The organism is Pseudomonas sp. BN414 (assembly GCF_029871275.1).
Lineage (GTDB): Bacteria > Pseudomonadota > Gammaproteobacteria > Pseudomonadales > Pseudomonadaceae > Metapseudomonas > Metapseudomonas resinovorans_C.
This window is the reverse complement of the sequence record NZ_SSOL01000074.1, coordinates 168,494-223,226: the sequence shown is the minus strand read 5'-3', so window position 1 is coordinate 223,226 and position 54,733 is coordinate 168,494. Positions and strand designations below refer to the sequence as shown.

The window sequence follows — 54,733 nt, the reverse complement described above, 5'->3', positions numbered from 1 at the left end:
CCGTGGGGTGCAGTTCCTGCCGGTACTGGTCAAGGGCGACCTGCGCGAGTACGAGGCACGTATGCCTTCGTTGCACCTGCATCGCATCGACACGAGCCGCCTGGGGCGCAACTCCCGGCTGGAAGTGTCGAACATCAAGGGCGCCATCGCCGACCACCTGATCGGCCTGTTCCGCCAGGGCTGACCTCGGCGTTACCCCGTTGTTGCGATGGGTAACAGCTATCCGTCGCCGACTTCCTGACAGCTACCTTCAACTCGACTATGGGTCGGGACGCTTCCCGGTCGGCCTCCCTATAGTGGCTAGAAAGGGGACGAGTCTTCGTCGCTTGCCCATACAAGAACAATCAGGGATGTCGCCATGCGTTCGAATCCGCTGCCCGCCTGGTCGCTGAAGGCCGTTCTTCTTGCCGGGCTGTTCGCCACGTCCATCGCCCAGGCGCGTATGGAAGAGTTGGCCGACAACGAACTGTCGAACATCACCGGCCAGGCCTTCATCAATCTGACCACCGACGCCAACGCCGGGATCAACTACACCCGCGTCAACTTCGGGGTGAACGTCGATACCCAGCTGAACATGAAGAAGCTCCAGCTCGGCCAGTACGACGACGCCGCAACGAGGGCGGGGGAAGTCGCCGGTTCGTCCGACATCCTCATCAACAACTTCGCCCTCGGCACCGTGAATGCCGACGGTTCGGTGAACCCCTTCCGCATCGCCGATCCCTTCGTCGAGCTGGCCTATTCCGGCAACAAGGTGGTGGGCGTGCGCATCGGCTTCGGCGAGGCCAAGGGTGTGTTGTCCGGGGATATCCAGAGCCTGACCGGGAACATTCCGGTACACATCACCGGCACCGCCCAACCCATCATTGACAAGGCTTCGGGTTGGGACCGTTTCCTGCTGGGACTGGCGGGCATCACCGGCAGCACCAAGCTACAGGGGGACGCGACGCTGGTGAACTCCGGCGGTGATGTCGACCCGGTGCGCGGCGGCCTGGCCGGCATGCCAAACGGCGCGGCGTTGAGCTGCGTCAGCGGCTGCAATCTCGGCGGCCTCTCCGATGCCCTGCTGGGCCTGTTCAAGTCCAGCGGCTGCGGCATCCTCTCCCTGTCCACCTGCTTCCCGCTGAGCGACTTCAAGTCACTGCCAGTGGGCAACATCTCCAACATGAACACCATGGATGGCGCCGCGAAGGGCTTCTTCATCTCCTTCCAGACCCAGGACCTGGCGTGGAAGGACATGGACCAGAACGCCTTCATGACCGCCCTCAAGGGCGCCTTCATGAACATGCCCAAGTACCGGGATGCCAACGGCAATCTGGTGTCGCCGATCAACATCGACTTCGAGCAGGCGTTCAATGGCATCCCGCGCCAGGACACCTGCCTGGGCACAGCCACTGCGGGGTGCTGAGCATGAGCAGAGCCGTTGTGATCCTGCTGTCGCTGGCCGCCGCCACAGCACAGGCTGAACTCAAGGCGATGGATGACGCGGAGCTTTCCAATGTGGACGGTGCCGGGATCGGCTTCGTGCTGGACCAGGTCCTGCTGGACGCCAACAACGCGACCATCACCATCAACGACATCACCAATGCCGCCAAGCAGAACGTCCCGATCGCGGTGAAGGAGTTCTACCTCGGCGCTGCCGGCAGCAACAAAGGCGCGAACCTCAACCCCGTGACCATCGGCCGGCTCAACCATCCCTTCGCCCTCAACCTGGCCAAGGGCGAAGACATGCGCACCCTGCGGGACGACGGGCAGTGGGTACAGACCACCCCGAGCAATGTCACGGTCCTCGAATTCATGTTCCCCGAGCGTCTGACCGGTGCCGCTGGCCAGCCCTGTATTGCGGGTCTGGCCGCAGCCGGCAACAACTGCTCCAGCCGCGCCAGCGAAAAGGTGGACCTGGGGATTCGCTTCGACTTCCAGGTCGCCGCCGGGCGCACCGATATCCTCAACCTGGACTTCGCCGAGTTGGCGATGGACGGCTCCTACCTGCGCCTGTGGGGCGACAGCAGCCGCAGCCAGATGGTGGGTGAGGCGCGCATCAATATCTTCACCAAGAGCCTGCAGATCATGAGCTGCGCGGCCGGCACCACCGGCTGCACGACCGCTACCGAGCAGCGTGATCGCACCATCTTCCTCAACAACGCCTACGCGAACATCTCCCTCGGTTACGGCAAGACCCAGCCGCTGTTGTTCGACGTGAGCAGCAACGGCCAGTTCGTGCTCGAATTGCCCAACCCCACAGCGTCCGGCGCCACCCAGGCGCAAAAGGATGCGCTGGCCGCCGACTTCTACGCCAACGCGCCGCGCACCAACATCGTCATCAACAGCCTCCAGGCCGGCAGTGGCAGTGCCGCCAGCGGCGGCTACAACTTCGGCTACAACGCCATCCAGGGCCTCAGCATCAACTACCTGAAGGTGACCAGCCATGATCTCTAAGGCGCTCTACCTGGCGGCGCTGCTGGTGCTGCCGATGCTGGCGCAAGCCGAACTGCAGGCGCTGGAGGATGCCGACCTGAGCCAGATGAGCGGGCAGGGCGGGGTGTATCTTTCTGGCGAGTTCAGCATCAACAAGAACGGCGGCGTGCTCTGGAACACCCCGGTTTCCAACAACCCCACCACCTGGAAAGCCAACGAGCGCAGCTGCGCCATCGCCGGTGCCGCCACCCCTGAAAGCTGCGGCTTGCGCATTGCCATTCGTTCCGAGGCCAATGGCGGCTGGTACGTGCTGGACAACCTCAAGGGCATCTTCAGCTTCGAGGGGCTGACACTGAATACACGGCTGATCAACAGCGGTTTTGGTGGCGACGGTGCGGCCTTCAACCAGGATGTCCTGGCCATCGGCCTGCCCAACGAGATGCGCTTCAAGAACGGCAGCTTCGCCTTCGGCGTGGCCAACCAGGGCGGCTGGCAGAACAAGTCCGGCACCGTCGCCAACGGCGGCAACCCCAGCTACCAGCAGACCAACATTTTCTCGGCGAAGATCGACGGCACTATCCGCATGCAGGGCAGCGTGCTGATCTTCCCGAAGAACTGAGGAACCGACCATGCGCCCAGCCCCCTTGCTGCTCAGCATGCTCCTCGCCTCCCAGGCCCAGGCCATGGAAGCGCTGGATGACTCCACCATGGCCTCGGTGAGCGGCCAGGGCGGCATCAGCCTGGAAACCTCCAGCCAGGGCTGGTCGGCCAGCAACGTCAGCTACACCCAGGATGGCCGCAGCCTGAACCTGCGGGATGTGAGCAATCGCGCCGCCAGCGGCACCACCAGCACCTCCCAGTCCACCATCGACGTGCAAGGCGGCCAGTTGCAGGTCCAGCACAGTTCCAGCCCCCAGGTGCTGGCGGTGAATAACATCGAGATGGATGGCAGCAGCAAGAGCTTTGGCTCGTTCCGCGCCTTCTACACCCTGGGCGCCACCTTGAAGCTCAAGGGCGGCGGTGCCAGCGGAGTCAGTGGCATCGCGGTGGACGACAGCCGGCTGTCCCTCACCGATGTGACCTTCTATTACCGCGACAACGGCTTCGACCTCATCGTCAAAGGCCTGTCCTTCGACACCTACCTGAACAACGCCTATCTGGACGTCGTCAGCGGCGGCAGTGGTCAGGAGGTCAAACTCAACCTTGGCGACGCGCGCTTCATCGGCACCATTGGCGGCATCAGTCTCGATCTCGCCCACAGCGATCCCACCGGCTCACCCGTGACGCCCGGCGCGCCCGACCTGCGTGACCCCAACGCCGGCCGCAGCTTCGGCAAGCTGAACATGGACCTGCGCCTGGGTGGCAGCCTCAGCGTCGCCAGTGGCGGTGCCAGCGGCGAAGGCATCCGCATCCGCCCGGACCTGAATATTGGCAACAGCCTGTTCCAGTACCAGGACGAAGGCATCCTGCGCGCCGAGAACTTCTCCGGCACCCTGCGCAGCCTTGGCGGCCTGACCCTCGACCTGGCCCAGGACGTGGCCGGCAGTTATGCACAGGTGGCGTTCCAGGACCTCAAGCTCAACGCCACACTGGGTGGCCTGATCATCGGCAACCCGACCAACCAGAAACTCGGCAGCCTGGCCATCGACCTCAACTTCGCCGACGACGGCGCCAAGCAGAACTGGCTCAAGCTGCGGCCGGGCGGTGACCCCAATTCCGGTGCCAAGGGCCTGACTGCCGATGTCAGCTGGAACATGGCCAACAGTTCGGTTTCCCTCACCGATAACGGCAACAGCATGTGGTTCAGCGGGCTGCGCACCAACGGCACCGGCCAGATCACCCTGGACCTGACCAGGAGCTGCGCCGGCGGGGCCAGCACCGGGTGCTACGCCGGCACCCAGAGCGACATGGGCAAGGGCAGCTACAACGGCCATTTCGACGGCTTGCGCCTTGGGCTTTCCAACATCAACGGTGGCTACAGCTTCGACGGCCTGCGCGTGGGCTCGCCCAACGCGCCGCTGCAGGGCGGTACCGAACTGCTGGTGCTGATGGAAATCTTCCCGGCCTACGACTTCACCCTGAACGGTCAGATCACCCTGTTGCCGGGCGGCAGCAGCGGCGACGGTGTGCGCTACAACGCCGACTTCGTCTTCAGCGATGCCCGCGCGGCGATCTCGGTCGACGAGACCGGCAAGGGCCTGTGGCTGGCGGGCACGACCTACGACATACACTTCCGTGATGGCTCGGTGGACGTAAGCAACAACGGTGTGGAGCTGCGCAAGGGCACCTACTGGTCGAAGCTGGAAGTCAGCGACCTGCGCTGGGGTGATCGCGCCACCGGCACCAGCCTTGGCCGACTGGTGCTGAAACGCTTCGAGCAGGGCTCCACCTTGGCGCTCAGTTCCGGCGGTGCTGGGGCACTCTGTGTGGGTGGCAGCGGCACCTCGGCTAGTGCCTGCTCGGCCAGCGGCGGACGCTGGGAAGATCGCGGCAATGAAGGGGTGTCGGTGAAGTTGAAGAATGTCTTCGTCCGCGATACCGCCATCGAAAGCACCACCAACGGTGTGGCCACCGACGAGAAGCGCAACCAGATCGTCTGGGAAACCAACCGCGTCAACGGCGCCGCCGGCACCGGCAGCCAGCTGGTTGTGGATAACTTCTCCACTTCCGACGGCAACCCCAGTGATCCCAATGCCAACACTTACGGTTTCAACGCCGACCTCAACCTGGACGTGGCGCCCACCAAGGTCTGCACCAAGAACGGCGGCACCTGCAGCCCGGTCAGCCCGGACCCGCTGGGCTTCGCGGTGAACGGCCGCATCCACTTCAAGGAAATCAACGTCGATCGCCTGCAGCACGTCCACCCAACCGGCGGCGCCGTCACCTCCATGTATGGCATCAAGGTGCAGAACGCCGATATCAGCGCCAACCTGACGGCTACGCCGATCAATTGAGGAGCAGGGCGCCGCTTTTCTGTGGGGGCGAATTCATTCGCTGACCGGACTGCAGGTTCGGCCTGTGACTGTTCTGGGGCCGCTGCGCGTCCCTCAGCGACTAAAGTCGCCCCCACAAGGAATATCCGGGAGCTGATCTTTTCTTGTGGGAGCGAATTCATTCGCGATTGCAGGACTCAGTCCTGCCCTTGTCCGATGCATTCGCGAATGAATTCGCTCCTACAGGAGAATCCCCGAGCAGAAATCCACCCGCCCACCGACCTTTCCGCCTCCCACTTTTCACGCCACAATTCCCTGATCGGGTGCCGTCGCCACGAGCAGTCCGGCACCATCAGCCTGAGCCCCGGCCGCACGCACGGTGGGGCCGTGAGGAGCGAGCCCATGAGCAGTCAAGATCGCGTCATCATCTTCGACACCACCCTGCGGGACGGCGAGCAGAGCCCCGGCGCTTCCATGACCAAGGAAGAAAAGCTGCGCATCGCCAAGGCACTCGAACGGATGCGGGTGGACGTGATCGAGGCCGGCTTCGCCATCGCCAGCCCTGGTGACTTCGAGGCGGTCAGGGCCATTGCCGACAGCATCAAGGACAGCACCGTATGCAGCCTGTCCCGCGCCGTGGATGCCGACATCGACCGCGCCGCCGAAGCGCTGGCCGGTGCCAACTCCGCGCGCATCCACACCTTCATCGCCACCAGCCCCATCCACATGCAATACAAGCTGCGGATGCAGCCGGACCAGGTGGTGGAGCAGGCCATCCGCGCCGTGAAGCGCGCGCGCAACCTTTGCGCTGACGTGGAGTTCTCCTGCGAGGACGCCGGCCGCTCGGAGATCGATTTCCTCTGCCGCATCATCGAAGCCGCCATTGATGCCGGTGCCCGCACCATCAACATTCCCGACACCGTGGGCTACGCCATTCCGCACCAGTACGCCGACACTATGCGTCAGCTCCTGCAGCGCATCCCCAATGCCGACAAGGCGGTGTTCTCGGTGCACTGTCATAACGACCTCGGGCTGGCCGTGGCCAACTCCCTGGCGGCCGTTGCAGTCGGGGCTCGCCAGGTGGAATGCACGATCAACGGCCTGGGCGAGCGTGCCGGCAACGCTGCGCTGGAAGAAATCGTCATGGCCATCAAGACCCGCCAGGACGTGCTCGGCGTCTACACCAACATCGATACCCCGCACATCCTCAGCACCTCGCGCATGGTTTCCGGCATTACCGGCTTCCCGGTGCAGCCGAACAAGGCCATCGTCGGTGCCAACGCCTTCGCGCACGAGTCCGGCATTCACCAGGACGGCGTGCTCAAGCACCGCGAGACCTACGAGATCATGTCTGCCCAGTCCGTCGGCTGGCACACCAACAAGATGGTGCTGGGCAAGCACTCCGGGCGGAACGCCTTCCGCACCCGCCTGGACGAACTGGGCATCGCGCTGGCCAGCGAAGCCGACCTGAATGCCGCCTTCGCCCGCTTCAAGGAGCTGGCGGACAAGAAACACGAGATCTTCGACGAAGACCTGCAGGCGCTGGTCTCCGACACCCTGGGCGAGGAAGCCCCGGAACACTTCAAACTGGTCTACCTGGAGGTCGCTTCGAAGACCGGCGAAGTGCCGCAGGCCAAGCTGGTGCTGTCCATCGACGGTGTGGAACAAGGCGCTAGCGCCGACGGTTCCGGCCCGGTGGATGCCACCTTCAAGGCCATCGAAAGCCTGGCGACGTCCGAGTCGAGCCTGCAGCTCTATTCGGTCAATGCCATCACCCAGGGGACCGATTCCCAGGGTGAAGTCACCGTCCGCCTGGAAAAAGCCGGACGAATCGTCAACGGAAACGGTGCGGATACCGATATAGTTGTCGCCTCCGCAAAGGCCTACCTCAACGCGCTGAACCTGATGCAGGCCGGCGTGCGCAAGGCTCACCCACAGGTTGCTGACGTTTGATCACAGAACACCGTCGTCGCGCGTATCTCGATGCCATGCAGGTAGCCACCTGGCTACCTCGCACGGCATTGCCCTTCGCCGCGCCCTCCAATCCCGAATTGCTGGCCCTGGCTCCGGAAGTTCCCCTCGAGGACGCACCGGCTCCGGTCGCTGCCGTAACGCCCGTAACCCCCGCAGCGGAAGCCCGACCGGCAGCGACCTCGGCGCGCGCCAAGATTGAGGTTCCGCGTCCCGGCAGCACGCCGCGTCCGACGGTGCAGCCCGAACCCGAAGGTGCCGCCGAAGCCGAAACCGCACCGGCCAAGGCGGAGGTGCTGCCGCCGCCACGTTTCTCACTGCAACTGCTGCGTGCCGGCAACTGCCTGCTGCTGGTGGAATTGCCCACCGGCGAGCCCTTCCAGAGTCGCGACCCGGCGTACCTGCTGCTGAAGGACCTGCTGCGCGCCGCCGGCCTGCCGGATAGCCCGCAGATCCTCGGCGAGCCGGTGCGCTGGCCGTTGCTCAGTCGCGGCAACATGGACCAGGGCCCCGATGCCGCGCGCGACTTCATCCAGGGGTTCGTTGGCGTGCGCATGGAAGAGCAGGGCGAATGCGCCTGCCTCTGGCTCGTAGGCCTGCCGGCGATACGATTTGCCGGTGAAGCCGACGCCACTGCGTTCAACCGCGAACTGCAGGTCGAAGGCCTCGGCGCGGCCTGGGCACTGCCTGGCCTGGAACTGTTGATGGACGAGCCCGAACGCAAGGGCGAACTCTGGCAAGCCATGCGCCGCGTGATGCGCCGCTGGAAGCACACTGAATGACCGATGCCGTTTCCTTCCGCCCGATGACCGAGGCGGACCTCGATACTGTCCTGAAAATCGAATACGCCGCCTTCAGCCATCCCTGGACCCGCGGCATCTTCAACGACAGCCTCAAATCCTACGATTGCTGGCTGATGTTCGACGGCGATCAGCAGGTCGGCCACGGCGTGATCAACGTCATCCTCGACGAGGCTCACCTGCTGAATATCACCGTCAAGCCGGAAAGCCAGGGCCGCGGCCTGGGCCTGCGTCTGCTGGAGCGCCTGATGGAGCGCGCCCGCGAGCTGCAGGCCGGCGAATGCTTCCTCGAAGTGCGCGCCAGCAACCAGTCCGCCTACCGCTTGTACGAGCGTTACGGCTTCAACGAAATCGGCCGTCGCCGCGATTACTACCCAGCCGTGGGTGGTCGCGAAGACGCCCTGGTCATGGCCTGCACGCTGATCGATTGAGCCCCGCGCAGGCCATTGCCAAAGCTCCCGGTGCTCCGTAAGGTGCCGCCAGCCAGAAGAGGAGAAGACGCATGAGCGACCTGCAACAGCTGATCGACAACAACGCGCGCTGGGCCGAGAAGATCAAACAGCAAGACCCGGACTTCTTTGCCAAGCTGGCCAAGCAGCAGGTGCCGGAATACCTCTGGATCGGCTGCTCGGATGCCCGCGTACCGGCCAACGAAATCGTCGGCATGCTGCCCGGCGACCTCTTCGTTCACCGCAACGTGGCCAACGTCGTGCTGCACACCGACCTCAACTGCCTGTCGGTCATCCAGTACGCCGTGGACGTGCTCAAAGTGCGGCACATCCTGGTCACTGGCCACTACGGCTGCGGTGGCGTCCGCGCCGCCATGCGTGACACCCAGTACGGCCTGATCGATGGCTGGCTGCGTACCATCCGCGACCTCTACTACGACCAACGCGAGCACCTCGCCACCTTCGCCACCGAAGAGGAGCGCGTCGACCGCCTCTGCGAGCTGAACGTCATCCAACAGGTGGCCAACGTCAGCCACACCACCATCGTCCAGAACGCCTGGCATCGTGGCCAGGAGCTCTCCGTCCACGGCTGCATCTATGGCATCAAGGACGGCATCTGGAAGAACCTCAACGTCACCGTCAGCGGCATGGAACAACTGCCGCCGCAGTACCGCCTGCGCCCACTCGGACAGAACTGAACCATGACGCAATACAACAGCCGGGCCGTTGGCCTGGCCTGGCTCGGCCTGCTCGTGGCCAGCGTATTCTGGGCGGGCAACGCGCTGGTAGCCCGCGCCTTCCACGATGCCATTCCACCCTTCACCCTGGCCTTCTGGCGTTGGACGCTGGCGCTGGCCATCCTGCTGCCCTTCGTTGCACGGCCCATGTGGGAGCATCGCAGCGCGCTGCGTCATGCCGGCTGGCGCCTGCTGGTAGTCGCCGTCCTGGGGATCAGCACCTACAGCGTGCTGCTCTACTTGGCGGCGCGCACTACCGTGGCCATCAACCTCACCCTGCTCAATACCTGCCTGCCGCTGGCCACCTTCATCGGGGCTGGTGTGTTGCTCAATGAATGGCCGCCCCGGCGCGCCTGGCTGGGAATGGCGGTAGCGACCAGCGGGCTGCTGGTGCTGATCGCCCAGGGTCGCCTGGCGCAATTGGCCGCGCTGTCGTTCAACCCGGGCGACCTCATCATGCTGCTTGCCGTAGTGGACTGGGCCCTCTACACCTTGCTGCTGCGCCGCTGGAACCACTATTTCAAGCTTCCACCGCTGGTGTTGCTGGGAGCGCTGGTGGGATGCGGGGTGCCTGTGCTGCTGCCGTTCTACCTGCTGGAGCTGGCCAGCGGGCAGCGCTTCGAACTGTCTGTCGAAAACTTCGCCGCCATTGGCTACACAGGTGTCTGCGCCTCTCTCCTGGCCTATCTTTTGTGGAATCAGGGTATTCGCGTACTGGGTGTGGCCAAGGCCGTGCTCACCAACTACCTGATGCCGGTGTTCACCGCGCTGCTCGGCTACCTGCTGTTGGGCGAGGGCCTGCAGGCCTACCATTGGCTAGGTGGGGCGATGATCTTCTCCGGCCTGTTGTTGGCGACGCGCCCCTCGCTGAGGTGAGCCCATGCACAAACTAGTCGTCATCCCCGGGGATGGCATCGGACACGAAGTGGTGCCGGTGGCGGTCGAACTGCTGGAGAAACTCCTTCCGGACCTCCAAGCCGTCGAAGCGGAGGCCGGCTGGAGCTGCTTCCAGCGCCACGGCAATGCGGTTCCCGAGGCCACCTTCCAGGCGATGCGTGACTGCGGCGCCGGTATTTTCGGTGCGGTCTCCTCTCCCACGGGCCAGCGTGTGCCCGGTTACCGCAGCGCCATCCTGCAACTGCGCCAAGGTCTGAAACTCAACACCAACCTACGCCCAGTGCGCAGTTGGCCCTGCGTCTCGCCCCGGCCGGGCGTCGACCTGGTGATCCTCCGGGAGAACAGCGAAGGCCTCTACAGCGGCCGCGAGCATTGGGAATCCGAAGGCGTCGCCATCGCCGAACGGGTTATCAGCCGCGATGCCACCGAAGCCCTGGCCCGCCGCGCACTGGAAGTAGCCAAGGCCCGCAAGGCAAGGCGCATCACCCTGGTCCACAAAACCAACGTCCTACCCGTGACCTGCGGCCTGTTCCGTGACACCTGCCGCGAAGTGCTGGAAGGGGAGGGTTGGGCCGCCGAACTCGACGAACGCCTGGTCGACCTCGCCGCGCTGCAACTGGTGGAACAGCCCGAAGCCTTCGACCTGATCGTCACCAGCAACCTTTTCGGCGACATCCTCTCCGACCTTGCCTGCCACTGGAGCGGTGGCCTCGGCCTGGCGCCTTCCCTCAACTGGGGCAACGGCATCGCCCTGGCTGAACCCGTCCACGGCAGCGCTCCCGACATCGTCGGCAGCGGCCGCGCCAACCCCATTGCCGCCATCCTCAGCGCGGCTCTGCTACTGCGCTACCACTGGCAGAAGCCCGCCCTGGCCAATCGCCTGGAAACCGCTGTGGAAAACTTCCTGCGCGAAGAAGGCAAGGCAGACTTCGGTTTCGACACCACCCGGGTAGTAGGGCAGGGCATTCTGGCTGCACTCTAGGGTTTTTGTTCCCACAAAAAAGAAAACCCCGCCAAAGCAGGGTTCCACATTCACCCGGAATCAATTTCCGGTGGCCCAGGCAGAGCCTTCTCTACCAGAACCAACATCCGTTTAGGCGCCCGAACCTCGAGCCGCGCCGAGCCATTCACGACCGGCCCAACCACAATCTCGATCCCCTCCGCCTTCAACATCTCCATCAACGCTGATTCGCTGACTCCTTCCAGCACCCTCAGCGTAAGCACGTCACCTTCCCTGCGTTCGCCAACATGAATCTGCATGTGGATTGCCTCGCATGGACGACCGCGCAAGGTCATCACGAAGCGTGAGAGCAGTCTATGCAGACTAGAGCGAATCGGATTGCTCCTACGGAGGTGTTCGTGGGGGCTGACGTTGATTGGCCTCTCGGCAGCAGATCCTCGGTCACTCTTCGAGTGCGATGATGACGTGCGCACCTATCGCCAGATCACTTGGCGTTGGCACTGAGGCTTTCACCTTTCGCGCAGAGTCGGCATTCGGTGGTGGCACAACGCGGATGCGTGGGTTAGCATTGTTTAACGCTTAACGTTAAGGATTAAAGCGTGATTTTGAGCTTTCGATGTCAGGAAACTCGAACTCTGTTTGAAACGGGTGATTCGCGGCGCTGGAGAAACTTCCTGAACGTCGCAACTCGAAAGCTGGTGATGCTCAATGCAGCCACTGAGCTTCGAGACTTGCGGTCCCCACCAGGCAATCGGCTGGAGCAGTTGTCTGGGAACAGGGCTGGGCAGTACAGCATCAGGATCAACGATCAGTGGCGTATTTGCTTCGAGTGGACCGAGGCAGGCCCTGCAAACGTTGAGATAGTCGATTACCACTGAGGAGGAGGCACCATGGCGATCAATGGCATGCGGCCCATTCATCCTGGAGAGATTCTGCGGGAAGAGTTCCTGGAGCCGCTGGACATCACACCGGCTGCACTCGCTCGTGCGCTGCACGTGTCCGCGCCAACCGTGAACGACATCGTACGTGAGCGTCGCGGGATCACTGCTGACATGGCCCTCCGGCTGGGTCGCTACTTCGACACCACCGCCCAGTTCTGGATGAACCTACAGACTGAGTACGCTTTGGCGACTACTTACGCTTCGACTGGCGAAGAGATCGAGCACGAGATAGAACCGCTGCGAGCGGTTGGATAGGCTAGTTCACACACCACACGGAAGTTCAAAGCCCTCATATGAAGAAACTCATCCTCATAGTCGCTGTCGGTTTCGCTGCGTGGCAGTTCTACTTCAAGCACCAGGATCGTCAGACAATCACTGATTACGATAGTGATTCCGCACATTCTAGCTTTGCCGCCCAGCCGTCTGCGCCCGCGCTTGCTCGTACCTATTCGTGTGATGGGCGGATCTACTGCTCGCAGATGAGCTCATGCGAAGAGGCGACTTACTTCCTGCAGCATTGCCCTGGAGTGAAGATGGACGGGAATAACGATGGTGTGCCGTGTGAGCAGCAGTGGTGCAACTGAGGGGGGATGTAGACAGGGTGTAGTCGATTTGTAGTCACTACCCCCAGAAAGCACAAAGGGCTAGCTTTCGCTAACCCTTTGTTTTGTATGGTGGCTACACCGGGACTTGAACCTGGGACATCAGCATTATGAATGCTGCGCTCTAACCGACTGAGCTATGTAGCCGAGTGGCGCGCATTTTCCGTATCTCTTGGGGGGCTGTCAACCCCTTCGCTTAGATAATTTTGTGATCTTTCAAGCGTTTAGGCGGTGAAAGGATTTTCAGGAAGGCGTGGGGGCATTCGGCGGGATGGGGGAGGGGGGAGTGATGGGTTTCGCTTCGTTCTACGCCATCCTACGAAAGCAAAAAGCCCCGGAGGTCCGGGGCTTTTTTGTGGATCAGACGTTGAAGCGGAAGTGCATCACGTCGCCGTCCTTGACGATGTATTCCTTGCCTTCCAGGCGCCATTTGCCGGCTTCCTTGGCACCGTTTTCACCCTTGTACTGTATGAAGTCGTCATAGGCGACCACTTCGGCGCGGATGAAGCCTTTTTCGAAGTCGGTGTGGATAACCGCGGCCGCCTGCGGGGCGGTGGCGCCGACGCGGACGGTCCAGGCGCGAACTTCCTTCACGCCAGCGGTGAAGTAGGTCTGCAGGTTGAGCAGGTCGTAGCCGGCGCGGATCACGCGGTTCAGGCCGGGCTCTTCGAGGCCGAGGGCTTCGAGGAACATGTCCTTCTCTTCGCCGTCATCGAGTTCGGCGATTTCGGCTTCGATCTTGTTGCATACCGGCACCACGATCGCGCCTTCTTCTTCGGCGATGGCCCGGACCACATCCAGGTGCGGGTTGTTGTCGAAGCCGTCTTCGGCAACGTTGGCGATGTACATCACCGGTTTGCTGGTGAGCAGGTGGAAGCCACGAACCAGGCGCTTCTCGTCGTCACCCAGGTTCTTCAGCAGGGAGCGCGCCGGCTTGCCTTCGCTGAAGTGGGGAATGAGTTTTTCCAGCAGGGCTTTCTGCGCCAGGGCGTCCTTGTCGCCACCCTTGGCGTTACGGGCAACCTTCTGCAGTTGCTTCTCGCAGCTGTCGAGGTCGGCGAAGATCAGTTCGAGGTCGATGATCTCGATGTCGCGCTTGGGGTCGACGCTGTTGGAGACGTGGATGACGTTCTCGTCTTCGAAGCAGCGCACCACGTGGGCGATGGCGTCGGTTTCGCGGATGTTGGCGAGGAACTTGTTGCCCAGGCCTTCACCTTTCGACGCGCCCGCTACCAGGCCGGCGATGTCGACGAATTCCATGGTGGTGGGGATCACGCGCTCGGGCTTGACGATCTCGGCCAGGGCGTTGAGGCGCATGTCGGGCATCGGCACGATGCCGCTGTTCGGCTCGATGGTGCAGAAGGGGAAGTTCTCCGCTGCGATGCCGGACTTGGTCAGGGCGTTGAACAGGGTGGACTTGCCGACGTTGGGCAGGCCGACGATGCCGCAATTGAATCCCATGGAATGTGCCTCTGCGCGGAGTGGGTTCAGGCCTTGCGACTGTGCAGCTTCTGCATGGCGCGGGTGAGGTCACCGGCGAGCAGTTCTGGCATCACGTCGAGGGCGAAATCGATGCTGGTGTCGAGCAGTTCCTGTTCGCTGCGCGGGGCGCGGCTGAGTACGAAACCGGATACCAGGCTGCTGTGCCCCGGATGGCCGATGCCAAGCCGCAGGCGATGGAACGAATTCTGGTTACCGAGCTGGGCGATGATGTCGCGCAACCCGTTGTGGCCGCCGTGGCCGCCGCCGGTCTTGAGCTTGGCGACTCCAGGGGGCATGTCGAGTTCGTCGTGGGCCACCAGGATGGCTTCGGGAGGAATGCGGAAGAACCCGGCCAATGCCGCTACGGACTGGCCGCTGCGGTTCATGTAGGTGGTGGGGATCAGCAGACGAACGTCGCGACCTTGATGGGAAAATTTCCCGACCAGGCCGAAATATTTCTTGTCGAGGCTCAGGTTGACGCGTTCGCGGTCGGCCAGGCGCTCAACGAAAAGGGCCCCTGCGTTATGCCGGGTCTGGTCGTATTCGGGGCCTGGATTACCCAGGCCGACGATCAGTTGAATGGCAGTCACTACAGGGGCCCTTTATCAGGCTGACGCAGAGTAAGAAATTACTCGGCTTCGCCTTCTTCCTTCACCACGCGGGAAGCATGGATGTTGGCAACTGCCAGGTCGTTGCCGTGGGCCAGGGCCACCAGCTCGACGCCTTTCGGCAGGGTCAGGTCGGACAGGTGAACGGTCTGACCTACTTCGACCTTGGCCAGGTCAACTTCGATGAACTCCGGCAGGTCTTTCGGCAGGCAGGAGACTTCGACTTCAGCGATGGTGTGGGAAACTTCGCCGCCGCCTTGCTTCACGCCAACGGAGGTAGCTTCGTTGATGAAGTGCAGGGGTACGTGGGCGGTCAGTTTCTGGCCGGCAACTACGCGCTGGAAGTCAGCGTGCAGTACGAAGCCTTTGGCCGGGTGACGCTGCAGGGCCTTGATCAGAACGGATTCGGTAGCACCGGCAACGTTCAGGGCGATCACGTGGCTGAAAGCAGCTTCGTTTTCCAGCAGCTTGGCCAGGTCTTTGGCCAGCAGGCTTACGGATACCGGGGCTTTCTCACCGCCGTAGATTACAGCGGGAACCAGGTTGGCATTACGACGCAGGCGGCGGCTCGCACCTTTCCCCAGGTCGGAACGCGCTTCGGCATTCAGGGCGAAATCAGTCATTACAGTTCTCCAAAATAACCAAAACGCCCGTAATGCTTGCGACCAGCATCCGGGCGGTTGGGCAAAAAGCCCCGCCTGAGCGGGGCGCGTTTCGTCAGGGATGGCCGCTTAGCGGAACATCGCGCTGATCGATTCCTCATTACTGATGCGGCGAACCGCTTCAGCCACAACCGGCGCGATATCCAACTGACGGATACGCGAGCAGGCTTGTGCCGCGGCGGACAGGGGGATGGTGTTGGTCACCACCAGCTCGTCCAGCACGGAGTTTTCAATGTTCTCGATGGCACGGCCAGACAGCACCGGGTGGGTGCAGTAGGCGTAGACCTTGGCAGCGCCGTGGTCCTTCAGGGCCTTGGCAGCGTGGCCGAGGGTGCCGGCGGTGTCGACCATGTCGTCGACCAGCACGCAGGTGCGGCCTTCGACATCGCCGATGATGTGCATGACTTCGGACTGGTTGGCCTTCGGACGACGCTTGTCGATGATCGCAAGGTCAACGCCGAGGGACTTGGCCACGGCACGGGCACGAACCACGCCGCCGATGTCCGGGGAAACGATCATCAGGTTCTCGAAGCGCTGGTCTTCGATGTCATCGACCAGGACCGGGGAGCCGTAGATGTTGTCCACCGGAATGTCGAAGAAGCCCTGAATCTGGTCGGCGTGCAGATCGACGGTGAGTACACGGTCGATGCCGACGACGGTCAGCATGTCAGCCACTACCTTGGCGCTGATGGCCACGCGGGCGGAACGCGGACGGCGATCCTGGCGGGCATAGCCGAAGTAGGGGATGACCGCAGTGATGCGGGAAGCCGAGGAACGGCGGAAGGCGTCAGCCATCACCACCAGTTCCATCAGGTTATCGTTGGTCGGTGCGCAAGTCGGCTGGATCAGGAAGACGTCCTTGCCGCGGACGTTTTCATTGATTTCAGCACTGATTTCGCCATCGGAGAATTTGCCTACGGAGGCATCACCGAGGGGAATATGCAGTTGACGTACGACGCGACGCGCCAGATCGGGGTTGGCATTCCCCGTGAAGACCATCATCTTGGACACGCGCAGTACCTGCCGGCTGAGGGTAGACCTGATGAATCAAAAAGCCGTTCAAAGGCCGTGGGCTTTTGAACAGCTTTTCAAGTGTATGGCAGGGGCGGCTGGATTCGAACCAACGCATGGCAGGATCAAAACCTGCTGCCTTACCGCTTGGCGACGCCCCTATGTGTGCAACTCGCTATGCAGGATATTCGTTTCGTTGTGCGCATAACCCGGTGGGTTAATGGCAGGGGCGGCTGGATTCGAACCAACGCATGGCAGGATCAAAACCTGCTGCCTTACCGCTTGGCGACGCCCCTGTATCGTACAACCGAATGCCTTGCATTCCTTCTCAAGCCATACCTTGAAGCTTGCGGTGCAACATGGAGATGTTGCGGCCTTGGGCGACAAAGCTCGGCAGAGTGGCCGGAAGTTGGCGGCGAACTTTATCAGCATCGCCTTTGTTTGGGAAGCTCCCAAACACACAAGCTCCAGTGCCGGTCAATCTAGCTGAAGTGAATTTATTCAACAAGATCAGCGCGTTACGTACATCTGGGTAACGCTTCTCGACCACCGGCTGGCAGTCGTTACGACCGCCCCCCTCAAGAAGGCTGCGAACTTTAATGGGCGGCGAATTCCGTGTCAACTCAGGATCGGAGAAAACTTCTGCTGTGCTGACAAAGACTTGCGGTACAGCGACGAGGAACCACGGCTCTGGGAGTTCAACCGGCGTCAGCTGCTCGCCGACGCCTTCAGCGAAGGCCGCGCGACCGCGCACGAAGACCGGCACATCGGCGCCGAGGGCAAGTCCCAGGGAGGCGAGTCGATCTTCGCTCCAGTCCAGGTTCCACAGGCGATCGAGGGCGAGCAGGGTGGTCGCGGCGTCGGAGCTGCCGCCACCGATCCCGCCGCCCATGGGCAAGCGTTTCTCCAGCCAGATGTCCGCGCCGAATCGACAGCCCGACTCGGCCTGGAGCTTGCGCGCCGCGCGGACGATCAGGTTGCTGTCATGGGGAACGCCAGGCACGTCGGTTCGCAGGTGGATTTCACCATCGTCGCGCAAGGCGAAGCCCAGTTCGTCGCCGTGATCGAGAAACTGGAAGAGGGTCTGCAGCTCGTGATATCCGTCGGCCCGGCGGCCGAGGATGTGCAGCATCAGGTTGAGCTTGGCCGGTGCCGGCAGGACGAGTTGCGCATCCTGCATGTCACTGACCGAGCTGGCGCGGCTGCCAGTCCTTGATCACGAGGGTGACGTCGAGGTTCTCGCCGCTGAGTTTGATGCGCTCGGGCAGGGTGTAGCCGTTCTGCTCGACATAGCTCAGGTATTGCACCTTCCAGCCATCCTGCTCGAGGCGGGCAAGGCGGCTATCACCGTCCAGCGTCAGGCGGCTGCGGCTGTCCGGTGCGGGCAGGCCGCGTACCCACCAGAGCAGGTGGGAAACGGGCAGACGCCAGCCGAGTTGTTCTTCCAGTAGCGCCTCGGGGGATTCAGCCTGGTAGCGGCCCTGGTTGGCCACTTCCAGCTCGATATTGCCCGGGCGGCCAGTCAGACGGGCCGCGCCGCGACCCAGCGGGCCGGACAGGCGAATGTCGTAATAGTCCTGGCGCTGCAGCCAGAACAGGGTGCCGCTGCCGGAATCCTTGGGTGCACGGATGCCGACCTTGCCGCTGATCTGCCAGCCATCGAGGGTGCTGACTTGTTCCTTGTGAGCTTTCCAGGTGGCCTGGTTACCCTGGCCTTCGAGGGTTTCGCGCGGGGCGAGGGCGGAGCAGCCGGTGAGCAGGACTAGCGCACCGACGGCCAGGAGATTACGTAAACGCATGGATCAGAGGTTTCCGGAGCCAGTCAGGCGTTGCAGGGTGTCACGGAGGATGGCGCTGTCGGGCTGCTTCTGCAGGGCATCTGCCCAGACCTTACGGGCTTCGACCTGTTTGCCCTGGGCCCAGAGCACTTCGCCGAGGTGGGCAGCCACTTCGTGGTCGGGGAACTCCTGCAGTGCCTGACGCAGCAGTCGTTCGGCTTCCGAGAGGTTGCCCATGCGGTAATTCACCCAGCCGAGGCTGTCGAGGATCGCGGGGTCCTCCGGATTCAGCTTGTGGGCCTGTTCCACCAGCTTCCTGGCTTCGTCGTAGCGCGTGGTGCGGTCGGCGAGGGTGTAGCCAAGGGCGTTCAGCGCCATGGCGTTTTCCGGCTCGCGTTCGATGATGAAGCGCAGGTCCTTTTCCAGTTGGGCCAGGTCGTTGCGTTTCTCGGCCAGCATCGCGCGGGTGTAGAGAAGGTTGAGGTCGTCCGGGAACTGCTGCAGACCCTGGTGGATGACCTTCCAGGCGCGCTCCGGCTGTTGGCGCTCGGTCAGGCTCTCGGCTTCGATCAGGTAAAGCTGGATGGCGTAATCAGGCTGGGCATCGCGCGCCTTGGCCAGGCGGGCCTCGGCTTCATCGGCGCGGCCGCTTTCGAGGAGGATTTCCACCTGACGCACCTGCGCTGGCAGGTAGTCGTTGCCGGGGCCGACCAACGCGTACTCGATCAGAGCACTTTCCTTGTCGCCGCGCTTTTCATAGACCTGGCCCAGGTTGAAATGGGCGGAATCGACGTGGCTACCGCGCTCCACCAGCTCTTCCAGATAGACCTGGGCTTCGTCCCAGGCTTCGCCTTCCAGACAGACCAGTGCCAGCGAGTAGCGGAGGTCGTCGTCGTCGGGGAACTGCTGTACCAGGCCGGCAAACTCGGATTTGGCTTCGTCCAGGCGGTCCTGCTCCACCAGCATGCGGGCGTATGTCAGGCGCAGGCGCTTGTCGTCCGGGTGCTGCTTGATGGCTTTCTGCAGCAGCGGCAGGGCTTCATCGCCACGCTTGAGGCTTTGCAGCAGGCGCGCGCGGAGCAGGATCGGGGCGATTTCCTTGTCGTTGGCGGGGACGCCTTCGAGCAGGGTAAGGGCTTCTTCGGTGCGACCGTCCTGTTGCAGCAGCACGGCCTTGCCGAACACCAGCTGGCTGTTGTCGGGGTGCTTGGCCAGCAGGCGGTCGAAGCTCTGCAGCAGGCCGGCGCGGGTATCGGCGTCGGTTTCCGCGGCGGAGAGTGCGAGGAAGTCGAAGTGGGTGTCGCCCTGGCCCTGGAGCACTTTCTCCATATAGGCCATGGCTTCGTCGTAGCGTCCGGCGCGGGCCAGCTGCACGGCAGCGGCGCGCTGGGCGTCGAGGTTGTCAGGGGCGCTCTTGGCCCAGATCAGCGCGGTATCCAGGGCTGCCTGGTCGGCACCCAGGTATTCGGCGATGCGGAAGGCGCGCTCGGCCACAGCAGGATCCTGCGTGGCATTGGCCTGTTGCACATAGTTGCCGAGGGCGATATCGAAGCGATTGCGCTGCCCGGCCAGTTCGGCGGCGAGCAGTGCATAGAGGGTTTCGCGGTTGAACGAGCCATAGACCTCGGGCTTGGCGGGCGCGGAGGCCTGGTTGCCTTCCTCGACCGGGGGAGTGCCGTCCGGGGACTTGTGGGTCAAGCTCTGACAGCCGCCGAGGAACAGCAAGGCGGTCAGCAACGCGAGGGATCTATTCATATAGGAAGGAGGGGGCTAACCAGCGAGTGGCCCATCATGACACAAGCCGTCAGGCTAGCACATGGGGCGGGGGCCGACCTGCGGCGGGCAAAACCTGTGCGGGCAGACAATTATCGGCAGTGGTTGTCGTCGTTCGGGTGAAGTAGGACAATTGCGCGCCCTCCCGATTCAGTTAGCGACCCTGCATGGCCTTCATTGCTCTTGGTATCAACCACAAGACCGCCTCGGTGGACGTCCGCGAACGCGTGGCCTTCACCCCCGAGCAGCTGGTGGAGGCCCTGCAGCAGCTGTGTCGCATCACGCCCAGCCGTGAGGCGGCCATCCTCTCCACCTGCAACCGCAGTGAGCTCTACCTGGAGCAGGATCACCCGAGCACCGATGAAGTACTCGCCTGGCTGGCCGGCTATCACAACCTCCGCCTGGAAGAGTTGCGCGCCTGCGCCTACGTGCACCAGGACGATGACGCTGTTCGCCACATGATGCGGGTGGCCTCCGGGTTGGATTCCATGGTCCTCGGCGAGCCCCAGATCCTCGGCCAGATGAAGTCCGCCTACGCCGTTGCGCGCGAGGCCGGCACCGTCGGCCCGTTGCTTGGCCGTCTATTCCAGGCGACCTTCAGTACTGCCAAGACAGTGCGTACCGATACCGCCATTGGCGAGAACCCGGTTTCCGTGGCCTTCGCTGCCGTCAGCCTGGCCAAGCAGATTTTCTCCGACCTGCACCGCAGCCAGGCGCTGCTGATCGGCGCGGGCGAAACCATCACCCTGGTCGCCCGCCATCTGCATGAGCAGGGCGTGAAGCGCATCGTCGTCGCCAACCGGACCCTGGAGCGCGCCAGCATCCTCGCCGAAGAGTTCGGTGCCCATGCGGTGCTGCTGGCCGACATGCCCCAGGAACTGGTCAACAGCGACATCGTCATCAGTTCCACCGCCAGCCAGCTGCCGATCCTCGGCAAGGGTGCGGTGGAGCGCGCGCTGAAGCAGCGCCGGCACAAGCCGATCTTCATGGTCGATATCGCCGTGCCGCGCGACATCGAGCCGGAAGTGGGCGAGCTGGACGATGTCTACCTCTATACCGTGGACGACCTGCACGAGGTGGTCGCGGAGAACCTCAAGAGCCGCCAGGGCGCCGCCCAGGCCGCGGAAGAGCTGGTGGGCGCCGGAGTCGAGGACTTCATGCAGCGCCTGCGCGAGCTGGCCGCAGTCGACGTGCTGCGTGCCTACCGCCAGCAGGCCGAGCGTCTGCGTGATGAGGAAGTGGCCAAGGCCCAGCGCCTGCTGCAGAACGGCACCTCGGCCGAGGAAGTGATGGCGCAACTTGCCCGCGGCCTCACCAACAAGCTGCTGCACGCCCCCAGCGTGCAGCTGAAGAAACTCTCCGCCGATGGCCGCTTCGACGCGCTGGTCGTGGCCCAGGAACTCTTCGCCCTCGACGAGGGCTCGGATAAACGTTCGCAATGAAAGCTTCCCTGCTGAACAAGCTCGACCTCCTCCAGGACCGTTACGAGGAACTCACCGCCCTGCTCGGCGATGCCGAAGTCATCACTGACCAGGGCAAGTTCCGTGCTTACTCCAAGGAGTTCGCCGAGGTCGAGCCGGTGATCCTCGCCTTCCGCGAGTTCCGCAAGGTTCAGGGGGACCTCGAGGGCGCCCAGGCGCTGCTCAAGGACAGCGACCCGGACCTGCGCGAGATGGCCGAAGAAGAAGTGGGCCAGGCTCGAGAGCAGTTGGTGGAACTGGAAGACCGCCTCCAGCGCATGCTGCTGCCGAAGGACCCCAATGACGGCCGCAACGTCTTCCTGGAAATTCGTGCCGGCACGGGCGGTGACGAGGCGGCGATCTTCTCCGGCGACCTGTTCCGCATGTATTCCCGTTATGCCGAGCGCCAGGGTTGGCGTGTCGAGATCCTCTCCGAGAACGAAGGGGAGCACGGCGGATACAAGGAAGTGATTGCCCGCGTCGAAGGCGAGAACGTATACGCCAAGCTCAAGTTCGAGTCCGGCGCGCATCGCGTGCAGCGGGTGCCGGAAACCGAATCCCAGGGCCGCATCCATACCTCCGCCTGCACCGTGGCCGTGTTGCCCGAGCCGGACGAGCAGGCCGCCATCGAGATCAACGCCGCCGATCTGCGTGTCGATACCTATCGCGCTTCCGGCGCCGGTGGCCAGCACGTGAACAAGACTGACTCGGCGGTGCGCATCACCCACATCCCGTCGGGCATCGTCGTCGAGTGCCAGGAAGAACGTTCCCAGCACAAGAACCGCGCCAAGGCCATGGCCTGGCTGGCGGCCAAGCTGAATGACCAGCAGGAAGCCGCAGCCCACAAGGAAATGTCCGATACCCGCCGTTTGCTGGTGGGCTCCGGCGACCGCTCCGAACGTATCCGCACCTACAACTATCCGCAGGGCCGGGTCACCGACCATCGCATCAACCTCACGCTCTATGCGCTGGACGACGTCATGGCTGGTAGCGTCGAGGCCGTGATCGAGCCGCTGCTCGCCGAATACCAGGCTGACCAGCTGGCAGCCCTGGGAGACTGACGTGACCATCATCGCCAGCCTCCTCGGCGAAGCCCGCCTGCCGGACTCGCCCACCCCGCGCCTGGACGCCGAACTGCTGCTGTCCGCCGCCCTCGGCAAGCCGCGCAGCTTCCTGCACACCTGGCCGGAGCGCGTTGTTTCCAGCGAAGTGGCCGAACGCTACGCCAGCTTCCTGGAGCGTCGCCGCACCGGTGAACCGGTCGCCTACATCCTTGGCCACCAGGGCTTCTGGAGCCTGGACCTGGAAGTGGCCCCGGATACCCTGATTCCGCGCGCGGACACCGAATTGCTGGTGGAAACCGCCCTGGCAGTACTGCCAGCGAGCCCGGCCGAGGTACTCGACCTGGGCACCGGGACTGGCGCCATCGCCCTTGCGCTGGCGTGCGAACGCCTGGGCTGGAAGGTCACCGGGGTCGATCGCATTTCCGCCGCCGTTGAGCTGGCCGAGCGCAACCGTGCGCGGCTTCGCCTGAACAACGCCCGCTTTGTCGAGAGCCACTGGTTCTCCGCCCTGGGTGAGCAACGATTCGCACTGATCGTCAGCAACCCGCCCTACATTCGCGCCCAGGACCCGCATCTGGTCCAGGGCGATGTGCGCTTCGAACCCTCCAGCGCCCTGGTGGCCGGAGCGGATGGCCTGGACGACATTCGCCGGATCATCGCCGATGCACCGCGGCACCTGCTGCCGGGTGGCTGGCTGCTGCTGGAACACGGTTACGACCAGGCTCCAGCTGTGCGCGACCTGCTTGCTCAGCAGGGCTTCCAGCAGGTGGAGAGCCGCCGCGACCTGGGCGGTCATGAACGTATTTCCTTGGGGCAATGGCCATGCTGAGTGACCAGGAACTCCTTCGCTACAGCCGGCAGATCCTCCTGCCGCAGATCGACATCGATGGTCAGCTGCGTCTGAAGCAGGGCCGTGTCCTGATCGTCGGTCTCGGCGGTCTGGGCTCGCCGGTTTCCCTCTACCTGGCCGCTGCCGGCGTGGGTGAGCTGCATCTTGCGGACTTCGACAGCGTCGACCTGACCAACCTGCAACGGCAGATCGTCCACGACAGCAACAGTGTCGGGCAGAGCAAGGTCGACTCGGCCATGGCCCGGCTTGCCGCGCTGAACCCAGAAGTCCGTCTGGTGCCGCATAGCCGCGCGCTGGACGTGGACTCCCTGGCCGCGGCAGTCGCCGCCGTCGACGTGGTCCTGGATTGCACCGACAATTTCGGTACCCGCGAAGCAGTCAACGCGGCGTGCGTGGCTGCGGGCAAGCCATTGGTGTCCGGCGCCGCCATCCGTCTCGAAGGCCAGCTTTCGGTTTTCGACCCTCGTCGCGACGACAGTCCCTGCTACCACTGCCTCTACGGCCATGGCAGCGAAGCCGAACTGACCTGCAGCGAAGCCGGCGTGGTCGGCCCGCTGGTTGGACTGGTGGGCAGCCTGCAGGCCCTGGAAGCGCTGAAGCTGATCGCCGGCTTCGGAGAACCCATGGTCGGCCGCCTGTTGTTGGTGGACGCCCTGGGTAGTCGCTTCCGGGAGCTGCGAGTGAAACGCGACCCAGCCTGCGAAGTCTGTGGAGTGCGGCATGCCTGAGGCGGCGGTTGGGGTCTTCGACTCAGGCGTCGGCGGCCTTTCCGTACTCCGGGAAATCCGCACGTTGCTGCCCCGCGAATCCCTTCTCTACGTAGCGGACAGTGGTCACGTGCCCTACGGCGAGAAAAGCGCCGACTTCATCCGCGAGCGCAGCCACCGTATTGCCGAGTTCCTGCTCGACCAGGGTGCCAAGGCGCTGGTGCTGGCCTGCAACACAGCCACTGTGGCCGCTGTGGCCGACCTGCGGGAACGTTATCCACAGCTGCCTATCGTCGGCATGGAGCCGGCAGTGAAGCCGGCTGCGGCAGCGACGCGCAGCGGCGTGGTAGGGGTGCTGGCGACCACCGGCACGCTGAAGAGCGCCAAGTTCGCGGCATTGCTGGATCGGTTCGCGGGCGATGTGCGCGTCATTACCCAGCCCTGTCCGGGACTGGTCGAGCGCATCGAGGCTGGCGACTTGAAGGGGCCGGAAACGCGCGCCCTTCTGAAGGCCTACGTCGAGCCGCTGCTGGCCGAGGGTAGCGATACCTTGATCCTCGGTTGTACTCACTACCCCTTCCTGCGCCCCTTGCTGCGCGAGATGGTGCCGGACTCGGTCAGCCTGATCGATACCGGCGCGGCGGTCGCCCGGCAGTTGCAGCGGCTGCTCGAGGCACGTGGCCTGTTGGCCGAAGGTGAGGCCGAAAATTGCCGTTTCTGGTCCAGCGGCGATCCATCGGCGATGCAGGAAATCCTGCCGATACTCTGGGGCGAATCCGTCCATGTGGACAAGTTTCCGGATTGATACAAAAGTCCGTTAGATGTCTTTCCCCGATTAAAAAGCTATCTATAATCGCGGTCAGATATTACGAATTTTCTGCCTGCACTTCAGAAAAAGGATTGGTTTCATGAAGAAGCTTTTCTGCTGGGCCGCCGCTGCAACCATTTCCCTCGGCCAAGTCGTATCCGCCCAGGCTGCGGACGTTTCCCTGGACATCGGCCAGACTGGCGAATCCACCATGGTGTATCGCCTGGGGACCCAGTTCGACTTCTCCAGCAGTTGGTTTCAGACCAATGTAGGGCGTCTGACCGGTTACTGGGATGCCGCCTACACCTACTGGGAAGGTGATGAGACCTCCAGCAACAACAGCCTGTCCTTCACTCCGGTGTTCGTTTACGAGTTCGCTGGTGAAACCGTGAAGCCTTACATCGAGGCCGGTATCGGCGCGGCCGTGTTCTCCGATACCGACCTGGAAGACAACGACTTGGGTTCCTCCTTCCAGTTCGAAGACCGCATCGGCTTGGGCCTGCGCTTCGCCAACCAGGAAGTCGGCGTGCGCGCCATGCACTACTCCAACGCTGGCATCAAGCAGCCGAACGATGGCGTGGAGACCTACACCCTGCACTATCGCCTGTCCTTCTGAGGCGATACCGGCAGTACGGAAAACCGGGCCAAGCGCCCGGTTTTTTATTGGCCGCGACTCTTCAAACGGTGCGTTCCGAAAGGTTCCGGAATGCCGCCAGTGCCCGATCGCGGCTGGCATCGAGGTCCACCAGTGGCAAGGGATACCCCGTCACGCCGTACAAGCCACCCAGCCCGGCCGGGTTGTGGATATCGCGCCTGTCCAGATGGGCGAGTTCCGGTAACCACTGACGCAGGAAGCGGCCGTCCGGGTCGAACTTCTGCGACTGGTTGATGGGGTTGAAAATGCGGAAGTAGGGCGCCGCGTCGGTGCCGGTCGAGGCGCTCCACTGCCATCCGCCGTTGTTCGCCGCGAGGTCGCCGTCGATCAGGTGGCGCATGAACCAGCGCTCGCCTTCGCGCCAGTCGATCAGCAGGTTCTTGGTGAGGAACATGGCCACCACCATGCGCAGGCGGTTGTGCATCCAGCCGGTGGCGAGCAACTGGCGCATCGCCGCGTCGACGATGGGAATCCCGGTGCGGCCCTGCTGCCAGGCTTCCAGTTCCTCCGGCGCTCGGCGCCAGTGCAGTGCTTCGGTTTCCTTGCGGAAAGGCCGGTGGCGGGAAACCCGTGGAAAGGCCACCAGGATGTGCTTGTAGAACTCGCGCCAGAGCAGCTCGTTGATCCAGCAGACGGCGCCGGGGTTGCCACTGTCGAACTCCCCGATGTTATTGCGCAGTGCCGCGTGCAGGCACTGGCGAGGCGAGAGCACACCGGCGGCGAGGTAAGGCGATATCTGGCTGGTACCGGCTGCCGCGGGGAAGTCACGGCGTTCCTCGTAGCACCAGAGCTCTTCCAGTGCGAAGGCATCCAGACGTTCGCGTGCGGCTTCTTCGCCAGCCGGCCAGAGCTGGCGCAGGCTTTCCGGAGGTACCGGGAAACCCTCCACCGAAGCCGGGAGCGTATCGCTGGGGATATCCAGCTCCTCTTGGGCAACAGGTGGCGGCAGGCAACTCGGTAGCGCGGTGTGCAGGCGCTGGTAGCAGACCTTGCGGAACTGGCTGAAGACCTGGAAGCAGGTGCCGGATTGGGTCAGCACGCTGCCGGGGCGGAACAGCAGCTGGTCGAGATGGCTGTGCAGGACGATATTGTCTGCCGCCAACAGATCGGCCACCTGGCGGTCGCGCCGGGCCTCGTTGATGCCGTATTCCTCGTTGACCTGCACCGAGCCGATGTCGAACTCGTGGCAGACCTCGCGCAGCACTTGCGGCGCTTCAGCCCAGGTGTCGGTATGGCGGATCAGCAGCGGCACGTTCAGGTGGTCCAGCGCCCAGGCCAGCTCAGCCAGGTTGCGCAGCCAGAAATCCACCTTGGCAGGGGCGTCGTCGTGGGCTCGCCACTGACCCGGACTGATGAGGTACAGCGCCAGTGTGGGGCCCGAGGTGAGGGCGGTTTGCAGGGCTGTGTTGTCTTGCACGCGCAGGTCGGTGCGGAACCAGATGAGCTGGCGCATGGCGCATTCCTTTATCGGTTGTGAAGCAGGCCGAGGGCTGAGAGGGCCTGCAAGGCATCGAGCGGGCTTTCGGCCAGGATGACGCCGGGAGTGGGGTCCGCCTGGTGAATGGCCGCTGCGGGGCCTGCCAGCAGGCACGGACAGGGATGGCCGTTGAGGAGTCTGGGCAGTTGCCCGAGGCTGAGCGGCTGGCTGGAATAGAGCAACAGCGCGCAGGGCTGGATACGCGCCACGGCCAGGGTCAGTTCGGCAGCTGGAACCGGACAGTCGAAGACGACGACTGCGCAATCGACGCTGCTGGCGAGCCAGGCCGTGAGCCAGAGTCCGGGCTCCATTGGCAGCTCCGACACATTGATCATCAGGACCGGCGCCCCGTTGTACTGGCGGTTGTTGTGGTAGAGCCTCGCGCCCAATTTGGTACGCAGCCAGGTGTGCAGGAACACACGCTCCACCTCGCCGCCGAACTGGCCGCGCCAACGTTGATCCAGTTCTTCCAGCAGGGGCTGCAACAACTGGCGGTAGAGGGTCTGTGGCGGGTAGAGCGCCACGGCGGCGTTGAAGCATTCGTCCAGTGGGCGTTCGGCGAGGTTGCCGATGGCTTCGAGCAGATGCTGGCGCTGCTGGTCCCAGGGTGAGTCCGGCGTAGGCTCTGCAAGGGGCATTGCCGGTTGTTCCTTGAGCAGCCCCTTGACCTGGCCGACGGCGACGCCTCGGTCCAGCCAGGTGAGGATCAGGCGAATGCGCGCTACATCCTCTGCCGTGTAAAGACGATGGCCCTTGCGGGTGCGCAGCGGCACGACCAGCCCGTAGCGGCGTTCCCATGCGCGCAGGGTTACCGGGATCACGCCGGTCTGGCGTGCCACTTCGCGTATGGGCAGCAGCCCCTGAGACAGCGCAGCCTGGTAGTCGATTTCCATGGAGGTTTCGCTTGGGCGGTCCATGGCTAGACGGCGTTGCGCAGGCTGAGTTCTTCCGGATGCGGCTGCAGATAGGCCTGCTGGGCGATGTAGCGATCCGGGTGGCTGTTGAAGTGATGCTTGAGCAGGGTGATGGGCACAACCAGCGGGATGACGCCGCTGCGGTACTGCTCGATCAGGCGCTGGAGCTCGGCCTTTTCCATGGGGTTGAGGTGGGGTTTGAGATAACCACTGAGGTGCTGTAGCACGTTGCTGTGGGTGCCACGCGTGGCGCATTTGCCAAGGGCCGTCATGAGCGCGGAGAAATAGCGCGGCCCGATCTCCGTTGCCAGGTGCGCGCCGATGTCGCCGAGCACTCGGCCAAGGACTTTGTACTGCACTGGGTCGTGGGCCATCAGCTGGTACTTGTAGCGGGAGTGGAACGCGATGATCGCCTTGTGCGTCAGTCCCTCGCGGCACAGTGCTTGCCACTGCGCGTAGGCGTACACGCGGGTGAAGAAGTTTTCCCGCAGCACAGGGTCGTTGAGGCGACCTTCTTCCTCCACCGGCAGATCCGGACGCAGGGCGCAGAAGGCGCTTGCGAAGATACCTCGGCCGCCGCCTTCGATAGCCTGGCCACTGACCTGATGGACCCTGACCCGCGCCAGCCCGCAGGAAGGTGACTTCTGCATGAAGATGTAGCCACTGATGTCGCCGAGCTGCTCGGCCATGACCTTGCCGAACTCGGCCAGCGCTTCGGTGTGATCGTGCTGCGGCTGGCGCGTGCCGACCGCGCGCGGTGCCTTGGGGTCGCCAATCAGTCGTATGGGCGCGCGGGGTATGCCGAGACCGATGGCCACTTCCGGGCACAGGGGAACGAAGTCGAAGTACGCCGCCAGACTGTGACTGCACAGCCGTGACGCCTTGTGCCCACCATTGAAGCGCACGGGTTCACCAAGCAGGCAGGCGCTGATACCCAGTTTGGGACGCTGTGTCAGATCGAAATGCATGGCCATGGGTGTTACCTGGACATGAGTTGTACAAGGCGTGAATCTTGTACAGATTTTCTGAAATCATAGAGCCTTACTTGTACAAGTCAAATGCCTTGTACAAGTTATGGTTGAGGGGAATCAGTGACAGCCGAGCAATCAGGACGTCACGGTCATCAATGACGGGAGGGGCTGACGAGGATGTGTTTTCCGTGTCTGGACGGCCGCAGGGCCGTCCATTTCGAGAGCAGGAACTTGCGCAGGTCGGGTCGCAGTCCGATTACAGGTGCTCGAGCAGACGCCGGGCGGCTTCCTGGCCACTGAGCCAGGCACCTTCCACGCGGCCGGACAGGCACCAGTCGCCACAGGCGTAAAGACCCAGATCGGCATCGGCGAGTGCGCCCCACTGGTGCGCCTGGCTCGGCCGTGCGTAGAGCCAGCGGTGCGCCAGGCTGAAGTTCGGCGCTGGAACGGCGCAGCCGATCATCTCGGCGAAGGCACCGTGCAAGTGTTCGATCACTGCGTCCTTGGGCATGTCCAGGTGTTGCTTGCTCCAGTTGCTGGTGGCGTGCAGCACCCAGGTGTCCAGGCTGGTTTCGCGGCCGGGCTTGGAGCGATTGCGAGCGAGCCAGTCCAGCGGGCTGTCTTGCAGGAAGCAACCTTCGACGCGGGTATCCAGCGGTTCGCTGAAGCCCAGCGCAACGGCCCAGGTCGGCTCCATGGCGACGCTCGCGGCGGCACCGGCGAGCTTGGGTGCGGCGGCCAGAAGGGTAGCGGCGTGGGGCGCTGGGGTCGCGACTATCACATGACTGAACGGACCGTGACTCAGGCCTTCGGCATCCTGCAGGCCCCAGTGGCGTTCGCCACGGAAGACCTCGGTGATGCGGCAGGCAAAATTCACCGGCAGGGCACCGAGCAGGGCGCGGGTGATGGCGCTCATGCGTGGTGTGCCAACCCAGCGGATCTGCTCGTCGGGGGAGGGCAGCAGCTGGCCTTCGCTGAAGTGGTAAAGACTGGGCGACCATTCTGCGACCCAGCCGCGATCGCGCCATTGCTGCACCACCTCGGCGAAACGACGGTCGCGGGCGGTGAAATACTGAGCGCCAAGGTCCACGGAGCCGGCGTCGCTGCGCTTGCTGGCCATGCGTCCGCCGCTGCCGCGGCTCTTCTCGAAGAGCTCCACGTTCTGCCCAGCCGCATGCAGCGCCTGGGCGGCGGAGAGGCCGGCTATGCCGGTACCGATGATGGCGATAGGTGCACTCATGGTCTACCTCGTTACCTATGGCTACAGGCTACGCTTTAGACAACACCTGTACAAATTTCAAGCTTTGTACAGGTCGATCGGTTCCAATCGCTGACTTCTACATTTCTGACGATACGTGGCCCGAACCGGGGCACGTTGATACGTCATAAACCAGACTAGGGCGATATCCGCAGTTAGCGCCATGCGAGGAGGATGCCATGCACATATTGCTGACCGGCGGTACTGGTCTGATCGGCCGTGCGCTCTGCCAGCGTTGGCTCGCGGAAGGCCATCAGCTCACGGTGCTGAGTCGGCGGCCGCAGAGCGTCGCCAGCCTGTGTGGCCGCACGGTGCGCGGCATCAGTCAGTTTCCCGACTACGGCGACGAGCCCCTGGATGCCATCGTCAATCTGGCGGGCGAACCCATTGCCGACCGGCCGTGGAGCAATAAGCGCAAGGCACAGCTTTGGGGCAGCCGCATCACCCTCACCGAGCAGATGCTGGAGTGGCTGGAGAAGCGCGGCCAGATGCCGCAGGTCCTGCTCAATGGCTCCGCGGTTGGCTGGTACGGCGATGGGGGCGAGCGGGAACTGACTGAGGATTCACCTCCGGTGACCGATGATTTCGCCAGCCAGCTGTGCGTGGCCTGGGAAGAGACCGCGCAACGTGCAGAGGCGTTCGGTATCCGTGTGGTGCTGGTGCGCACCGGTCTGGTGCTGGCGCGTGACGGCGGGTTCCTCAAACGCCTGGTGCCGCCCTTTCGCCTGGGGCTGGGCGGCCCCTTGGGCAATGGTCGGCAATGGATGCCGTGGGTGCACCTCGACGACCAAATTGCCCTGATGGATTTTCTCTTGAAGCGGAGCGACGCGCGCGGTCCTTATAATGCGTGCTCGCCGCAGTCCGTGCGCAACCGCGACTTCGCCCAAAGCCTGGGGCGCGCATTGGGGCGGCCAGCCTTCATGCCGGCGCCGGCCTTCGTCCTGCGCCTGGTGCTGGGCGAACTGGCCGGTCTGTTGCTCGGCGGCCAGCGTGCGGTACCGGCCCGATTGCGGGCGGCGGGTTTCACCTTTGCATTCACTGATCTGGACATGGCGCTCGGCGACCTGCTGAAGCCTAAGGATGTTTGATGACTGATCACGCGCTGCTGCTGGTCAACCTGGGTTCTCCGGCTTCCACCAAGGTGGAGGACGTACGGAGCTACCTCGATCAGTTCCTCATGGACCCCTATGTAGTCGACCTGCCCTGGCCGCTGCGGCGCCTGCTGGTTTCGCTGATCCTGATCAAGCGTCCGGCGCAGTCGGCTCATGCGTATTCGTCCATCTGGTGGCCAGACGGCTCGCCGCTGATCGTCCTCAGTCGCGAATTGCAGGACGCCATCGTTCCCCACTGGCGGCATGGCCCAGTGGAACTGGCGATGCGCTATGGCGAACCTTCCATAGAAAGCGCCCTGCGCAAGTTGGCAGCACAGGGCGTCAAGCGTGTGACCCTGGCACCGCTCTATCCGCAGTTCGCCGATAGCACCACCACGACCGCCATCGAGGAAGCCCGCCGGGTGATCCGTGAGCAGGGCCTCAAGCTGGACGTTGCGGTGTTGCCACCCTTCTTCGCCCAGCCGGATTACCTGGATGCCCTGGTGGCCAGCGCCAAGCCTTACCTGGAGCAGGACTTCGACCACCTGCTGCTGAGCTTCCATGGTTTGCCCGAGCGGCATATCCGTAAGCTGGTCAAGGGTATCGACCCGCAGCATGACCTGAGCGCCACCGACAGCCGTGGCGTCAGCGACGAGGTCCTGGCCGTCTGCTATCGCAGCCAGTGCCAGCGCACGGCGGAAGCCTTCGCTGAGCGTGCCGGACTTGCGCCCGGCAAGTGGTCGGTGTCCTTCCAGTCGCGCCTGGGCAAGGACAAGTGGATCGAGCCTTACACCGAAGCGCGACTCGATGAACTGGCGAAGCAGGGCGTAAAGAAGCTGCTGGTGATGTGCCCGGCGTTCGTTGCCGACTGCATCGAGACGCTGGAAGAAATCGGCCAGCGGGGCAGCGAGCAGTTCCAGGAAGCGGGAGGCCAGGAACTGGTGCTGGTGCCGTGCATGAACAGCCATCCGCAATGGGTTTCGGCCCTGGCGAAACTGTGCGAAACCGCAGTGCGGCCTCTCTGACTCCATCAACGTAGGCGTGAGCCGGTGCTCCATCGCGAGCAGTGCTCGCTCCTACGATCTCCTCCTGGGGTAGCCATCAGCCGAAGGGCACGGATCGCATTCAGCCTGCCTATATGACGACCGTTCTCGTATTCAGGCCGCCCATGGCCACCTAAGCTGGGCTCTTCTTCAACCGTCGTGCGCCGCACCGGCGGCGCCGAGGAGAGCCCATGCAGAACAAGAACAATGGCTATCCCTCGGGCCTGAGAGCCTGGACCACCGTCGCCATCCTGATGGTGGCCTACGTGCTGTCCTTCATCGATCGGCAGATTCTCAACCTGTTGGTGGAGCCCATCCGCCGTGACCTGGTCATCAGCGACACGCAGATGAGCCTGCTGATGGGCCTCTCCTTCGCGCTCTTCTATACCGTCTGCGGGATTCCCCTGGGGCGTCTGGCCGACAGCCGCAGCCGGCGTGGGTTGATCGCCGTCGGCGTGCTGTTCTGGAGCGCCGCCACTGCCGCGTGTGGCATGGCCAAGCTCTACTGGCAATTCCTGCTCTGCCGCATCGGCGTAGGCGTGGGCGAGGCGGCCCTGTCGCCGGCGGCCTATTCGCTGATCGCGGACAGTTTCCCCAAGGAGCGGCGAGCAACCGCCATCAGCGTCTACTCCATGGGCGTCTATCTCGGCTCCGGGTTGGCCTTCCTGCTGGGTGGGCTGGTGATCAAGTTCGCTTCGGCCCAGGGCGAGGTGCACTTGCCGGTGCTGGGCGAGGTCCGCCCATGGCAACTGATCTTCCTGATCCTTGGCGCCGCCGGCGTGCTCTTCACCCTGCTGATGCTGGCGGTGCGCGAACCGCAGCGGCGTGGCATCGGTGCTGGCGTGGTGGTGCCCCTTTCGGAGGTTGGTCGTTACCTGCGCAGCAATCGGCGCACCGTCATCTGTCACAACTTCGGCTTCGCCGGCCTGGCTTTTGCCGGCTACGGCAGTGCAGCGTGGATTCCCACCTTCTACATCCGTACCCATGGCTGGGACGCCGGCCAGGTTGGTGTGATCTACGGCAGCCTGGTGGCCGTGTTCGGTTGCCTGGGGATCGTCTTCGGTGGGCGCCTGGCGGACTGGATGGCCAAGCACGGTCGCGCGGATGCCAACATGCGCGTCGGCCTGTTCGCCGCCCTCGGCGCCCTGCCGCTGGTGGTGCTGTTTCCCCTGCTGGATGACGCGTTCTGGGTGACTGTGCTGATGGCGCCTACCGTGTTCTGCCTGAGCATGCCCTTCGGCGTGGCGCCGGCCGCCATCCAGGAAATCATGCCCAACGCCATGCGCGGCCAGGCTTCGGCCATCTACCTGTTCGTGATCACCCTGATCGGCCTCGGCTTCGGTCCCACCGCAGTAGCCTTGGTGACCGACTACGTGTTCGCCGACGACAAGGCCCTGCGTTACTCGCTGCTGATCGTTACCACCATCGCGGTGGCGAGTTCGGTGGTGTTGCTGTGGGCCGGGCTCAAACCCTATCGCGAGAGCCTGCAACGACTGCAGAACTGGGGCGTGGGCGCGCACGACGACAGCATGCTCCGCGAGGCACAGCCTTCCACGTAGGTTGCGGTTGAGTGCAACGAAGCCCAACGCGGTGTGTCGGATTGTTGGGCTTCGCGTAGCTCAGCCACAACCTACAGTTCCCCCGCCGCTAAACGCAGCCTCAGCATGCTCCGCGAGGCACAGCCTTCCACGTAGGTTGCGGTTGAGTGCGAAGCCCAACACGGTGTTTCGGATTGTTGGGCTTCGCGTAGCTCAGCCACAACCTACAGTTCCCCCGCCGCTAAACGCAGCCTCAGCATGCTCCGCGAGGCACAGCCTTCCACGTAGGTTGCGGTTGAGTGCAACGAAGCCCAACGCGGTGTTTCGGATTGTTGGGCTTCGCGTAGCTCAGCCACAACCTACAGTGCGGCGTTACCCAACCGGTCAAAGAAAAGCCCCGCTATTGCGGGGCTCTTTTTTGGATCGGCCTCAGATATGTGGCGCGTCGTCCGCAGCTTGATGCTTCCAGGTCTGGTGCCCCGGCAGGATCAGGTTGAGGGCGATGGCGACGATGGCGCAGAGGGCAATACCTTTCAGGCCGAAGTCGTCCTGGCCGGTACCGGTGCCCACCAACATGCCGCCGATGCCGAATACCAGGGTGACCGAGACGATCACCAGGTTGCGCGCCTCGGCCAGGTCCACCTGGTGGCGGATCATGGTGTTCAGGCCAACCGCCGCGATGGAGCCGAACAGCAGGCAGAGGATGCCGCCCATGACCGGTACCGGGATGCTCTGCAGGATGGCGCCGAACTTGCCGATGAAGGCCAGGCCGACGGCGAAGACCGCTGCCCAGGTCATGATCTTCGGGTTGTAGTTCTTGGTCAGCATCACCGCGCCGGTCACTTCGGCATAGGTGGTATTCGGCGGGCCGCCGAACAGGCCGGCGGCCGAAGTGGCCAGGCCGTCGCCGAGCAGGGTGCGGTGCAGGCCGGGCGTCTTCAGGTAATTGCGGCCGGTCACGCTGCCCACGGCGATCACGCCGCCGATGTGCTCGATGGCGGGAGCCAGTGCCACCGGAACGATGAACAGGATGGCCTGCAGGTTGAACTCGGGGGCGGTGAAGTTCGGCAGTTCCAGCCAAGGGGCGGCGGCGATCTTCGCGGTGTCCACCACGCCGAACCAGAAGGACAGGGCGAAGCCGACGATCACGCCGGAAATGATCGGCACCAGGCGGAAGATGCCCTTGCCGAATACCGCGACGATCAGGGTGGTGAGCAGCGCCGGCATGGAAATCCACATGGCGGTGGCGTACGGGATCAGTTCGGCGCCGTCACCGCCCTTGCCCATGGCCATGTTGGCGGCGATGGGGGCCATGGCCAGGCCGATGGAGATCACCACCGGGCCGATCACAACCGGCGGCAGCAGACGGTCGATGAAACCGGTGCCTTTGATCTTCACCGCGAGGCCGAGGAAGGTGTAGACGAAGCCCGCCGCCACCACGCCGCCCATGGTCGCGGCCAGGCCGAACTGGCCCTTGGCGAGGATGATGGGGGTGATGAAGGCGAAGCTGGAGGCCAGGAAGACCGGAACCTGACGCCCGGTAACCAGCTGGAACAGCAGGGTACCGAGACCGGCGGTGAAGAGCGCTACGTTCGGGTCCAGTCCGGTGATCAGCGGCATCAGTACCAGGGCGCCGAAGGCCACGAAAAGCATCTGGGCGCCGGAAATGACCTGGCGCCAGAGCGGGTCCTTGAATTCGTCGCTCATCGATCAGTTTTCCTTCTGCTTGGTGCCGAAGATCTTGTCGCCCGCATCCCCGAGGCCGGGGATGATGTAGCCGTGATCGTTGAGTTTCTGATCGATGGAGGCGGTGAAGATCATCACGTCCGGGTGGGCATCGTTGACCACCTTGATGCCTTCCGGCGCGGCGACCAGCACCATCGCGCGGATTTCCTTGCAGCCGGCGCGCTTGAGCAGGTCGATGGTGGCGACCATGGAACCGCCGGTGGCCAGCATCGGATCGATGATCAGCGCCAGGCGCTCGTCGATCTCCGGCGCCAGTTTTTCCAGGTAGGTGTGGGCTTCCAGGGTTTCTTCGTTGCGGGCCACGCCCACGGCGCTGACCTTGGCGCCCGGAATCAGGCTGAGGACGCCGTCGAGCATACCGATGCCAGCGCGCAAGATGGGCACGACGGTGATTTTCTTGCCGGCGATCTTCTCCACCTGCACGGTGCCGGCCCAGCCCTGGATTTCGTAGTTTTCCAGGGGCAGGTCGTTGGTCGCTTCGTAAGTCAGCAGGGCGCCGACTTCCTGTGCCAGTTCGCGGAAGTTCTTGGTGCTGATGTCGGCGCGGCGCATCAGGCCGAGCTTGTGGCGGATCAGCGGATGGCGGATCTCACGGATGGGCATGGGAAGGTTCTCCGGCGGGCTGGCAAAAAAATTGCGTTAGCTTAATCCATTGATCACGGGCTGTGCTGCACTGACTGGTGGGTCCAGGCCCCGGATGTCGCGGCGAAGCAAGGAACTGTCACACGCGGCAGCAGCCTGCTGCAGTATGGTCGACACTCGTCTATCGGGACTTGCTCCGAGGCAGGCGGATGAGTACCTTTGCCGACTTTTATCTTGACGCCCCGTTCAAGTTTTCACCGGGAACCTTGCCTGTTCCCCGCAGAACCCAGAGGAATTGCCATGTCCGCCGATCTCGCACACATCCGCCAGGTAAGGGCCGAAGCCGATTGCCTGTACACCGACGCCCAGGTCGAGGGCGCCATCTCTCAGGTCGCCGAAGCCATCAATGGCGAACTGGCCGAGCGCAACCCGGTGGTTTTCTGCGTCATGAACGGCGGCCTGATCTTCGCCGGCAAGCTGCTGCCCAAGCTGGACTTCCCGCTGGAGCTGTCCTACCTGCACGCCACCCGCTACCGCAATGAAACCAGCGGCGGCGAGCTGTTCTGGAAAGCCAAGCCGGAAATCTCCTTCATCGATCGCGATGTGCTGATCATCGACGACATCCTCGACGAGGGGCACACGCTGGCGGCCATCATCGATTTCTGCAAACACGCCGGGGCTGCCAACGTGCACACTGCCGTGCTGATCGACAAGACCCACGACCGCAAGGCCCGTCCGGACCTGAAGGCCGACTACGTGGGCCTGCCCTGCGAAGACCGCTACATCTTCGGCTACGGCATGGACTACAAGGGCTACTGGCGCAACGCCGCCGGCATCTTCGCGGTCAAGGGACTCTGAGCCATGAGTTCGCCGCGCTTCCTTGATCAGGCCCTGTTCACCGAGTTGGCCGAGAAGGCCGCGGCAAGCCCGCGCAAGCGCCAGCATCACAACTTCCACGCCATGGAAGAACCCTGCCACCGCCTGGCGGTGGGGTTGCAGCCAGAGACCTATATTCCGCCGCACCGTCACCTGTCTCCGGACAAGGCAGAGGGCCTGCTGGTGCTCAAAGGACGTCTCGGCCTGCTGATCTTCGATGAGGACGGCCAAGTGACTGATAAGCGAGAGCTGGTAGCGGGCGGTGATTGCGTCGGTGTCGACCTGCCGCCAGGCGTCTTCCATGCGCTGGTGGTGCTGGAGCCGGATAGCCTGCTGTTCGAATGCAAGGCCGGTCCGTACCGCCCGGTAGGCGAGGGTGAGCAACCGACCTGGGCGCCCCGCGAGGGCGAGCCAGGCGTAGCTGATTACCTGGCCTGGATGCGCTCGCTGTTCGCCTGATCCCCGACAGGCTCCAGCCAGCGCAACGCTTTGCTGCGAGCCTGTTCCAGCGTACTCACGTAGGCCAGTTTTCCCGTCTCCCGATGCACGCCTGCACGGCGTAGTTTCAACCGCACTCGGGGAGAGGTGCCGACCAGCACCAATCCGATCCCCTGGCGACCGTAGTCGTGCAGCAGGTTTTCCAGGGCCGCCAGCGCGGTCATGTCCAGCATTGGCACCGCCGACATTTCGACGATCACCACCTTCACCTCGGGATTGAAACGGCGCAGCACACTCAGCGCTTTTTCTGCAGCGCCGAAGAACAGTGGTCCACGAATGGCGTAGACCAGCACCTGTTCGGGCAGATCACGCAGGGCCTCGTGAAAGTGGCGGGGCAGGGGCGCGGTGTCGGTAAGGTCGCTCATGCGCTTGATGAACAGGCCGGCGGCCAGCAGCAGGCCGACGCCGACTGCCAACACCATGTCGAAAAGGACGGTCAGCACCAGGCAGGTGAGCAGGACCAGCACGTCGTTGCGCGGGGCTATTCGCAGGGTGTGCACCACGTGCCGCGCTTCGCTCATGTTCCACGCCACCATCAACAGCAGTGCCGCCAGCGCCGCCATGGGCAGGTAGCTGAACAACGGCGCGAGCAGCAGCATCGCCAGCAGCACAACGCCGGTATGGATGATGGCTGCGATGGGCGAACGGGCACCGGCGCGCACGTTGGCCGCGCTGCGGGCGATTGCCGCGGTGGCGGTGATGCCGCCGAACAGCGGTGCGACCAGGTTACCCAGGCCCTGGCCGAGCAGTTCTGCATTGGGATCGTGGCGTGTACCCGCCATGCCATCCGCCACCACCGCGCAAAGCAGCGACTCGATGGCGCCGAGCATGGCGATGGCGAAGGCCGGGGCCAGCAACTGGCGGATCAGTTCGAACGACAGGCCCAGGGGCTGACCATCCGGGCCGGGCAGTAGCCAGGGCCAGGCGAAGGTTGGCAGGAAGGGCGGAATGCCGGGATGGCTGATGCCGTCCACGACATAGCTGAAGCGCTCGCCGAGGGTCGCAACGGGAATGCCCAGGGCTTCCAGCAGCAATCCGAGCAAGGCGCCCAGCGCCAATGCCACGAGATGGCCCGGGACCTTGGCTACCAGGCGCGGCCAGATCACCAGCACAGCGAAACAGGCGACGGCCACCAGGGCATCGCCCAGGTGCGCGGTCGGTAGGGCTCCGGCCAGCAGGTGCAGCTGGTCCACGTAGTTCTGCGGCGTCCCGGCCAACTGCAGGCCGAGCAGGTCCTTGATCTGCAGGGTGGCGATGACGATGCCGATGCCCGCAGTGAATCCCAGCGTCACCGGGTAGGGGATGAACTGGATCAGCCGGCCAAGACGTGCCAGCCCCATGGCGATGAGAATCAGCCCGGCCATCAGCGTGCAGAGCAGCAGGCCGCCGAGGCCGAATTGTTGCGTGATGGGCAGCAGGATCACCACGAAGGCGGCGGTAGGCCCGGAAATATTGAAGCGCGAGCCGCCAGTGAGGGCGATCAGCGGCGCCGCCAGCAGCACTGTGTAGAGGCCATGTTGCGGTGCCACGCCGACTGCGATGGCCAGCGCCATGGCCAGAGGGATGGCGATGATGCCGACGGTGACGCCGGCAGACAGGTCGCCACGCAGGTCGGCCAGGGAGTAACCCTCGCGCAAAGTCTGGCGCAAGGCCGCGAACAGGGGAGGGAGGTATCGGGACATGGTCGCTCCTGAGGCAGAGGTCCCGAGTATAGGAGGCTGGCTCCGAGAGGTAAGTCGGCAAGGGTCGAATGCCGCTGTCGGAAAGCCCCGTGCTAGAGTGTTCGCCCGCTGAATCCGGAGTCTTCGATGTTGCTTCCCTCGCGTTTCGGGGCCTGCCTGGCCTTTCTCCTGAGCCTGCCGCTGGCCGCCGCCGAAAATGCTCCCATGCATGCCCAGTTCCTGCCCCCGGACGACCTCTCGCTGCGTCAGGAGCAGCCCGATCAGCAGCAACTGATCCAGATCACCGAGTATTCGGTTGTGCTGGGCAGCCAGCGGCAGTCCAACCAGCAGCCGATTCCCATCACCTCGCCCGCCGTGCTGCGCCTCAAGGGCAAGCCGCTCAGCAAGGGCGCCGACGTGCGACAGGTGGTGATCCAGTTCGATGTCGAGGGCAAGAGCCTGAAGAAGCCCGGCTACGACCCGCAGACCCGCCTCCTCAGCCTGAACTACCCGATGACGCAGTATGCGGCGGTGCTCGATCTGTTGCGCAACGGGCCGGTGTACTGCCAGTTCCTCAGTTACCCCAACGGTCATGTCTGGGCCGATCTGCACAGCGGAGCGGTACGCCTGCGTTGAGCGCGCAGGCCCGGCGGGGGTAAACTGCCCGCCCCGTGATACCCGGCCGAGAGATGTGAGCGATGCGTAAAGACAAGAAGCAGGTGATTGGCGAAGAAATCTCCGAAGACTCGATCAAGCTGTTCCTCGCGGTCGAGCCGGCCGACTCCACTCCGCCTTCGCTGCACAAGCTGATCAAGGCCTACCGTGGCCTGCGTATCGACGACTTCGAGCGCTTCGTCGGCTTTTTCGTCGAGGCCGGTTACGACCTCGGTGCCAAGGATGAAAAGGGCAATGACTTCATTGCGCTGATCCAGGACCAGCGTCAGGCCGAGCCTTACATCGAAGTGATCAAGGCCGCTCGCGGCTGATCCCTTTGCGCTGTTGAAGAGCCCGCCATTGAGCGGGCTTTTTCATGGGCGCGGGTTCAATCCAAAGGGGCGAGCGCAGGTTCGCGAGCAGAGCTCGCTCCTACAAAAAGCGCTTCTGCAGACATAAAAAAACCGCCCCGAAGGGCGGTTCTTCTTTCAGCGTGCTGCCGGGACTCAGGCGATGCTCTGGGTCGCGGTGTCGACGCTGGTCAGGCCAAGCGCGGCATCGGAGCGGGCGCTGACTTCGCGGTACAGGGCTGCATCGCTTTCCAGGGCCTTTTCGCGAGCCGGGAAGATTTCCTTCAGCTTGGCCGTCCATTGCTCGGAACGCGCCTGCTCAGCGAAGCAGCGCTCGATCAGGTTGAGCATGATGGAAACGGTCACCGAAGCGCCCGGAGATGCACCCAGCAGGGCCGCGATGCTGCCGTCTTCGGCCGAGACCAGCTCGGTACCGAATTGCAGGACACCGCCTTTGCCTGCGTCCTTCTTGATGATCTGCACGCGCTGGCCGGCCACTTCCAGGCGCCAGTCCGCCGGGTTCAGGTCCGGATAGAACTTGCGCAGGGCATCCAGGCGCTGATCCTGGGACTGCATCACTTCCTTGATCAGGTAGCGAGTCAGGTCCATGTTGTCGCGGGCCACCGAGAGCATCGGCAGGAGGTTGCTCGGACGGACCGAAAGCGGCAGGTCCATGAAGGAACCGTGCTTGAGGAACTTGGTGGTGAAGCCGGCGTAAGGTCCGAACAGCAGGGATTTCTTGCCGTCGACCACGCGGGTGTCCAGGTGCGGCACGGACATCGGCGGGGCGCCGACTTCGGCCTGGCTGTAGACCTTGGCCTGGTGCTGCTTGACCACTTCGGGGTTGTCGCAGCGCAGCCACTGGCCGCTGACCGGGAAGCCGCCGAAGCCCTTGCCTTCCGGAATGCCGGAGAGCTGCAGCAGTGGCAGGGCGCCACCGCCGGCACCAAGGAACACGAAGCGCGCGGACACTTCACGAGTGGCGCCGGTCTCGGTGTTCTTGACGCTGACTTTCCAGCCCTTGTCGGTGCGGCTGAGGTTGGTGACCTTCTGGAAGTAGCTGACGCGGGTGTCCTGCAGGCTGGAGAGGTACTGCAGCAGCTGGTTGGTGACAGCGCCGAAGTTGACGTCAGTACCATTCATGGCGCGGGTCGCAGCGATTTTCTCGGACGCATCGCGTCCTTTCATCATCAGCGGCGTCCATTTGGCCATGGTGGCACGGTCTTCGGTGTACTCCATCCCGCTGAAGGCGTGGTGCTGGCGGAGCAGCTCGAAACGCTTCTTGAGGAAGGCCGTGTCCTTTTCACCGCGCACGAAGGAAAGGTGCGGAACGGCGTTGATGAAAGTCTTGGGCGAGCCGAACGCGCTCTTGCCGCTCATGTAGGCCCAGAACTGCTTGGACACCTCGAACTGGGCGTTGATGTTGGCGGCCTTCTTGATGTCGATGGAGCCATCAGCCGCCTGGGGCGTGTAGTTGAGCTCGCAGAGACCGGCATGACCGGTGCCTGCGTTGTTCCAGGGGTTGGAGCTTTCGATGGCTCCCGATTCCCGGAGTTCGGCAATCTCCAGCTTGATACCGGGATCGAGCTCTTTCAGCAGTACCGCCAGCGTAGCGCTCATGATGCCGGCCCCGACCAGCAACACGTCCACTGCTTCGTAATCGTTTTGCGCCATTTGCTCGCCACTCTCTCGTGAAGTAGTGAAAAACCGTCATCTCACGCTCTTTTGGAGACGTGAACCTCAAAAGGATCGGCTACCCCCAGGCAGGCCGCTTCCGTCTGCATACGTGTTGCTACGCATGCGTCCCTGCAAAAAAGCGTTTGCAATTCGGGCGGAAGGATGCGGCCGGCCAACGAGTGGCAGCGCGAAAAGTGGACGGCTCTCTGTGGGGCTGTGCGGATGACCAAGCTGGCGCGAGGTGCGGTGTTGCGAGGCCCGATCAGGAGACGACCTTATAATCGGGGGGCGATTATAACGATGAAATGGACGGAATAGGGCGCTCGGTGTGACTTTTATTCATCCACCGGTCAGGCTGCCAACGCGTTGCGGCGCGAAGGTTGTCTGACGACCGGTGCGACGCGGGCGCTGGCGGGCAGGGGCTGGTCGAGCCAGGCGAGGCTGGTTTCGCTCACTTCCACCCAGTTTCCGCTGGCCGGACGGTCGGCGCCGTGGTGCAGGCCACGGCAGATCCCGGTGTTGTCCACGAGGGCGAAACTGCGGCGTTGCGGGCGGCGGGCGAACAAGGGCCAGAGAAGGAACATCATGACTACTCCTGTGGGGCTGACGCCTTTATGCCAGCCGGGCGTGACAGGGGAATGACAGGAACCGCGTTCGCGGATGGCGGTCTGACATTGCATGGGAGCTGGCGCTCTGTCAGTACCTCGGCTGGGTGGTTATACTGCCGGCCGTTTTGCCTTCATTCCTGGAGAGATAAAAGCATGCTGAAACGCCCGTTGCTTGGCCTGCTGGCCGCCCTCAGCCTGACCCTGGTCGGCTGTGCCCTCAGCCCGCAACAACTCAGCCCGCAACCCAAGCTCACCGGCCCGCTGACTCCGGTTGGCCAAGGCCAGCCGGTGGTGGTGCGCGTCGCTGACGGCCGTCCTTCTCCGGTCCTCGGCACCCGTGGCGGCATCTATGCCGATACCAGCGCCATCAGCGTGCAGGGCCAGGACATCCTGCCGCGCCTGCAAGCCGAGGCCGAGGCCGCTGTGCGTTTGCTGGGCTTCACCCCGTCGCCGAACGCCTATAACGCCCCGCAATTGACCCTGACCCTGGCTGACCTGAAGTACCAGTCGCCCAAGGAGACCTATGTCACCGAGGCCAACATCAGTGCCAGTTTCCGTGTCGACGTGCAGAACAGCAGCCGCCGCTACAGCGGCAAGTACGGTGCCTCGCTGAACCAGCGCTTCGGCACCGCACCGAACGAGCAGACCAACACCAAGCTGGTGAGCGATGTGCTGAGCGATGCCATGACCCGCGCCTTCAAGGACCCGACCATCGGTCAGGTTCTGTCGCAGCAGTAAGCGCACCCCGCCTCGAAAAGCCCGGCCAAGTGCCGGGCTTTTTCTTGCCGCCCCGGCCGTTCGGGCTTCCGCGAGTCCGGCGGCATTCGTCGGAAGGAGCGAATGGGCAGGCCGCAGTTTCGGTAAACTCGCGTCTTCCTATAGACCCCCCGGATCAGGGCGGGCAGATATTTGTCTTGCAGGTTGAGTGCACGGTGGCACGGCCTGAAGCGGAGTTCGAGATGTCGCTGCAGGCGCTTTGGGCCATGTTCCTGGCCCACCCCGCACAGGTCGTCAATGGCCTGGCCCTGTTCTTTGCTGGTGCTGGCGCCTGGGTGCTGCTGGCTACTCGCCTGCGGGAGCGGCGTTCCATCGCACGCCTGGCCGCCGAAAGCGATCTGGACGAAGCCACCGAGATGCTGGATGAGGGCGCCCGACGCCTGAACCGCTTCTTCTACGCCTTCGGCTATTTCAGCCTGGCGGTTGCCTTGGGTGTGTCCTGGGCCAGTACTCAAATCTGAGAACCTGCCCACAATCTGGCTGCGCGTCGGAATAACTGCGTTGAAAGTGGCTTCGGGCTGCTCATTTACAGCTCGTAGACTCCGCACCCTCAGCCAATTTCGCCTTGTTCTTCTCTAGCTCGCGAGATTGTGAGCAGGTTCAGGTACTTACAGTGAAACGAAAACGGCGACCCCAGGGTCGCCGTTTTTGCATTCCGAATCCGCGTTACAGGGGCAGTCCTGCCTTGATCCGGTACTGATTGCGTACGGGAGTGGCGTACTGCTGGATCAGGTAGGGGCGCTGTTCCTCGGGGCAGGCGTCGAGACGTTTCTGCCACTCGGCCTTGGCGCGGGCCAGTTCGTCGCCTTTGAACACGTCGGCGGCAGTCGGTACGCGCAGTTCAGGATCGCGTTCGCCCCACATGGCGTAGGCCAGGTAATGCACGGGGAACAGGCGATAACCGCCGAGAATCTGCTTGTCGATTTCCTGGGCCAGTTGTTTGGCGTCTTCGCTGGCGCTGCCGATCTCGCTGCCGAAGGCGATGTGCACGCGACCTTTGTAGCCGGTGATGCCCAGCGCAATGCTCGCATCGTCTTCCCCCGGAGCCTTGGCGTAGCTGCCAGTGCTGGCGCGGATCTGCAGTTCGCGGGCCTTGGCCTGGTCGCAGGGGTCGTACTCGTAGCTGATGGAGACCGGGATCAGGTGCAGGTCGCGAATCACATCCGCGAACGCCTCATCCTTGCGGCTCATGTGGAACATCTTGAGGATCGCCGAATCGGTACGGTCGTCACCGTCTTTGGCGCGGCCCTCGGCCTGGGCGATCCAGATCGATTGGACATCCTTCTGGATCGAATGATTGATGTACGCCGACAGCAGTTGGAAAGCCGCCAGCTTCTCGCGGCGCCCGGCGAGGTTGCGATGCACGATGAAGCTCTTGTTCAGGCGCATCAGGTCGCTGACGAAGGGCTTCTGCAGCAGGTTGTCACCGATGGCGATACGCGGCGTAGGCAGCCCGGCGTGGTACACGGCGTAGTTGACGAAGGCCGGGTCCATGACGATGTCGCGGTGGTTGGCCAGCAACAGGTACGCGGTGCCCGGCTTCAGGCGCTCGACGCCCGAGTAGGTCACGCCGTCGGTGGCGCGCTCGATGGTGTTGTCCACATAAGGCTCGATACGGTCCTGCAGTGCGGACACTGAATCGATGCTGGCGAACTCCCGGCGCAGCCGATGAGCTATAACAGGCTTGAGGAGCCAGCCCAGTGGGCCCGCCAGTTTCGGAAAACGATAGCGGGTGAGGGTACCGAGGAAAGCGTCGTCGGCGAACAGGCGCGCAAGCACCGCCGGGACCTCGGCATCGTCATAGGGTCGGATGGCTTCGAATTCGCCCATTAGTCACTCTTGTTCTGGAATCGGCTGGGTATTGGGTGGTGGCCCCGCAGCACGGAGCCTGAAGTAGACCGGCGATTATACAGGCAAGTCACACGGGAGGCGGGATGCTGGAGACAGAGGACTACCAATGCCCCTATTGCGGCGAGCCGGCCGAAGCCGTGCTCGACCTTTCTGGTGGCGACCAGCAGTACATCGAAGACTGCCCGGTGTGCTGCCGGCCCATCCTGTTCCTGCTCTGGACCGATGGCCAGGACTGGAGCCTGGAGGTTCGCCGGGAGGATGACTGATGCGACGCGTCTATGAGCCCAGGGACATGATCGAAGCCGAAGTGCTGTTGGGCATGCTCGCGAGCGAGGGCGTGGAGGCCCACCTGGCCGGTGCGCACCTGCTGGGCGGCATCGGCGAGTTGCCCATGTTCGGCTTGCTCGGCCTGCTGGTCGAGGACGAAGACGCCGAACGCGCCAGCGGGCTGATCGCCGCGTACAATGCCGCGCAACCCTTGCCGGGCGAAGAGCCCGACAGTTACCCCGGGACTCTGCTCTGCTGAGGCCCGCACACCGACTGGCCGCCTCATGTCTGGACGTTTCGCACTGTTCCGCTGGTCGCCCACTCTGGCCGCCATTCCCGGTTTTCCCGCCGACCAAAAACCCCACTGGAACCTGGCGCCCGGCAGCCGGGTGCTGATGCTGCGCGAGCTGGACGGCCAGCGCCGTGTCGACCTGGCCCGCTGGGGCCTGACGCCGGCCTGGCTCACCGATCTGTCGAAGACCCCGTCGCATGCCCGTGTCGAAACCCTGGCCGACCAGCCGATGTTCCGCGAGCCTTTCCGCTCGCGGCGCTGCCTGATCCTGGCCAACGGTTTCTATGAGTGGCGCGGCGTGCGCAAGCGGCCTTACTGGGTCAGCGCCGAAGGCGGGACCCTGTTCCTCGCTGCACTCTGGGAGGCCTATCCGGTGGGCGATGTGGAGTATCTCAGCCTGGCGATGGTCACCCAGCCGGTCGCCGACCTACGTCGCCCGCTGGTGCTGGACGAGGAGGGCCAGCGTCTCTGGCTGGCCGCCGATTCGACGCCGATGCAATTGCTGGAACTGCTGGCCAGACCGGGCCCGCAGCTGCGCGAACGCGCCCTGGCGACCCTGGTGAACAATCCCAAGCTCGATGGGCCGGAGTGCCTGACGCCGGCCTGACATCTCGCAGTACCAAACCCGGTCAGCTGTGTGTTGGGCTTCGCGGAGCTCAGCCACAACCTACAAGAGCAGTTCGCAAGCCAAAAAAAGCCCCTCGTGAGAGGGGCTTTTTTCTTAGACCTTGAACTGATTGATCAGCCGCCTTTGCTGCTCGGCCAGCTTGGTCAGCTCGGCGCTGGCCTGGGAGGCTTCGTCGGCGCCGCCGGCGACTTCGTTGGCGACCTGGCCGATGTTGATCACGTTGCGGTTGATGTCCTCGGCCACTGCGCTCTGTTCCTCGGCGGCGCTGGCGATCTGGGTGTTCATGTCATTGATCACCGATACCGCCTGGGTGATGGACTCCAGCGCGTGGGCGGCCTCGTTGGCGTGCTGCACGCTGGTGTCGGTCTTGTCCTGGCTGTCCTGCATCACTTTCACCACTTCGCGGGTGCCGTGCTGCAGTTGCTGGATCATCGTCTGGATTTCTTCAGTGGCCTGCTGGGTCTTCTGCGCCAGGTTGCGCACTTCGTCGGCTACCACCGCGAAGCCGCGACCCTGCTCGCCCGCCCGCGCCGCCTCGATGGCCGCGTTCAGCGCCAGCAGGTTGGTCTGCTCGGCGATGCCGCGGATGGCGACCAGGATGGCGTTGATGTTCTCGCTGTCCTTGGCCAGGGTCTGCACCACACCCACGGCGCGACCGATTTCGGTGGCCAGGACGGAGATGGCTTCGGCGGTGCTGTGGACGATGCGCTTGCCGTGATTGGCCGCCTGGTCGGCGTGGCTGGCCGCTTCCGCAGCGTGGGTGGCATTGCGGGCGACGTCCTGGGCGGTGGCGGTCATCTCATGGACAGCAGTGGCCACCAGCTCGATTTCCGCCAGCTGCCTCTGCACGCCCTGGTTGGTGCGAATGGCGATGTCGGCGGTGTGCTCGGAAGAGTCGCTGACCTTCTGCACCGAGGTGACCACCTGGCTGATCATCGATTGCAGCTTGCCGAGGAAGGTGTTGAAGCCGCCGGCGATGGCGCCCATCTCGTCGGCGCGGTTGTTGTGCAGGCGCTGGGTCAGGTCGCCGTCACCCTTGGCGATGTCATCCAGCATGCCGACCATCTGGCGCAGCGGACGGGCGATGCCGTAGCCGACGAACCAGATCACCAGCAGGCCGAGGCCCGCGATGAGCAAGCCGACCAGGGTCATGCCGAAGATATCGGCGTCGCGTTGCGCGACGAGGTCGGTCTGGAGCTTCTTGAGGTCGCCGTACACGGCTGTCTGCGGCAATTGCAGGAAAAGTGTCCAGCGCACGCCAGTATCGGCAATGGTGAAGGGCATCAGCAGCTGGATCTGCTCGCCATCGGTGCTGAAGGCCGGCTTGCCGTCGGACAGGTTCGTCAGCTGCCTGATCGCCTCGCCCGGAATGGCCGTGTCGGCCGGTTCACCCAGCTTGCTGGCGTCTTTGGTGAAGGCTACCAGGCGGCCGTTAGCAGAGATCAGCGCCAGTTCGCCTGCACCCTCGTAAAGCTGGCTGTCGGCGTTGCGCAGCAGGTCCTGGATGAAGTCCAGCGACAAGTCGGCACCCACCGAGCCGCGGAACTGGCCATCGACCAGGATCGGCGCGTTGAACGAGGACATCATGACCATCTTGCCGCCCATTTCGTAGGGCGCCGGGTCGACGATGCAGGGGCGGCGTGTTTCCTTCGGGCACAGGTAGTACTCGCCTTCGCGGATACCGGTGGCCAATTTTTTCTGGCTTTCCAGTGTGTCGCCCATGGGCTCGACGGTCAGGGTGCCGTCGGCTTTGCGGTACCACCAGGGCATAAAGCGTCCGTCCTGGCTAAAGCCTTCAGCCGTGCGCCCGGCATACTCGCTGTCGCTTCCGGCGAAGGCGTTGGGCTCCCAGGCGGCGAAGGCATCCAGCAGTTTCGGGTTGTCGGTCACGGTGGCGCGCAGCAGTTGCGACATTTCTTCACGCACCAGGCCCAACTCCGGTTGCCCGTCGGCGCCGGTCAGCCCCATCAGGCGGTTGGTGCTGGCCAGGCCCTTCACCACGGTGAGGGGATACTCCAGTTCGCGCTGGATCTGGCTGACCTGGGCGCGTGCCAGCGCCACCAGGCGTTCCTTGATGCCCTGTTCGAGCAGCGTCTGGGTGCGTTGCTGGACCAGCTCCTGGGTGCGGGCGCCGGAGAACAGCGCGTAGAGCACCAGGGCTGCGACCACCGCCAGCACACTGGCTCCTGCCAAGGCTGCGATGGAGAACTGAATGGACCTGAACTTCATGTGGGCTCCGGAATGCGATTTCACCGTGGTCCCTTATATCGGCCGCACTGTGAAATTTCCTGAGCCGGAGATGCAGATAAAAGCGCCGCCTGCTTGTCTACATACGACGTGGTTGCCGGGTTTTCTGGCCAGCCGTAGCATTACCGACCTCGCAAAGAGATGGAGAGCCACCATGGCCAAGCTGTTTTACTTGTCCGGGCTGACTGCGGCCCTGCTCCTGGCAGGATGCCAGGCCGTCAATACCACCAGTGGCGGAGCAGTCGGCGTCGAGCGCAAGCAGTACATGTTCAGCATGCTGTCGAGCTCCGAGCTGAATCAGATGTACGCCCAGTCCTACCAGCAGACGCTCACCGAAGCGCAGCAGAAGGGCGTGCTGGACAAGAACAGCAGCGACGCCCGCCGTGTCGACGCGATCGCCAAGCGGCTGATCGCCCAGACGCCCGCGTTCCGTCCGGACGCCGCGCAATGGGCCTGGGAAGCCAACGTGATCGACAGTGAAGAGCTAAACGCCAACTGCGGTCCGGGTGGCAAGATCATCGTCTTCAGCGGCCTGATCGATAAGCTCCAGCTCACCGACGACGAACTGGCCGCGGTCATGGGCCATGAGATCGCCCACGCCCTGCGTGAACACAGCCGCGAAGCCATGTCCAAGGCCTATGGCGTGCAGATGGCCAATCAGATCGGCTCGGTGCTCGGTGTCGGCCAGGCCGGCCTGGGGATGGCCAACGCTGGCGTGGAATACCTGATGACCCTGCCCAACAGCCGTTCCAACGAGAACGAGGCCGACCTGATCGGTCTGGAGCTGTCCGCGCGCGCCGGCTACGACCCGAACGCCGCCATCACTCTCTGGCAGAAGATGGAGAAGGCCGGGGGTGGAGCGCCGCCGGAGTTCATGAGCACCCACCCATCGTCCGGCTCGCGCATGTCGTCACTGCAGGCCGCCATTCCCAAGGTGATGCCGTTTTACGAGCAGGCGAAGGGACAACGCTAGGAACATCCGGGTTGTCGGCGATCCCGGCTGGCATCCCGGCAACCCGCGTTCTAGACTGCTCGCCGCCACCTCGAAGCGTCGAGGTGGCGAATCTCCAGCGGATGAGGAGTCGCAGTGAAAATCGCCGTACTGGGAGCAACCGGCCTGCTCGGCCATCACGCGGCACGGGCGGTGAAGGCCGCCGGGCACCGACTGGTGCTGATCCACCGGCCGACTTCACGGATCGAACGCCTGGCGTACCTGGAGCCCGAGTGCCGGGCCGCCGAACTGCTCGACCATGCCGGCCTCACGCGTGCACTCAGTGGTATCGATGGCGTGATCTTCTGCGCCGCCGGCTATCCGAAACGGCCGCGTCGCTGGCAGGAGGAAGTCTCCAGCGCCCTCGATCAGACCAACCATTTCTACGCGGCCTGCCTCGCCGCCCATGTCCCGCGCATTCTCTATACCGGCGCCGCCATTGCGCTGCCGCGACATCCCGAAGGCCTGCCTGGCCACGAAGGACTGTTCTACGAGGGAATGCCGCGCTGGAAGAACCCTTACCTGCTGAGCAAATGGGCGCTCGATGAGCAGGCCCGCGAGCAGGCGCGCAGTGGCCTGCCGGTGATCATCGGGATTCCTGGCATGTGCCTGGGCGAGTTCGACGTCGGGCCGAGCACGGGGCGCCTCATCACCGCCATGGCGCAAGGCTGGATGACCCATTACGTACCCGGCCGGCGCAACCTGCTGGATGCCGCCGACGCTGGTCGCGGCCTGCTGCTGGCGCTGGAGAAGGGGCGGGTAGGCGAGCGCTACCTGCTCACCGGGCAGAACATCGAGCTGGCCGAGCTGACCGAACGTATCGCCAACCTGCTCGGGGTCCAGCCGCCGCAACCCATGCCGTTGGCGATGGCCAAGGGCATGGCGGTGCTCGGGCGTTTGCGTTACCGGCTGTCTGGCGAAATGCCGAAGCTGGATGACACCGCCATCGCCGTAATGGCGGGTGGGCAGTTTCTCGATGGCAGCAAGGCGCGCCATGAACTGGGCTTCGTTGCGGAGACGCCGCTGGAGGTCACCCTGGAACGCACCATCGGGTGGTTCCGGGCCAACGGCTATCTCTAGTCAGGGGAGGGCTTTCTCGGCCAGGGGCTGGGTCGAGAGGCCGAGCTGGGCGCGGAAGCTTTCCATGTCGAACATGGTGCAGATCTCCTGCACTTCACCCACGCTGTTCAGGGTCCAGAAGGCCATGGCCGAGATACTGAGGACCTTGTCGCTGGGCGGATAGCCCAGGGCGGGCTTCTGGATGCTGCCGATCAGGGTGCACCAGGTGACCACCTTGTTGCCTTCGGCGATGCACTCTTCCACTACCACTTCCAGGTCGGGCATGGCGTCGCGGATATTCGCCACCATTCGGCTGTAGGCAGCGCTATTGAAGGGGCGGCCGATGAAGGAGCTCTTGTAGAGGAAATCCTTGCTCTGCAGTTGCTCGGCCAGGGCCAGGCGACCCTTGTTCCACGACAGCTCGATGTGCTGGCGAACCAGCCGCTTCATATCGTCCAGTGACACGATGCGCTCCCCTGCGCCTGATCCAGCGCGCACTTTACCAGTACGTCCGTTCCAGCCATTGGCCGAAACGCCGCCGGTTGGTGGCAATTTCGCAGGATGTGACGGGGAGCGCTCAGCGTGAGCGGAACGATACCCATCACTCCACGCGGCTGATGGGTATCGCGTTGCTCAACTTACGAAAAGGCGTGCAGGCAGCGTCAGATGATTCCGCTGAGCTTCAGCGCTTCGTACACGGCGTAAACAGCCAGGGCCGCGAAGGCGACGGCAGCCAGGCGGCGAATCAAGGTCAGCGGCAGGCGGTCTGCGGCGAAGTTGCCGGCCAGCACCACCGGCACGTTGGCGATCAGCATGCCGAGGGTGGTCCCCATCACCACCATGATGAAATCCGGGTACTGGGCCGCCAGCATCACCGTCGCGACCTGGGTCTTGTCGCCCATTTCAGCAAGGAAGAAGGCGATCAGCGTGGTGACGAAGGGGCCGTACTTCTTCAGCCCGGACTCTTCGTCGTCATCCAGTTTGTCCGGCACCAGGGTCCACAGGGCCACTGCGGCGAACGAGGCAGCGAGGACCCAGCTGAGGGTGGCGGCGGAGAAGAAGCTGGCGACCCAGGAACCCACGGCACCGGCGGCGAAATGGTTGGCCAGGGTGGCGGCGACGATGCCCCAGATGATCGGCCAGGGTTTGCGGAAGCGGGCGGCGAGCAGAAGCGCGAGCAACTGAGTCTTGTCACCAATTTCGGCGAGGGCAACGATCAGCGTCGGGACGAAGAGGGATTCCAGCATCAGGGTTCCTACGGGGGCGGGTCGACTAATCACCATGACACACGCAATCTGCCCACCCCGGGTCAGGTTGTGTGTGTCATAGGTCTTGTCAAACCGCTGGCCTGTCTATGCAGGCTCGGGGTCGCATGCGCCATGGTCTGTGGACCAAGTATGTTGACGCACGCCGGGCGAGCAGGGCGCTCGCGGGAGACTACTCCCCTAGGACGGGGCGCATTTTGCACAAGCCGGGTCGCCCCGGCAAGCACGAAATGCCGGTCGGTCAGTCGTCGCCGCCGCGCACATCCATCTCTGTGTAGGGCACCAGGCGACTGCCTTTCTTCATGCGATAGCCCAGCCAGATCACGAGGAACAGCGGCAGGCTGATGTAGGTAGCGGCCAGGCCGGCCCAGTCGATCTTGTCGCCGAAGAAGGCCTGGTAGTTCTGCCCGAGGGTGATCAGCAGGCACAGGGTGAAGGCGAACAGCGGCCCGAAGGGGAACAGCTTGGCGCGATAGGGCAGGTCTTCCAGTCGTCCGCCCTGGGTCAGGTAGCCCTTGCGGAAACGGTAATGGGAGATGGCAATGCCCAGCCAGGCGATGAATCCGCACATGCCCGAGGTGTTGAGCAGCCAGGTGTACAGGGTGCTGTCGCCCACGATGGAGGTGAAGAAGCACAGCGCGCCAACCAGGGTGGTGGCGTAAAGGGCGTTGCGCGGAACGCCGTTGGCCGACAGGCGTGCGAACAGTTTCGGCGCCTTGCCCTGCAGGGCAAGGTTGTAAAGCATGCGGGTGGACGCATACATGCCGGAGTTGCCGGCGGAGAGGATGGCCGTAAGGATCACCGCGTTCATCACGCTGGCGGCGGCGGCGAAACCGGCACGCTCGAAGAGCAGGGTGAAGGGCGACACACTGATGTCGCTGGCGTCGTTCTTCAGCAGGTTCGGATCGGTGTAGGGAATCAGCACGCCGATCACGAAGATCGCCAGGATGTAGAACATCAGGATGCGCCAGAACACCTGGCGGATGGCGATGGGAATGTTCTTCTTCGGGTTTTCCGACTCGCCCGCGGCGATGCCGATCAACTCGGTGCCCTGGAACGAGAAGCCCGCGATCATCGCCACCCCGACCATGGCCTGCAGGCCGCCGACAAAGGGCGCGTCACCTTGGGTGAAGTTGCTGAAACCCGGCGATTCGATGCCGCCCATGATGCCGAAGATGGTGGCCAGGCCGACGCCGATGAACACCACGACCGTCACCACCTTGATCAGCGCGAACCAGAACTCGCTCTCGCCGAAGCCCTTCACCGAGACGAAGTTGAGCAAGAACATCAGCCCGAGGAACAGGGCGCTCCAGTACAGGCCCGATACCTCCGGCAGCCAGAAACTCATGATCAGCTGTGCCGCCACCAGTTCCGCGGCGATGGTCACCGCCCAGTTGTACCAATAGTTCCAGCCCAGGGCGAAGCCGAAACCATCGTCGACGAACCGACTGCCGTAGGTGCTGAACGAGCCGGAAACCGGTATGTGGGCGGCCATCTCGCCGAGGCTGGTCATGAGGAAGTAGACCATCAGGCCGATCAGCGCATAGGCCAGCAGGGCGCCACCCGGGCCGGCGGTGGCGACGGTGGCGCCGGAGGCGACGAACAGACCGGTGCCGATGGAGCCGCCGATGGCGATCATGTTCAGGTGGCGGGGTTTGAGGGAGCGGTGCAGCCCATCCTTGGCGGGGGTGGCGCTGGCAGTGTTCAGATCGGTCACGAAAATCTCCAGGTCCCCCCGGTCGAAACCGGGAGGAGGGCGGCTATCGAGTGCCGCTTGAGTATGGATAAAAGGGCGGGGCCCGCCAGGTCAGCCCCGGCGGGCGCGGTAGATGCGGAAGCCATCACCCTCGGCGAGGGTCTGGCAGGGGCCGAGATGGTACTCGATAAGCGGTGGGTATTTGAGGAAGCTGTTGGCCACGATGCGCAGTTCGCCACCGGGGAGCAGGTGATTGCGAGCCTCGCGGAGCAGGTCCTCGCTGGCCTGGTAGTCGGTATGTACGCCCTGGTGAAACGGCGGGTTGCTGATGATCGCCGTCAGGTCGGCAGGAGCGCCGTGGATACCATCGGTGGCGATCACGTCGCCTTCCAGGCCATTGGCGATCAGCGTCAGGCGGCTGCTGGCAACGGCGAAGGCGTCCACGTCCAGCAGGGTCAGTTGGCTCTGTGGATAATGTCGCTTGAGCCACGCACCCAGCACGCCGGCGCCGCAACCGAAGTCCAGCAGGTGGCCATTGGGCAGGCCTTCCAGCTGCTGCAGGAGCAGGGCGCTGCCGCGATCCAGGCGGCCGTGGCTGAACACGCCGGGCAGGCTGACCACTTCCAGCGGGCCGTCGGCCAGGTCCAGCGAGTAGTGCTGGGCCAGGGTTTCCAGGTCGGGGGCGGCGGGGGCCTGTTCGATGTGCACTTGCCAGAGTTGGCAATGGCGCGCGCTGTCCAGCTTGCGCGGCTTGCCAAATGCGGCCAGTTGTTTGGCCGCGCGTTCGATGCCACCGCGTTTCTCGCCGACCAGGAAGAGCTCGCCGCCGGGCAGGCGGGCCGCAAGCGCGGCCAGCAGGTAGTCGGCCAGCTCACGGGACTTGGGCAGGAAGAGCACCGCAGCGGTGAACGGGGTTTCCGGCGGCGTGGTGCCGAAATGGCTACGCCCGGCGAAGCGGGCTTCGAGGGCTGCCTGGTCGCCAGCGTGCCAGCTCCAGCCGCTGGCCTGCGGCAGGGTGCCGAGCAGGTCGTCGGAGGGTAAGCCGGCCAGCAATACCGCGCCTTGGAACAGATCGGCCTGTCGAAGCAGGACTTCGCTGCGTGGGTCCATCTAAAGGAGATCCTGATAAAAGCAGCGAATTTTATCAGGAAG

General features: G+C 63.7%; 57 protein-coding genes, 3 tRNA genes and 1 riboswitch (1 of these 61 only partly in view). Of the genes, 34 read left to right on the top strand and 26 right to left on the bottom strand.

Annotation, left to right across the window (positions count from 1 at the left end):
• The 11 genes from E8E95_RS22495 to E8E95_RS22445 form a co-directional block, all read left to right on the top strand.
• Nucleotides 1-184 carry the 3' end of a hypothetical protein gene (locus E8E95_RS22495; protein WP_280354010.1) on the top strand. The gene continues 425 nt to the left of window position 1, outside the view, so the window shows 184 of its 609 coding nt (coding positions 426-609); the start codon falls outside the window, past its left edge; its stop codon occupies nt 182-184.
• Between the two features lie 174 nt (nt 185-358).
• Nucleotides 359-1,405, top strand: a complete 1,047-nt coding sequence (locus tag E8E95_RS22490; RefSeq protein WP_280354008.1) for a DUF6160 family protein — start codon at nt 359-361, stop codon at nt 1,403-1,405.
• Nucleotides 1,406-1,407: 2 nt separating this feature from the next.
• Nucleotides 1,408-2,436 (top strand): hypothetical protein, encoded by a 1,029-nt coding sequence (locus E8E95_RS22485; protein ID WP_280354007.1) that lies wholly within the window; start codon nt 1,408-1,410, stop codon nt 2,434-2,436.
• On the top strand, nt 2,426-3,034 hold the full coding sequence (locus E8E95_RS22480; protein ID WP_280354005.1) for a DUF6160 family protein: 609 nt from the start codon (nt 2,426-2,428) through the stop codon (nt 3,032-3,034). The genes E8E95_RS22485 and E8E95_RS22480 overlap by 11 nt, the downstream gene beginning before the upstream one ends.
• 10 nt (nt 3,035-3,044) lie before the next feature.
• Nucleotides 3,045-5,369: a DUF6160 family protein gene (locus E8E95_RS22475; protein WP_280354004.1), complete on the top strand. Its 2,325-nt coding sequence runs from the start codon at nt 3,045-3,047 to the stop codon at nt 5,367-5,369.
• A 381-nt stretch (nt 5,370-5,750) separates the two neighbouring features.
• The gene (locus E8E95_RS22470; protein WP_280354002.1) at nt 5,751-7,301 is read left to right on the top strand and encodes a 2-isopropylmalate synthase; all 1,551 of its coding nucleotides are present in this window, start codon (nt 5,751-5,753) and stop codon (nt 7,299-7,301) included.
• A complete protein-coding gene (locus E8E95_RS22465; protein WP_280354000.1) occupies nt 7,298-8,101 on the top strand; it encodes an energy transducer TonB in 804 nt (267 codons plus the stop codon). The genes E8E95_RS22470 and E8E95_RS22465 overlap by 4 nt, the downstream gene beginning before the upstream one ends.
• Complete coding sequence (gene rimI, locus E8E95_RS22460; RefSeq protein WP_280353998.1) at nt 8,098-8,550, top strand: ribosomal protein S18-alanine N-acetyltransferase; 453 nt, start codon at nt 8,098-8,100, stop codon at nt 8,548-8,550. The genes E8E95_RS22465 and rimI overlap by 4 nt, the downstream gene beginning before the upstream one ends.
• A gap of 71 nt (nt 8,551-8,621) precedes the next feature.
• Nucleotides 8,622-9,266 (top strand): carbonate dehydratase, encoded by a 645-nt coding sequence (can, locus tag E8E95_RS22455; RefSeq protein WP_179060534.1) that lies wholly within the window; start codon nt 8,622-8,624, stop codon nt 9,264-9,266.
• A gap of 3 nt (nt 9,267-9,269) precedes the next feature.
• Nucleotides 9,270-10,181 (top strand): DMT family transporter, encoded by a 912-nt coding sequence (locus E8E95_RS22450; RefSeq protein WP_280353995.1) that lies wholly within the window; start codon nt 9,270-9,272, stop codon nt 10,179-10,181.
• A gap of 4 nt (nt 10,182-10,185) precedes the next feature.
• Nucleotides 10,186-11,184, top strand: a complete 999-nt coding sequence (locus E8E95_RS22445; protein ID WP_280353993.1) for an isocitrate/isopropylmalate family dehydrogenase — start codon at nt 10,186-10,188, stop codon at nt 11,182-11,184.
• 50 nt (nt 11,185-11,234) lie between these two features.
• On the opposite strand, the gene E8E95_RS22440 is transcribed toward E8E95_RS22445, so the two are convergent.
• Nucleotides 11,235-11,462 carry a hypothetical protein gene (locus E8E95_RS22440; RefSeq protein WP_280353991.1) on the bottom strand — a complete coding sequence of 76 codons (228 nt, stop codon included), beginning with the start codon at nt 11,460-11,462 and terminating at the stop codon, nt 11,235-11,237.
• A gap of 300 nt (nt 11,463-11,762) precedes the next feature.
• Here E8E95_RS22440 and E8E95_RS22435 point away from each other — a divergent pair, with 300 nt between their 5' ends.
• The 3 genes from E8E95_RS22435 to E8E95_RS22425 are packed head-to-tail and all read left to right on the top strand — an operon-like array spanning nt 11,763 to nt 12,688.
• A complete protein-coding gene (locus E8E95_RS22435) occupies nt 11,763-12,041 on the top strand; it encodes a type II toxin-antitoxin system RelE/ParE family toxin (RefSeq protein ID WP_280353990.1) in 279 nt (92 codons plus the stop codon).
• Between the two features lie 12 nt (nt 12,042-12,053).
• Nucleotides 12,054-12,359 carry a HigA family addiction module antitoxin gene (locus E8E95_RS22430; RefSeq protein ID WP_280353988.1) on the top strand — a complete coding sequence of 102 codons (306 nt, stop codon included), beginning with the start codon at nt 12,054-12,056 and terminating at the stop codon, nt 12,357-12,359.
• Nucleotides 12,360-12,397: 38 nt separating this feature from the next.
• A complete protein-coding gene (locus E8E95_RS22425) occupies nt 12,398-12,688 on the top strand; it encodes an excalibur calcium-binding domain-containing protein (protein WP_280353987.1) in 291 nt (96 codons plus the stop codon).
• A gap of 88 nt (nt 12,689-12,776) precedes the next feature.
• On the opposite strand, the gene E8E95_RS22420 is transcribed toward E8E95_RS22425, so the two are convergent.
• The 10 genes from E8E95_RS22420 to E8E95_RS22375 form a co-directional block, all read right to left on the bottom strand.
• A tRNA-Met gene (locus tag E8E95_RS22420) sits at nt 12,777-12,853 on the bottom strand.
• A 213-nt stretch (nt 12,854-13,066) separates the two neighbouring features.
• A complete protein-coding gene (gene ychF / locus E8E95_RS22415; RefSeq protein ID WP_179060527.1) occupies nt 13,067-14,167 on the bottom strand; it encodes a redox-regulated ATPase YchF in 1,101 nt (366 codons plus the stop codon).
• Nucleotides 14,168-14,193: 26 nt separating this feature from the next.
• Nucleotides 14,194-14,778, bottom strand: coding sequence for an aminoacyl-tRNA hydrolase (gene pth, locus E8E95_RS22410; RefSeq protein WP_077524268.1), 585 nt, complete (start codon nt 14,776-14,778; stop codon nt 14,194-14,196).
• A 38-nt stretch (nt 14,779-14,816) separates the two neighbouring features.
• Complete coding sequence (locus E8E95_RS22405) at nt 14,817-15,419, bottom strand: 50S ribosomal protein L25/general stress protein Ctc (RefSeq protein ID WP_280353986.1); 603 nt, start codon at nt 15,417-15,419, stop codon at nt 14,817-14,819.
• 108 nt (nt 15,420-15,527) lie between these two features.
• Complete coding sequence (locus E8E95_RS22400) at nt 15,528-16,469, bottom strand: ribose-phosphate pyrophosphokinase (protein ID WP_028629917.1); 942 nt, start codon at nt 16,467-16,469, stop codon at nt 15,528-15,530.
• Between the two features lie 86 nt (nt 16,470-16,555).
• A tRNA-Gln gene (locus E8E95_RS22395) sits at nt 16,556-16,630 on the bottom strand.
• A 60-nt stretch (nt 16,631-16,690) separates the two neighbouring features.
• Nucleotides 16,691-16,765: transfer RNA gene (locus tag E8E95_RS22390), tRNA-Gln, on the bottom strand.
• 32 nt (nt 16,766-16,797) lie between these two features.
• A complete protein-coding gene (gene ispE, locus E8E95_RS22385; protein WP_280353985.1) occupies nt 16,798-17,649 on the bottom strand; it encodes a 4-(cytidine 5'-diphospho)-2-C-methyl-D-erythritol kinase in 852 nt (283 codons plus the stop codon).
• 1 nt (nt 17,650) lies between these two features.
• Nucleotides 17,651-18,268, bottom strand: coding sequence for a lipoprotein insertase outer membrane protein LolB (gene lolB, locus E8E95_RS22380; protein ID WP_280353983.1), 618 nt, complete (start codon nt 18,266-18,268; stop codon nt 17,651-17,653).
• A gap of 3 nt (nt 18,269-18,271) precedes the next feature.
• On the bottom strand, nt 18,272-20,002 hold the full coding sequence (locus E8E95_RS22375; RefSeq protein WP_280353981.1) for a tetratricopeptide repeat protein: 1,731 nt from the start codon (nt 20,000-20,002) through the stop codon (nt 18,272-18,274).
• 185 nt (nt 20,003-20,187) lie between these two features.
• On the opposite strand from E8E95_RS22375, the gene hemA reads away from it, so the two are divergent.
• The 6 genes from hemA (at nt 20,188) to E8E95_RS22345 (ending at nt 25,525) form a co-directional block, all read left to right on the top strand.
• Nucleotides 20,188-21,462, top strand: a complete 1,275-nt coding sequence (gene hemA, locus E8E95_RS22370; RefSeq protein ID WP_280353979.1) for a glutamyl-tRNA reductase — start codon at nt 20,188-20,190, stop codon at nt 21,460-21,462.
• On the top strand, nt 21,459-22,541 hold the full coding sequence (prfA, locus tag E8E95_RS22365; protein WP_077524274.1) for a peptide chain release factor 1: 1,083 nt from the start codon (nt 21,459-21,461) through the stop codon (nt 22,539-22,541). The genes hemA and prfA overlap by 4 nt, the downstream gene beginning before the upstream one ends.
• A 1-nt stretch (nt 22,542) precedes the next feature.
• Nucleotides 22,543-23,373, top strand: coding sequence for a peptide chain release factor N(5)-glutamine methyltransferase (prmC, locus tag E8E95_RS22360; RefSeq protein WP_280353978.1), 831 nt, complete (start codon nt 22,543-22,545; stop codon nt 23,371-23,373).
• Nucleotides 23,367-24,122, top strand: a complete 756-nt coding sequence (locus E8E95_RS22355; RefSeq protein WP_280353976.1) for a molybdopterin-synthase adenylyltransferase MoeB — start codon at nt 23,367-23,369, stop codon at nt 24,120-24,122. Before prmC ends, E8E95_RS22355 begins: the two co-directional genes overlap by 7 nt.
• Nucleotides 24,115-24,906 carry a glutamate racemase gene (gene murI / locus E8E95_RS22350; protein ID WP_280353974.1) on the top strand — a complete coding sequence of 264 codons (792 nt, stop codon included), beginning with the start codon at nt 24,115-24,117 and terminating at the stop codon, nt 24,904-24,906. Before E8E95_RS22355 ends, murI begins: the two co-directional genes overlap by 8 nt.
• A gap of 103 nt (nt 24,907-25,009) precedes the next feature.
• Nucleotides 25,010-25,525, top strand: coding sequence for an acyloxyacyl hydrolase (locus E8E95_RS22345; RefSeq protein WP_280353973.1), 516 nt, complete (start codon nt 25,010-25,012; stop codon nt 25,523-25,525).
• Between the two features lie 61 nt (nt 25,526-25,586).
• Here E8E95_RS22345 and phrB read toward each other — a convergent pair whose 3' ends face one another.
• The 4 genes from phrB to E8E95_RS22325 all read right to left on the bottom strand — a co-directional run bounded on the left by phrB (nt 25,587) and on the right by E8E95_RS22325 (nt 30,166).
• Nucleotides 25,587-27,017 carry a deoxyribodipyrimidine photo-lyase gene (gene phrB / locus E8E95_RS22340; protein ID WP_280353971.1) on the bottom strand — a complete coding sequence of 477 codons (1,431 nt, stop codon included), beginning with the start codon at nt 27,015-27,017 and terminating at the stop codon, nt 25,587-25,589.
• A gap of 11 nt (nt 27,018-27,028) precedes the next feature.
• Nucleotides 27,029-27,958, bottom strand: coding sequence for a MerR family transcriptional regulator (locus E8E95_RS22335; protein WP_280353970.1), 930 nt, complete (start codon nt 27,956-27,958; stop codon nt 27,029-27,031).
• Between the two features lie 2 nt (nt 27,959-27,960).
• Nucleotides 27,961-28,929 (bottom strand): DUF523 and DUF1722 domain-containing protein, encoded by a 969-nt coding sequence (locus tag E8E95_RS22330; RefSeq protein ID WP_280353969.1) that lies wholly within the window; start codon nt 28,927-28,929, stop codon nt 27,961-27,963.
• Between the two features lie 253 nt (nt 28,930-29,182).
• A complete protein-coding gene (locus tag E8E95_RS22325) occupies nt 29,183-30,166 on the bottom strand; it encodes an NAD(P)/FAD-dependent oxidoreductase (protein WP_280353967.1) in 984 nt (327 codons plus the stop codon).
• A gap of 197 nt (nt 30,167-30,363) precedes the next feature.
• Between E8E95_RS22325 and E8E95_RS22320 the strand changes: the two genes are divergently transcribed.
• From E8E95_RS22320 to E8E95_RS22310, 3 genes are all read left to right on the top strand, one after another.
• Entirely contained in the window at nt 30,364-31,272 is a 909-nt protein-coding gene (locus tag E8E95_RS22320) for a TIGR01777 family oxidoreductase (RefSeq protein ID WP_280353966.1), read from the top strand.
• A complete protein-coding gene (hemH, locus tag E8E95_RS22315; protein WP_280353964.1) occupies nt 31,272-32,300 on the top strand; it encodes a ferrochelatase in 1,029 nt (342 codons plus the stop codon). The genes E8E95_RS22320 and hemH overlap by 1 nt, the downstream gene beginning before the upstream one ends.
• Nucleotides 32,301-32,509: 209 nt before the next feature.
• Nucleotides 32,510-33,877 (top strand): MFS transporter, encoded by a 1,368-nt coding sequence (locus E8E95_RS22310; RefSeq protein WP_280353963.1) that lies wholly within the window; start codon nt 32,510-32,512, stop codon nt 33,875-33,877.
• A gap of 408 nt (nt 33,878-34,285) precedes the next feature.
• On the opposite strand, the gene E8E95_RS22305 is transcribed toward E8E95_RS22310, so the two are convergent.
• The gene (locus E8E95_RS22305; RefSeq protein WP_280353962.1) at nt 34,286-35,563 is read right to left on the bottom strand and encodes a uracil-xanthine permease family protein; all 1,278 of its coding nucleotides are present in this window, start codon (nt 35,561-35,563) and stop codon (nt 34,286-34,288) included.
• 3 nt (nt 35,564-35,566) lie between these two features.
• Nucleotides 35,567-36,205, bottom strand: coding sequence for a uracil phosphoribosyltransferase (upp, locus tag E8E95_RS22300; protein WP_280353961.1), 639 nt, complete (start codon nt 36,203-36,205; stop codon nt 35,567-35,569).
• A gap of 279 nt (nt 36,206-36,484) precedes the next feature.
• On the opposite strand from upp, the gene E8E95_RS22295 reads away from it, so the two are divergent.
• Complete coding sequence (locus tag E8E95_RS22295) at nt 36,485-37,042, top strand: hypoxanthine-guanine phosphoribosyltransferase (protein WP_280353959.1); 558 nt, start codon at nt 36,485-36,487, stop codon at nt 37,040-37,042.
• 3 nt (nt 37,043-37,045) lie between these two features.
• Complete coding sequence (locus E8E95_RS22290) at nt 37,046-37,519, top strand: WbuC family cupin fold metalloprotein (protein WP_280353958.1); 474 nt, start codon at nt 37,046-37,048, stop codon at nt 37,517-37,519.
• Here the strand turns inward: E8E95_RS22290 and dauA are convergent.
• The gene (gene dauA / locus E8E95_RS22285) at nt 37,486-39,240 is read right to left on the bottom strand and encodes a C4-dicarboxylic acid transporter DauA (RefSeq protein ID WP_280353957.1); all 1,755 of its coding nucleotides are present in this window, start codon (nt 39,238-39,240) and stop codon (nt 37,486-37,488) included. The two genes, E8E95_RS22290 and dauA, sit on opposite strands and share 34 nt — an antisense overlap.
• A 126-nt stretch (nt 39,241-39,366) precedes the next feature.
• Between dauA and E8E95_RS22280 the strand changes: the two genes are divergently transcribed.
• Nucleotides 39,367-39,855, top strand: a complete 489-nt coding sequence (locus E8E95_RS22280) for a hypothetical protein (protein WP_280353955.1) — start codon at nt 39,367-39,369, stop codon at nt 39,853-39,855.
• Nucleotides 39,856-39,917: 62 nt separating this feature from the next.
• Nucleotides 39,918-40,205: a PA4642 family protein gene (locus E8E95_RS22275; protein WP_280353954.1), complete on the top strand. Its 288-nt coding sequence runs from the start codon at nt 39,918-39,920 to the stop codon at nt 40,203-40,205.
• A gap of 174 nt (nt 40,206-40,379) precedes the next feature.
• Here E8E95_RS22275 and mqo read toward each other — a convergent pair whose 3' ends face one another.
• Together mqo and E8E95_RS22265 are read right to left on the bottom strand one after the other, a co-directional pair.
• Nucleotides 40,380-41,897, bottom strand: a complete 1,518-nt coding sequence (gene mqo / locus E8E95_RS22270; protein WP_280353953.1) for a malate dehydrogenase (quinone) — start codon at nt 41,895-41,897, stop codon at nt 40,380-40,382.
• Between the two features lie 353 nt (nt 41,898-42,250).
• Complete coding sequence (locus E8E95_RS22265; RefSeq protein ID WP_280354029.1) at nt 42,251-42,484, bottom strand: hypothetical protein; 234 nt, start codon at nt 42,482-42,484, stop codon at nt 42,251-42,253.
• Between the two features lie 177 nt (nt 42,485-42,661).
• Here E8E95_RS22265 and E8E95_RS22260 point away from each other — a divergent pair, with 177 nt between their 5' ends.
• Together E8E95_RS22260 and E8E95_RS22255 are read left to right on the top strand one after the other, a co-directional pair.
• Complete coding sequence (locus E8E95_RS22260; RefSeq protein ID WP_280353951.1) at nt 42,662-43,246, top strand: YajG family lipoprotein; 585 nt, start codon at nt 42,662-42,664, stop codon at nt 43,244-43,246.
• A 221-nt stretch (nt 43,247-43,467) separates the two neighbouring features.
• Nucleotides 43,468-43,746, top strand: coding sequence for a hypothetical protein (locus E8E95_RS22255; protein WP_280353949.1), 279 nt, complete (start codon nt 43,468-43,470; stop codon nt 43,744-43,746).
• Between the two features lie 205 nt (nt 43,747-43,951).
• Here the strand turns inward: E8E95_RS22255 and E8E95_RS22250 are convergent, their stop codons facing one another.
• Entirely contained in the window at nt 43,952-45,115 is a 1,164-nt protein-coding gene (locus E8E95_RS22250; RefSeq protein ID WP_280353947.1) for a 1-acyl-sn-glycerol-3-phosphate acyltransferase, read from the bottom strand.
• Between the two features lie 104 nt (nt 45,116-45,219).
• On the opposite strand from E8E95_RS22250, the gene E8E95_RS22245 reads away from it, so the two are divergent.
• The 3 genes from E8E95_RS22245 to E8E95_RS22235 are packed head-to-tail and all read left to right on the top strand — an operon-like array spanning nt 45,220 to nt 46,302.
• Nucleotides 45,220-45,402 carry a CPXCG motif-containing cysteine-rich protein gene (locus tag E8E95_RS22245; RefSeq protein WP_028629947.1) on the top strand — a complete coding sequence of 61 codons (183 nt, stop codon included), beginning with the start codon at nt 45,220-45,222 and terminating at the stop codon, nt 45,400-45,402.
• Nucleotides 45,402-45,662 carry a DUF2007 domain-containing protein gene (locus tag E8E95_RS22240; protein ID WP_280353945.1) on the top strand — a complete coding sequence of 87 codons (261 nt, stop codon included), beginning with the start codon at nt 45,402-45,404 and terminating at the stop codon, nt 45,660-45,662. Before E8E95_RS22245 ends, E8E95_RS22240 begins: the two co-directional genes overlap by 1 nt.
• Before the next feature lie 25 nt (nt 45,663-45,687).
• Nucleotides 45,688-46,302, top strand: a complete 615-nt coding sequence (locus E8E95_RS22235) for an SOS response-associated peptidase (RefSeq protein ID WP_280353943.1) — start codon at nt 45,688-45,690, stop codon at nt 46,300-46,302.
• 114 nt (nt 46,303-46,416) lie between these two features.
• Here E8E95_RS22235 and E8E95_RS22230 read toward each other — a convergent pair whose 3' ends face one another.
• Nucleotides 46,417-48,552 (bottom strand): methyl-accepting chemotaxis protein, encoded by a 2,136-nt coding sequence (locus E8E95_RS22230; RefSeq protein WP_280353941.1) that lies wholly within the window; start codon nt 48,550-48,552, stop codon nt 46,417-46,419.
• A 172-nt stretch (nt 48,553-48,724) separates the two neighbouring features.
• On the opposite strand from E8E95_RS22230, the gene E8E95_RS22225 reads away from it, so the two are divergent.
• Both E8E95_RS22225 and E8E95_RS22220 read left to right on the top strand, forming a co-directional pair.
• Nucleotides 48,725-49,543: a M48 family metallopeptidase gene (locus E8E95_RS22225; RefSeq protein ID WP_280353940.1), complete on the top strand. Its 819-nt coding sequence runs from the start codon at nt 48,725-48,727 to the stop codon at nt 49,541-49,543.
• A 114-nt stretch (nt 49,544-49,657) separates the two neighbouring features.
• Nucleotides 49,658-50,641 carry an NAD-dependent epimerase/dehydratase family protein gene (locus E8E95_RS22220; RefSeq protein WP_280353939.1) on the top strand — a complete coding sequence of 328 codons (984 nt, stop codon included), beginning with the start codon at nt 49,658-49,660 and terminating at the stop codon, nt 50,639-50,641.
• Here the strand turns inward: E8E95_RS22220 and E8E95_RS22215 are convergent, their stop codons facing one another.
• The 4 genes from E8E95_RS22215 to E8E95_RS22200 all read right to left on the bottom strand — a co-directional run bounded on the left by E8E95_RS22215 (nt 50,642) and on the right by E8E95_RS22200 (nt 54,691).
• The gene (locus E8E95_RS22215; protein WP_280353937.1) at nt 50,642-51,085 is read right to left on the bottom strand and encodes a ketosteroid isomerase-related protein; all 444 of its coding nucleotides are present in this window, start codon (nt 51,083-51,085) and stop codon (nt 50,642-50,644) included.
• A 197-nt stretch (nt 51,086-51,282) separates the two neighbouring features.
• A complete protein-coding gene (locus E8E95_RS22210) occupies nt 51,283-51,864 on the bottom strand; it encodes a TMEM165/GDT1 family protein (RefSeq protein WP_280354027.1) in 582 nt (193 codons plus the stop codon).
• A 57-nt stretch (nt 51,865-51,921) separates the two neighbouring features.
• Nucleotides 51,922-52,078, bottom strand: a riboswitch (yybP-ykoY riboswitch).
• Between the two features lie 48 nt (nt 52,079-52,126).
• On the bottom strand, nt 52,127-53,593 hold the full coding sequence (locus tag E8E95_RS22205) for an amino acid permease (protein ID WP_280354025.1): 1,467 nt from the start codon (nt 53,591-53,593) through the stop codon (nt 52,127-52,129).
• 99 nt (nt 53,594-53,692) lie between these two features.
• Entirely contained in the window at nt 53,693-54,691 is a 999-nt protein-coding gene (locus E8E95_RS22200) for a class I SAM-dependent methyltransferase (RefSeq protein WP_280353936.1), read from the bottom strand.
• Between the last annotated feature and the right edge of the window lie 42 nt (nt 54,692-54,733).

Excerpts from the sequence above, each read along its gene's own strand:
- E8E95_RS22490 (WP_280354008.1), top strand. The coding sequence starts at position 359 with ATGCGTTCGAATCCGCTGCCCGCCTGGTCGCTGAAGGCCGTTCTTCTT.
- E8E95_RS22485 (WP_280354007.1), top strand. The coding sequence starts at position 1,408 with ATGAGCAGAGCCGTTGTGATCCTGCTGTCGCTGGCCGCCGCCACAGCA.
- E8E95_RS22480 (WP_280354005.1), top strand. The coding sequence starts at position 2,426 with ATGATCTCTAAGGCGCTCTACCTGGCGGCGCTGCTGGTGCTGCCGATG.
- E8E95_RS22475 (WP_280354004.1), top strand. The coding sequence starts at position 3,045 with ATGCGCCCAGCCCCCTTGCTGCTCAGCATGCTCCTCGCCTCCCAGGCC.
- E8E95_RS22470 (WP_280354002.1), top strand. The coding sequence starts at position 5,751 with ATGAGCAGTCAAGATCGCGTCATCATCTTCGACACCACCCTGCGGGAC.
- rimI (WP_280353998.1), top strand. The coding sequence starts at position 8,098 with ATGACCGATGCCGTTTCCTTCCGCCCGATGACCGAGGCGGACCTCGAT.
- can (WP_179060534.1), top strand. The coding sequence starts at position 8,622 with ATGAGCGACCTGCAACAGCTGATCGACAACAACGCGCGCTGGGCCGAG.
- E8E95_RS22450 (WP_280353995.1), top strand. The coding sequence starts at position 9,270 with ATGACGCAATACAACAGCCGGGCCGTTGGCCTGGCCTGGCTCGGCCTG.
- E8E95_RS22445 (WP_280353993.1), top strand. The coding sequence starts at position 10,186 with ATGCACAAACTAGTCGTCATCCCCGGGGATGGCATCGGACACGAAGTG.
- E8E95_RS22440 (WP_280353991.1), bottom strand. The coding sequence starts at position 11,462 with ATGCAGATTCATGTTGGCGAACGCAGGGAAGGTGACGTGCTTACGCTG.
- E8E95_RS22430 (WP_280353988.1), top strand. The coding sequence starts at position 12,054 with ATGGCGATCAATGGCATGCGGCCCATTCATCCTGGAGAGATTCTGCGG.
- E8E95_RS22425 (WP_280353987.1), top strand. The coding sequence starts at position 12,398 with ATGAAGAAACTCATCCTCATAGTCGCTGTCGGTTTCGCTGCGTGGCAG.
- ychF (WP_179060527.1), bottom strand. The coding sequence starts at position 14,167 with ATGGGATTCAATTGCGGCATCGTCGGCCTGCCCAACGTCGGCAAGTCC.
- E8E95_RS22405 (WP_280353986.1), bottom strand. The coding sequence starts at position 15,419 with ATGACTGATTTCGCCCTGAATGCCGAAGCGCGTTCCGACCTGGGGAAA.
- ispE (WP_280353985.1), bottom strand. The coding sequence starts at position 17,649 with ATGCAGGATGCGCAACTCGTCCTGCCGGCACCGGCCAAGCTCAACCTG.
- lolB (WP_280353983.1), bottom strand. The coding sequence starts at position 18,268 with ATGCGTTTACGTAATCTCCTGGCCGTCGGTGCGCTAGTCCTGCTCACC.
- E8E95_RS22375 (WP_280353981.1), bottom strand. The coding sequence starts at position 20,002 with ATGAATAGATCCCTCGCGTTGCTGACCGCCTTGCTGTTCCTCGGCGGC.
- hemA (WP_280353979.1), top strand. The coding sequence starts at position 20,188 with ATGGCCTTCATTGCTCTTGGTATCAACCACAAGACCGCCTCGGTGGAC.
- prfA (WP_077524274.1), top strand. The coding sequence starts at position 21,459 with ATGAAAGCTTCCCTGCTGAACAAGCTCGACCTCCTCCAGGACCGTTAC.
- E8E95_RS22355 (WP_280353976.1), top strand. The coding sequence starts at position 23,367 with ATGCTGAGTGACCAGGAACTCCTTCGCTACAGCCGGCAGATCCTCCTG.
- murI (WP_280353974.1), top strand. The coding sequence starts at position 24,115 with ATGCCTGAGGCGGCGGTTGGGGTCTTCGACTCAGGCGTCGGCGGCCTT.
- E8E95_RS22345 (WP_280353973.1), top strand. The coding sequence starts at position 25,010 with ATGAAGAAGCTTTTCTGCTGGGCCGCCGCTGCAACCATTTCCCTCGGC.
- phrB (WP_280353971.1), bottom strand. The coding sequence starts at position 27,017 with ATGCGCCAGCTCATCTGGTTCCGCACCGACCTGCGCGTGCAAGACAAC.
- E8E95_RS22335 (WP_280353970.1), bottom strand. The coding sequence starts at position 27,958 with ATGGACCGCCCAAGCGAAACCTCCATGGAAATCGACTACCAGGCTGCG.
- E8E95_RS22330 (WP_280353969.1), bottom strand. The coding sequence starts at position 28,929 with ATGGCCATGCATTTCGATCTGACACAGCGTCCCAAACTGGGTATCAGC.
- E8E95_RS22325 (WP_280353967.1), bottom strand. The coding sequence starts at position 30,166 with ATGAGTGCACCTATCGCCATCATCGGTACCGGCATAGCCGGCCTCTCC.
- E8E95_RS22320 (WP_280353966.1), top strand. The coding sequence starts at position 30,364 with ATGCACATATTGCTGACCGGCGGTACTGGTCTGATCGGCCGTGCGCTC.
- hemH (WP_280353964.1), top strand. The coding sequence starts at position 31,272 with ATGACTGATCACGCGCTGCTGCTGGTCAACCTGGGTTCTCCGGCTTCC.
- E8E95_RS22310 (WP_280353963.1), top strand. The coding sequence starts at position 32,510 with ATGCAGAACAAGAACAATGGCTATCCCTCGGGCCTGAGAGCCTGGACC.
- E8E95_RS22305 (WP_280353962.1), bottom strand. The coding sequence starts at position 35,563 with ATGAGCGACGAATTCAAGGACCCGCTCTGGCGCCAGGTCATTTCCGGC.
- upp (WP_280353961.1), bottom strand. The coding sequence starts at position 36,205 with ATGCCCATCCGTGAGATCCGCCATCCGCTGATCCGCCACAAGCTCGGC.
- E8E95_RS22295 (WP_280353959.1), top strand. The coding sequence starts at position 36,485 with ATGTCCGCCGATCTCGCACACATCCGCCAGGTAAGGGCCGAAGCCGAT.
- E8E95_RS22290 (WP_280353958.1), top strand. The coding sequence starts at position 37,046 with ATGAGTTCGCCGCGCTTCCTTGATCAGGCCCTGTTCACCGAGTTGGCC.
- dauA (WP_280353957.1), bottom strand. The coding sequence starts at position 39,240 with ATGTCCCGATACCTCCCTCCCCTGTTCGCGGCCTTGCGCCAGACTTTG.
- E8E95_RS22280 (WP_280353955.1), top strand. The coding sequence starts at position 39,367 with ATGTTGCTTCCCTCGCGTTTCGGGGCCTGCCTGGCCTTTCTCCTGAGC.
- E8E95_RS22275 (WP_280353954.1), top strand. The coding sequence starts at position 39,918 with ATGCGTAAAGACAAGAAGCAGGTGATTGGCGAAGAAATCTCCGAAGAC.
- mqo (WP_280353953.1), bottom strand. The coding sequence starts at position 41,897 with ATGGCGCAAAACGATTACGAAGCAGTGGACGTGTTGCTGGTCGGGGCC.
- E8E95_RS22265 (WP_280354029.1), bottom strand. The coding sequence starts at position 42,484 with ATGTTCCTTCTCTGGCCCTTGTTCGCCCGCCGCCCGCAACGCCGCAGT.
- E8E95_RS22260 (WP_280353951.1), top strand. The coding sequence starts at position 42,662 with ATGCTGAAACGCCCGTTGCTTGGCCTGCTGGCCGCCCTCAGCCTGACC.
- E8E95_RS22255 (WP_280353949.1), top strand. The coding sequence starts at position 43,468 with ATGTCGCTGCAGGCGCTTTGGGCCATGTTCCTGGCCCACCCCGCACAG.
- E8E95_RS22250 (WP_280353947.1), bottom strand. The coding sequence starts at position 45,115 with ATGGGCGAATTCGAAGCCATCCGACCCTATGACGATGCCGAGGTCCCG.
- E8E95_RS22245 (WP_028629947.1), top strand. The coding sequence starts at position 45,220 with ATGCTGGAGACAGAGGACTACCAATGCCCCTATTGCGGCGAGCCGGCC.
- E8E95_RS22240 (WP_280353945.1), top strand. The coding sequence starts at position 45,402 with ATGCGACGCGTCTATGAGCCCAGGGACATGATCGAAGCCGAAGTGCTG.
- E8E95_RS22235 (WP_280353943.1), top strand. The coding sequence starts at position 45,688 with ATGTCTGGACGTTTCGCACTGTTCCGCTGGTCGCCCACTCTGGCCGCC.
- E8E95_RS22230 (WP_280353941.1), bottom strand. The coding sequence starts at position 48,552 with ATGAAGTTCAGGTCCATTCAGTTCTCCATCGCAGCCTTGGCAGGAGCC.
- E8E95_RS22225 (WP_280353940.1), top strand. The coding sequence starts at position 48,725 with ATGGCCAAGCTGTTTTACTTGTCCGGGCTGACTGCGGCCCTGCTCCTG.
- E8E95_RS22200 (WP_280353936.1), bottom strand. The coding sequence starts at position 54,691 with ATGGACCCACGCAGCGAAGTCCTGCTTCGACAGGCCGATCTGTTCCAA.